60 protein-coding genes and 1 riboswitch are annotated in these 52,272 nt (G+C 77.2%); of the genes, 39 read left to right on the top strand and 21 right to left on the bottom strand.

Translation table 11 applies throughout. The features are described 5' to 3' along the window. The first annotated feature begins 188 nt into the window (after positions 1-188). The 6 genes from ACI8AC_RS18715 (at position 189) to ACI8AC_RS18690 (ending at position 6,917) form a co-directional block, all read left to right on the top strand. Entirely contained in the window at positions 189-899 is a 711-nt protein-coding gene (locus tag ACI8AC_RS18715; protein WP_456899345.1) for a bacteriorhodopsin, read from the top strand. Positions 900-912: 13 nt separating this feature from the next. Beyond that, positions 913-2,079: a precorrin-3B synthase gene (locus tag ACI8AC_RS18710; protein WP_456899342.1), complete on the top strand. Its 1,167-nt coding sequence runs from the start codon at positions 913-915 to the stop codon at positions 2,077-2,079. Positions 2,080-2,170: 91 nt separating this feature from the next. Then, the gene (locus ACI8AC_RS18705; protein ID WP_456899341.1) at positions 2,171-2,794 is read left to right on the top strand and encodes a precorrin-8X methylmutase; all 624 of its coding nucleotides are present in this window, start codon (positions 2,171-2,173) and stop codon (positions 2,792-2,794) included. Next, positions 2,791-4,344, top strand: a complete 1,554-nt coding sequence (locus tag ACI8AC_RS18700; RefSeq protein ID WP_456899340.1) for a precorrin-2 C(20)-methyltransferase — start codon at positions 2,791-2,793, stop codon at positions 4,342-4,344. The genes ACI8AC_RS18705 and ACI8AC_RS18700 overlap by 4 nt, the downstream gene beginning before the upstream one ends. A 122-nt stretch (positions 4,345-4,466) precedes the next feature. Beyond that, positions 4,467-5,636 carry a pre-mycofactocin synthase MftD gene (gene mftD, locus ACI8AC_RS18695; RefSeq protein WP_456899339.1) on the top strand — a complete coding sequence of 390 codons (1,170 nt, stop codon included), beginning with the start codon at positions 4,467-4,469 and terminating at the stop codon, positions 5,634-5,636. A 45-nt stretch (positions 5,637-5,681) separates the two neighbouring features. Next, entirely contained in the window at positions 5,682-6,917 is a 1,236-nt protein-coding gene (locus ACI8AC_RS18690) for an MFS transporter (protein ID WP_456899338.1), read from the top strand. Here the strand turns inward: ACI8AC_RS18690 and ACI8AC_RS18685 are convergent. Beyond that, a complete protein-coding gene (locus ACI8AC_RS18685; protein ID WP_456899337.1) occupies positions 6,908-7,519 on the bottom strand; it encodes a flavodoxin family protein in 612 nt (203 codons plus the stop codon). The two genes, ACI8AC_RS18690 and ACI8AC_RS18685, sit on opposite strands and share 10 nt — an antisense overlap. Before the next feature lie 155 nt (positions 7,520-7,674). Here ACI8AC_RS18685 and ACI8AC_RS18680 point away from each other — a divergent pair, with 155 nt between their 5' ends. Next, entirely contained in the window at positions 7,675-8,064 is a 390-nt protein-coding gene (locus tag ACI8AC_RS18680) for a hypothetical protein (protein WP_456899336.1), read from the top strand. On the opposite strand, the gene ACI8AC_RS18675 is transcribed toward ACI8AC_RS18680, so the two are convergent. Further along, complete coding sequence (locus tag ACI8AC_RS18675) at positions 8,033-8,788, bottom strand: cobalt-precorrin-6A reductase (protein ID WP_456899335.1); 756 nt, start codon at positions 8,786-8,788, stop codon at positions 8,033-8,035. The genes ACI8AC_RS18680 and ACI8AC_RS18675 overlap by 32 nt on opposite strands. A gap of 26 nt (positions 8,789-8,814) precedes the next feature. Here ACI8AC_RS18675 and ACI8AC_RS18670 point away from each other — a divergent pair, with 26 nt between their 5' ends. After that, positions 8,815-9,906: a cobalt-precorrin-5B (C(1))-methyltransferase gene (locus ACI8AC_RS18670; protein WP_456899334.1), complete on the top strand. Its 1,092-nt coding sequence runs from the start codon at positions 8,815-8,817 to the stop codon at positions 9,904-9,906. 44 nt (positions 9,907-9,950) lie between these two features. Here ACI8AC_RS18670 and cobM read toward each other — a convergent pair whose 3' ends face one another. Genes cobM through def form a run of 3 tightly spaced genes read right to left on the bottom strand, consistent with a single transcriptional unit; the run spans position 9,951 to position 12,450 of the window. Next, positions 9,951-10,691, bottom strand: a complete 741-nt coding sequence (cobM, locus tag ACI8AC_RS18665; RefSeq protein ID WP_456899333.1) for a precorrin-4 C(11)-methyltransferase — start codon at positions 10,689-10,691, stop codon at positions 9,951-9,953. Further along, on the bottom strand, positions 10,688-11,896 hold the full coding sequence (cbiE, locus tag ACI8AC_RS18660) for a precorrin-6y C5,15-methyltransferase (decarboxylating) subunit CbiE (RefSeq protein WP_456899332.1): 1,209 nt from the start codon (positions 11,894-11,896) through the stop codon (positions 10,688-10,690). The genes cobM and cbiE overlap by 4 nt, the downstream gene beginning before the upstream one ends. Beyond that, positions 11,893-12,450, bottom strand: a complete 558-nt coding sequence (def, locus tag ACI8AC_RS18655; RefSeq protein ID WP_456899331.1) for a peptide deformylase — start codon at positions 12,448-12,450, stop codon at positions 11,893-11,895. The genes cbiE and def overlap by 4 nt, the downstream gene beginning before the upstream one ends. Positions 12,451-12,576: 126 nt before the next feature. Here def and ACI8AC_RS18650 point away from each other — a divergent pair, with 126 nt between their 5' ends. Further along, the gene (locus ACI8AC_RS18650) at positions 12,577-13,533 is read left to right on the top strand and encodes a cobalamin biosynthesis protein (protein WP_456899330.1); all 957 of its coding nucleotides are present in this window, start codon (positions 12,577-12,579) and stop codon (positions 13,531-13,533) included. Here ACI8AC_RS18650 and ACI8AC_RS18645 read toward each other — a convergent pair. Further along, on the bottom strand, positions 13,508-13,774 hold the full coding sequence (locus tag ACI8AC_RS18645) for a hypothetical protein (protein WP_456899329.1): 267 nt from the start codon (positions 13,772-13,774) through the stop codon (positions 13,508-13,510). The two genes, ACI8AC_RS18650 and ACI8AC_RS18645, sit on opposite strands and share 26 nt — an antisense overlap. A gap of 61 nt (positions 13,775-13,835) precedes the next feature. On the opposite strand from ACI8AC_RS18645, the gene yczR reads away from it, so the two are divergent. The 5 genes from yczR to ACI8AC_RS18620 all read left to right on the top strand — a co-directional run bounded on the left by yczR (position 13,836) and on the right by ACI8AC_RS18620 (position 18,789). Further along, positions 13,836-15,284: a MocR-like transcription factor YczR gene (yczR, locus tag ACI8AC_RS18640; RefSeq protein ID WP_456899328.1), complete on the top strand. Its 1,449-nt coding sequence runs from the start codon at positions 13,836-13,838 to the stop codon at positions 15,282-15,284. 154 nt (positions 15,285-15,438) lie between these two features. Then, positions 15,439-16,143 carry an ANTAR domain-containing protein gene (locus tag ACI8AC_RS18635; RefSeq protein ID WP_456899327.1) on the top strand — a complete coding sequence of 235 codons (705 nt, stop codon included), beginning with the start codon at positions 15,439-15,441 and terminating at the stop codon, positions 16,141-16,143. A gap of 117 nt (positions 16,144-16,260) precedes the next feature. Next, positions 16,261-16,926: a lysophospholipid acyltransferase family protein gene (locus tag ACI8AC_RS18630; RefSeq protein ID WP_456899326.1), complete on the top strand. Its 666-nt coding sequence runs from the start codon at positions 16,261-16,263 to the stop codon at positions 16,924-16,926. Continuing rightward, positions 16,923-18,422 (top strand): cobyric acid synthase, encoded by a 1,500-nt coding sequence (locus ACI8AC_RS18625; RefSeq protein ID WP_456899325.1) that lies wholly within the window; start codon positions 16,923-16,925, stop codon positions 18,420-18,422. Before ACI8AC_RS18630 ends, ACI8AC_RS18625 begins: the two co-directional genes overlap by 4 nt. A 28-nt stretch (positions 18,423-18,450) precedes the next feature. Next, positions 18,451-18,789 carry a hypothetical protein gene (locus tag ACI8AC_RS18620; protein ID WP_456899324.1) on the top strand — a complete coding sequence of 113 codons (339 nt, stop codon included), beginning with the start codon at positions 18,451-18,453 and terminating at the stop codon, positions 18,787-18,789. A gap of 27 nt (positions 18,790-18,816) precedes the next feature. On the opposite strand, the gene ACI8AC_RS18615 is transcribed toward ACI8AC_RS18620, so the two are convergent. After that, positions 18,817-19,206 (bottom strand): acyl-CoA thioesterase, encoded by a 390-nt coding sequence (locus ACI8AC_RS18615; RefSeq protein WP_456899322.1) that lies wholly within the window; start codon positions 19,204-19,206, stop codon positions 18,817-18,819. Positions 19,207-19,239: 33 nt separating this feature from the next. Between ACI8AC_RS18615 and ACI8AC_RS18610 the strand changes: the two genes are divergently transcribed. Both ACI8AC_RS18610 and ACI8AC_RS18605 read left to right on the top strand, forming a co-directional pair. After that, positions 19,240-19,839: an MSMEG_1061 family FMN-dependent PPOX-type flavoprotein gene (locus tag ACI8AC_RS18610; protein ID WP_456899321.1), complete on the top strand. Its 600-nt coding sequence runs from the start codon at positions 19,240-19,242 to the stop codon at positions 19,837-19,839. 32 nt (positions 19,840-19,871) lie between these two features. Continuing rightward, on the top strand, positions 19,872-20,297 hold the full coding sequence (locus ACI8AC_RS18605; protein ID WP_456899320.1) for a VOC family protein: 426 nt from the start codon (positions 19,872-19,874) through the stop codon (positions 20,295-20,297). Positions 20,298-20,351: 54 nt separating this feature from the next. On the opposite strand, the gene ACI8AC_RS18600 is transcribed toward ACI8AC_RS18605, so the two are convergent. Next, a complete protein-coding gene (locus ACI8AC_RS18600; protein WP_456899319.1) occupies positions 20,352-20,549 on the bottom strand; it encodes a hypothetical protein in 198 nt (65 codons plus the stop codon). Positions 20,550-20,719: 170 nt separating this feature from the next. Here ACI8AC_RS18600 and ACI8AC_RS18595 point away from each other — a divergent pair, with 170 nt between their 5' ends. Together ACI8AC_RS18595 and ACI8AC_RS18590 are read left to right on the top strand one after the other, a co-directional pair. After that, entirely contained in the window at positions 20,720-21,310 is a 591-nt protein-coding gene (locus tag ACI8AC_RS18595; RefSeq protein WP_456899318.1) for a type II toxin-antitoxin system PemK/MazF family toxin, read from the top strand. Between the two features lie 932 nt (positions 21,311-22,242). Then, positions 22,243-22,977, top strand: coding sequence for a class I SAM-dependent methyltransferase (locus tag ACI8AC_RS18590; RefSeq protein ID WP_456899317.1), 735 nt, complete (start codon positions 22,243-22,245; stop codon positions 22,975-22,977). Here ACI8AC_RS18590 and ACI8AC_RS18585 read toward each other — a convergent pair. The 5 genes from ACI8AC_RS18585 to ACI8AC_RS18565 all read right to left on the bottom strand — a co-directional run bounded on the left by ACI8AC_RS18585 (position 22,967) and on the right by ACI8AC_RS18565 (position 26,218). Then, positions 22,967-23,230, bottom strand: a complete 264-nt coding sequence (locus tag ACI8AC_RS18585; protein WP_456899316.1) for a hypothetical protein — start codon at positions 23,228-23,230, stop codon at positions 22,967-22,969. The two genes, ACI8AC_RS18590 and ACI8AC_RS18585, sit on opposite strands and share 11 nt — an antisense overlap. Positions 23,231-23,308: 78 nt before the next feature. Beyond that, positions 23,309-24,382: an AI-2E family transporter gene (locus ACI8AC_RS18580; RefSeq protein WP_456899315.1), complete on the bottom strand. Its 1,074-nt coding sequence runs from the start codon at positions 24,380-24,382 to the stop codon at positions 23,309-23,311. A gap of 17 nt (positions 24,383-24,399) precedes the next feature. After that, positions 24,400-25,485: an AbrB family transcriptional regulator gene (locus ACI8AC_RS18575; protein WP_456899314.1), complete on the bottom strand. Its 1,086-nt coding sequence runs from the start codon at positions 25,483-25,485 to the stop codon at positions 24,400-24,402. Further along, the gene (locus ACI8AC_RS18570) at positions 25,482-25,775 is read right to left on the bottom strand and encodes a transcriptional regulator (protein WP_456899313.1); all 294 of its coding nucleotides are present in this window, start codon (positions 25,773-25,775) and stop codon (positions 25,482-25,484) included. Before ACI8AC_RS18570 ends, ACI8AC_RS18575 begins: the two co-directional genes overlap by 4 nt. Then, positions 25,772-26,218, bottom strand: coding sequence for a hypothetical protein (locus ACI8AC_RS18565; protein ID WP_456899312.1), 447 nt, complete (start codon positions 26,216-26,218; stop codon positions 25,772-25,774). The genes ACI8AC_RS18570 and ACI8AC_RS18565 overlap by 4 nt, the downstream gene beginning before the upstream one ends. Before the next feature lie 104 nt (positions 26,219-26,322). Further along, a riboswitch (cobalamin riboswitch) is annotated at positions 26,323-26,449 on the top strand. An 85-nt stretch (positions 26,450-26,534) separates the two neighbouring features. Here ACI8AC_RS18565 and ACI8AC_RS18560 point away from each other — a divergent pair. From ACI8AC_RS18560 to ACI8AC_RS18495, 14 genes are all read left to right on the top strand, one after another. Continuing rightward, on the top strand, positions 26,535-28,619 hold the full coding sequence (locus ACI8AC_RS18560; protein WP_456899311.1) for a putative cobaltochelatase: 2,085 nt from the start codon (positions 26,535-26,537) through the stop codon (positions 28,617-28,619). 2 nt (positions 28,620-28,621) lie between these two features. Then, complete coding sequence (cobO, locus tag ACI8AC_RS18555; protein WP_456899310.1) at positions 28,622-29,236, top strand: cob(I)yrinic acid a,c-diamide adenosyltransferase; 615 nt, start codon at positions 28,622-28,624, stop codon at positions 29,234-29,236. Then, positions 29,233-30,627 (top strand): cobyrinate a,c-diamide synthase, encoded by a 1,395-nt coding sequence (locus ACI8AC_RS18550; protein WP_456899309.1) that lies wholly within the window; start codon positions 29,233-29,235, stop codon positions 30,625-30,627. The genes cobO and ACI8AC_RS18550 overlap by 4 nt, the downstream gene beginning before the upstream one ends. After that, the gene (locus tag ACI8AC_RS18545; protein WP_456899308.1) at positions 30,614-31,309 is read left to right on the top strand and encodes an energy-coupling factor ABC transporter permease; all 696 of its coding nucleotides are present in this window, start codon (positions 30,614-30,616) and stop codon (positions 31,307-31,309) included. The genes ACI8AC_RS18550 and ACI8AC_RS18545 overlap by 14 nt, the downstream gene beginning before the upstream one ends. Then, positions 31,306-31,614 (top strand): energy-coupling factor ABC transporter substrate-binding protein, encoded by a 309-nt coding sequence (locus ACI8AC_RS18540; protein ID WP_456899307.1) that lies wholly within the window; start codon positions 31,306-31,308, stop codon positions 31,612-31,614. The genes ACI8AC_RS18545 and ACI8AC_RS18540 overlap by 4 nt, the downstream gene beginning before the upstream one ends. Continuing rightward, a complete protein-coding gene (gene cbiQ / locus ACI8AC_RS18535; protein WP_456899306.1) occupies positions 31,611-32,348 on the top strand; it encodes a cobalt ECF transporter T component CbiQ in 738 nt (245 codons plus the stop codon). The genes ACI8AC_RS18540 and cbiQ overlap by 4 nt, the downstream gene beginning before the upstream one ends. Further along, the gene (locus tag ACI8AC_RS18530; protein WP_456899305.1) at positions 32,345-33,190 is read left to right on the top strand and encodes an energy-coupling factor ABC transporter ATP-binding protein; all 846 of its coding nucleotides are present in this window, start codon (positions 32,345-32,347) and stop codon (positions 33,188-33,190) included. The genes cbiQ and ACI8AC_RS18530 overlap by 4 nt, the downstream gene beginning before the upstream one ends. Next, positions 33,187-33,531, top strand: coding sequence for a cobalamin biosynthesis protein (locus tag ACI8AC_RS18525; protein WP_456899304.1), 345 nt, complete (start codon positions 33,187-33,189; stop codon positions 33,529-33,531). Before ACI8AC_RS18530 ends, ACI8AC_RS18525 begins: the two co-directional genes overlap by 4 nt. After that, positions 33,528-34,601, top strand: a complete 1,074-nt coding sequence (cobC, locus tag ACI8AC_RS18520; RefSeq protein WP_456899303.1) for an Rv2231c family pyridoxal phosphate-dependent protein CobC — start codon at positions 33,528-33,530, stop codon at positions 34,599-34,601. Before ACI8AC_RS18525 ends, cobC begins: the two co-directional genes overlap by 4 nt. Further along, positions 34,598-35,692 carry a nicotinate-nucleotide--dimethylbenzimidazole phosphoribosyltransferase gene (gene cobT, locus ACI8AC_RS18515; RefSeq protein WP_456899344.1) on the top strand — a complete coding sequence of 365 codons (1,095 nt, stop codon included), beginning with the start codon at positions 34,598-34,600 and terminating at the stop codon, positions 35,690-35,692. Before cobC ends, cobT begins: the two co-directional genes overlap by 4 nt. Before the next feature lie 11 nt (positions 35,693-35,703). Beyond that, entirely contained in the window at positions 35,704-36,957 is a 1,254-nt protein-coding gene (gene cobA / locus ACI8AC_RS18510) for a uroporphyrinogen-III C-methyltransferase (protein ID WP_456899302.1), read from the top strand. Positions 36,958-37,068: 111 nt separating this feature from the next. Then, entirely contained in the window at positions 37,069-37,986 is a 918-nt protein-coding gene (locus tag ACI8AC_RS18505; protein ID WP_456899301.1) for an ABC transporter ATP-binding protein, read from the top strand. Then, positions 37,983-38,843 carry an ABC transporter permease gene (locus ACI8AC_RS18500; RefSeq protein WP_456899300.1) on the top strand — a complete coding sequence of 287 codons (861 nt, stop codon included), beginning with the start codon at positions 37,983-37,985 and terminating at the stop codon, positions 38,841-38,843. The genes ACI8AC_RS18505 and ACI8AC_RS18500 overlap by 4 nt, the downstream gene beginning before the upstream one ends. After that, positions 38,840-39,118 carry a helix-turn-helix transcriptional regulator gene (locus ACI8AC_RS18495; protein WP_456899299.1) on the top strand — a complete coding sequence of 93 codons (279 nt, stop codon included), beginning with the start codon at positions 38,840-38,842 and terminating at the stop codon, positions 39,116-39,118. Before ACI8AC_RS18500 ends, ACI8AC_RS18495 begins: the two co-directional genes overlap by 4 nt. Positions 39,119-39,241: 123 nt before the next feature. Here ACI8AC_RS18495 and ygiD read toward each other — a convergent pair whose 3' ends face one another. Continuing rightward, the gene (gene ygiD, locus ACI8AC_RS18490; RefSeq protein ID WP_456899343.1) at positions 39,242-40,084 is read right to left on the bottom strand and encodes a 4,5-DOPA-extradiol-dioxygenase; all 843 of its coding nucleotides are present in this window, start codon (positions 40,082-40,084) and stop codon (positions 39,242-39,244) included. Positions 40,085-40,182: 98 nt separating this feature from the next. Continuing rightward, entirely contained in the window at positions 40,183-40,653 is a 471-nt protein-coding gene (gene soxR / locus ACI8AC_RS18485; RefSeq protein WP_456899298.1) for a redox-sensitive transcriptional activator SoxR, read from the bottom strand. A 46-nt stretch (positions 40,654-40,699) separates the two neighbouring features. Between soxR and ACI8AC_RS18480 the strand changes: the two genes are divergently transcribed. Together ACI8AC_RS18480 and ACI8AC_RS18475 are read left to right on the top strand one after the other, a co-directional pair. After that, positions 40,700-41,425, top strand: coding sequence for an SDR family NAD(P)-dependent oxidoreductase (locus ACI8AC_RS18480; protein ID WP_456899297.1), 726 nt, complete (start codon positions 40,700-40,702; stop codon positions 41,423-41,425). Beyond that, positions 41,422-42,444, top strand: coding sequence for an S-adenosylmethionine:tRNA ribosyltransferase-isomerase (locus ACI8AC_RS18475; protein WP_456899296.1), 1,023 nt, complete (start codon positions 41,422-41,424; stop codon positions 42,442-42,444). The genes ACI8AC_RS18480 and ACI8AC_RS18475 overlap by 4 nt, the downstream gene beginning before the upstream one ends. Before the next feature lie 21 nt (positions 42,445-42,465). Here ACI8AC_RS18475 and ACI8AC_RS18470 read toward each other — a convergent pair whose 3' ends face one another. Next, the gene (locus ACI8AC_RS18470; RefSeq protein WP_456899295.1) at positions 42,466-43,173 is read right to left on the bottom strand and encodes a (2Fe-2S)-binding protein; all 708 of its coding nucleotides are present in this window, start codon (positions 43,171-43,173) and stop codon (positions 42,466-42,468) included. Positions 43,174-43,301: 128 nt separating this feature from the next. On the opposite strand from ACI8AC_RS18470, the gene acs reads away from it, so the two are divergent. The 3 genes from acs to ACI8AC_RS18455 all read left to right on the top strand — a co-directional run bounded on the left by acs (position 43,302) and on the right by ACI8AC_RS18455 (position 46,861). Next, positions 43,302-45,254 (top strand): acetate--CoA ligase, encoded by a 1,953-nt coding sequence (gene acs / locus ACI8AC_RS18465; RefSeq protein WP_456899294.1) that lies wholly within the window; start codon positions 43,302-43,304, stop codon positions 45,252-45,254. A 152-nt stretch (positions 45,255-45,406) separates the two neighbouring features. Beyond that, entirely contained in the window at positions 45,407-45,910 is a 504-nt protein-coding gene (locus ACI8AC_RS18460; RefSeq protein ID WP_456899293.1) for a phage holin family protein, read from the top strand. 21 nt (positions 45,911-45,931) lie between these two features. Next, positions 45,932-46,861: an alpha/beta fold hydrolase gene (locus ACI8AC_RS18455; protein WP_456899292.1), complete on the top strand. Its 930-nt coding sequence runs from the start codon at positions 45,932-45,934 to the stop codon at positions 46,859-46,861. Positions 46,862-47,020: 159 nt separating this feature from the next. On the opposite strand, the gene ACI8AC_RS18450 is transcribed toward ACI8AC_RS18455, so the two are convergent. The 5 genes from ACI8AC_RS18450 to nth are packed head-to-tail and all read right to left on the bottom strand — an operon-like array spanning position 47,021 to position 50,804. Continuing rightward, on the bottom strand, positions 47,021-48,202 hold the full coding sequence (locus ACI8AC_RS18450; protein WP_456899291.1) for a MarP family serine protease: 1,182 nt from the start codon (positions 48,200-48,202) through the stop codon (positions 47,021-47,023). 10 nt (positions 48,203-48,212) lie between these two features. Next, a complete protein-coding gene (locus ACI8AC_RS18445) occupies positions 48,213-48,674 on the bottom strand; it encodes a cupredoxin domain-containing protein (RefSeq protein ID WP_456899290.1) in 462 nt (153 codons plus the stop codon). After that, positions 48,671-49,426, bottom strand: coding sequence for an NUDIX hydrolase (locus tag ACI8AC_RS18440; protein WP_456899289.1), 756 nt, complete (start codon positions 49,424-49,426; stop codon positions 48,671-48,673). The genes ACI8AC_RS18445 and ACI8AC_RS18440 overlap by 4 nt, the downstream gene beginning before the upstream one ends. Next, complete coding sequence (locus ACI8AC_RS18435) at positions 49,423-50,013, bottom strand: TlpA family protein disulfide reductase (protein WP_456899288.1); 591 nt, start codon at positions 50,011-50,013, stop codon at positions 49,423-49,425. Before ACI8AC_RS18435 ends, ACI8AC_RS18440 begins: the two co-directional genes overlap by 4 nt. Continuing rightward, the gene (nth, locus tag ACI8AC_RS18430; protein ID WP_456899287.1) at positions 50,010-50,804 is read right to left on the bottom strand and encodes an endonuclease III; all 795 of its coding nucleotides are present in this window, start codon (positions 50,802-50,804) and stop codon (positions 50,010-50,012) included. The genes ACI8AC_RS18435 and nth overlap by 4 nt, the downstream gene beginning before the upstream one ends. Before the next feature lie 154 nt (positions 50,805-50,958). Here nth and ACI8AC_RS18425 point away from each other — a divergent pair, with 154 nt between their 5' ends. Continuing rightward, a complete protein-coding gene (locus ACI8AC_RS18425; protein WP_456899286.1) occupies positions 50,959-51,198 on the top strand; it encodes a hypothetical protein in 240 nt (79 codons plus the stop codon). Positions 51,199-51,382: 184 nt separating this feature from the next. Then, entirely contained in the window at positions 51,383-52,057 is a 675-nt protein-coding gene (locus ACI8AC_RS18420; RefSeq protein ID WP_456899285.1) for a Crp/Fnr family transcriptional regulator, read from the top strand. The last annotated feature ends 215 nt before the right edge of the window (positions 52,058-52,272 follow it).

Here is a 52,272-nt window from a genome sequence, read left to right as displayed (position 1 = left end):
GCGGGCCGCGCGGATCCGCGGCCCGCCGCGGGGCGTCCACCTGCCGGCGACGCGGAAGGCCCGGGTGGTGAACTTCGAGAACCCCTTCAGCCACGGCTTCTTCCAGTACACGATCGTCTCGCACGTCGTCACGCTCGGGTACGCGGCGATGCCGCCGGGCTGGTCGGCTTCGTGCTGACGAGCAAGAACTGCCCCGCTACCAGCTCTCGTCGACGCTGTCGGCGGTCGTGATGGTGTCGGCGTTCCTGGAGCTGCTGGTCATCTCCCTGCAGTGGCGCAGCTCCTTCGCGTGGGACGGCGAGGCCTACAGCCGGTCCGACGCGCTGTTCAGCAACGGCTACCGCTACATGAACTGGTCGATCGACGTCCCGGTCCTGCTCACCCAGCTGCTCATCGTGCTCGGCGTGACCGGTTCCGCCTTCCGGCGGGGCTGGATCACCTTCACGGTCGCCGGGCTGGCGATGGTCTACACCGGGTACGCCGGGCAGTTCTACGAGGTGGAGCGCAGCGCCCCCTTCTGGGTCTGGGGCTCGGTCAGCACCGTCTTCTTCCTGGTCGTCCTCGTGCTGGTGTACCGCACCGTCTTCGGCAACGTCGGCCGCCTGCCCGAGGAGGTCCGCCCGCTCGTCCGCGGCGTCTGGTGGCTGCTGCTGGTCTCCTGGATGCTCTACCCGGGGGCCTGCCTGATGCCGGCGCTGTGGGACTCCGCGGACGGCGTGGTCGCCCGGCAGATCACCTACACCGTCGCCGACGTCGTCTCCAAGGTCGTGTACGGCATCCTCCTCGCGGTGGTCGCCCGCAAGGTGAGCAAGCACGAGGGGCACGACGAGGGGGTGGCCGCGGACGTCACCCTGCCCCGGGGTGGCATCACCGAGGTGGGCGCACCGGGACGGGTCTAGCCTCGGCAGCGCCATGACCGTGCCCGCCCCGGCCCGCACCCGCGCCGACACCTGCCCGGGGGCGCTGCAGACGCACCCCGCCGCCGACGGCCACCTGGCCCGCGTCCGGGTCCCGGGCGGGCTGCTCTCCGCGACCCAGCTCCGGGCCCTCGCCCGCGCGGCCGCCGAGCTCGGCGACGGCGCGCTGGAGCTGACCAGCCGGGGGAACGTGCAGCTGCGGGGCCTGGCCGACCGCGCCGGGAGCGAGCTCGCCGGGCGGCTGGCCGCCGCCGGGCTGCTGCCCAGCCCGGCCCACGAGCGGGTGCGCAACGTGCTCGCCAGCGTGCTCACCGGGCGGGCCGGCGGGCTGGCCGACGTCCGCCCCTGGGTGCGCGCGGTGGACACCGGCCTGTGCACCGACCCGCGGGCCGCCGAGCTGCCCGGCCGGTTCCTCGTCACGCTGGACGACGGCCGCGGCGACGTGGCCGGCGCAGGAGGGGACGTCGGCCTGCGGGTGCTGCCCGGTGGCCCGGTGGCGCTCACCCTGGCCGGCCGGGACAGCGGCCTGCGCGCCGCACCGGAGGACGCCCCCTGCCTGGCCCTCGCCGCGGTCTCCGCCTTCCTCGACGAGCGCGCCGCGCAGGGCGGCACCGCCTGGCGGCTGGCCGAGCTGGCCGACGGCCCGCGCCGCGTCGCCGGGCGGCTCGGCGCGGCCGGTGCCCTCCCCGGCGCACCGGCGCCGTCCGCGGGCCCGCAGCCCTCCGGGGAGGTGTGCCAGGACGACGGCCGGACCGCGCTGGTCGCCGTCGTCCCCCTCGGCCGGCTGACCGCGGACCAGGCCGCCGCGGTGGCCGGGCTGGCCGCCGAGGTGCAGCTGACGCCCTGGCGCGGGGTGGCCGTCCCCGACCTCGACGCGCCGGCGGCCGCGGCCGCCACCCTGACCGGCGCGGGTCTGGTGCTCGACCCGGGCAGCCCGTGGCTGCGGGTCACCGCGTGCGCCGGCCTGCCGGGGTGCGCCCGGAGCCTGGCCGACGTCCGCGCCGACGCGGTGGCCGCCGTCGCCACCGGGTCGCTGCCCGCCGGTGGCGCGCGGCAGCACTGGGCCGGCTGCGCGCGGCGCTGCGGCCGGCCCCGGGGGGACGTCGTCGACGTCGTGGCGACCGGTAGCGGGTACCGGGTGGAGCGCACCGCCGGCGGCTGAGCCGTCCACCGGTGGGGACCACCCGGCCGGCGCCGAAGTAGCCTCCTCCCGCCATGACTCCTGACCCCGCCAGCGACCCCGCCGCGCGCCCGTGAGGTACGAGTACGAGCGGGACGGCGCCGAGATCTACCGGCAGTCGTTCGCCACCATCCGCGCGGAGACCGACCTGACCGGCCTGCCCGAGGACGTCGCCCGCGTCGCGGTGCGCATGGTGCACGCCTGCGGCCAGGTCGACCTGGTCGCCGACCTCGGCTGGTCCGACGGCGTGGTCGCCCGTGCCCGGGCCGCCCTGGACGCCGGCGCACCGGTGCTCTGCGACGCGCACATGGTCGCCGCGGGCATCACCCGCCGGCGGCTGCCGGCCGGCAACGAGGTGGTCTGCACGCTGACCGATCCGCGGACCCCCGGGCTGGCGGCCGAACTCGGCACCACCCGGACGGCGGCCGCGCTGGAGCTGTGGCGCGACCGGCTGGCCGGGGCGGTGGTGGCCGTCGGCAACGCCCCGACGGCGCTGTTCCACCTGCTCGAGATGGTCGCCGCGGGGGCGCCCCGGCCCGCTGCGGTGGTCGGCGTCCCCGTGGGCTTCATCGGCGCCGCGGAGTCCAAGGACGCCCTCGCCACCTCCGACCTGCCGCACCTGGTCGTCCGCGGCCGGCGCGGCGGCAGCGCGATCACCGCGGCGGCCGTGAACGCGATCGCGAGCGACGAGGAATGAGCGGACCCGGCCGCGGGAACGGGGAGCGCCGGGGCACCGGCCGGCTGTACGGGGTGGGGCTCGGGCCCGGCGACCCCGAACTGGTCACCGTCAAGGCCGCCCGGCTGATCGGGGCGGCCGACGTGGTCGCCTTCCACGCCGCGCGGCACGGCCGCTCGGTCGCCCGCGCGCTGGCCGAGCCGTACCTGCGCCCCGGGCAGGTCGAGGAGCTGCTGGTCTACCCGGTCACGACCGAGGGCACGGACCACCCCGGCGGCTACCAGGGCGCGATCGACGAGTTCTACGAGGCCGCCGCGGCCCGCCTGGCCGCGCACCTGGACGCCGGCCGCGACGTCGTCGTCCTCGCGGAGGGCGACCCGTTCTTCTACGGGTCCTACATGCACATGCACAAGCGGCTGGCCCACCGCTACCCGACCGAGGTGGTGCCCGGCGTGACCAGCGTCAGCGGCGCGGCCGCGGCGGTCGGCCGCCCCCTGGTCGAGCGCGACGAGGTGCTCACCCTGCTCCCGGGGACCCTGCCCGCCGACCGGCTCGCCGAGGAGCTGGCCCGGACCGACTCGGCCGCGGTGCTCAAGCTGGGCCGCACCTTCCCGCAGGTGCGCGCCGCCTTCGAGGCGGCCGGCGTCCTCGACCGGGCGCTCTACGTGGAGCGGGCGACCTCCGACCGGCAGCGCACCCTGCCGCTGGCCGAGGTCGACCCGGGGTCGGTGCCCTACTTCTCCCTCGCCCTGCTGCCCAGCCCGCTGACCGGGCCGGCGCCGGGGTCGGTCCCGGCGCGGCCCGCGGAGGCGCCGGCCGGGGAGGTCGTGGTGGTCGGCCTGGGCCCCGGGTCGCGGGCCTGGACCACCCCGGAGGCCGCCGACGCGCTGGCCACGGCCGACGACCTGGTCGGCTACGGCCCCTACCTGGACCGGGTCGCGGTCAACCCGCGGCAGCGCCGCCACCCCAGCGACAACCGGGTCGAGGCCGAGCGGGCCGCCCACGCCCTGGAGCTGGCGCGCTCCGGGCGGCGGGTGGCGGTGGTCTCCAGCGGCGACCCCGGCGTGTTCGCCATGGCCGCGGCGGTGCTCGAGGTGGCCGAGCGGCCCGAGTTCACCGGCGTGCCGGTGCGGGTGGTGCCGGGGCTCACCGCGGCGCAGGCGGTGGCGGCGCGGGCGGGGGCACCGCTCGGGCACGACTTCGCCGTCCTGAGCCTCTCCGACGTCCGCAAGCCGTGGGCGGTCGTGGTGGACCGGCTGCGCCACGCCGCCGCCGCCGACCTGGTGATCGCGCTCTACAACCCGCGCTCGCGCACCCGGCCGCACCAGCTGGCCGAGGCGCGGCAGGTCCTGCTCGAGACCCGGGCGCCGGGGACGGTGGTCGTCGTGGGGCGGGACGTCGGCGGGCCGGAGGAGCGGGTCACCGTGACCACCCTCGGGGAGCTCGACCCGGAGACCGTCGACATGCGCTGCCTGGTGCTCGTCGGCTCCTCGCGGACGCGGGTCGGCCCCGGCGGGGCGGTCTGGACGCCGCGCACCTACGAAGGACCCCGCCCTCCCCACCCCTCGTAGAAGGCCCCTGGACGGAGCCCCGTGACACTCAGTGCCACGGATGGCACCATGACCCGGACGTGGCGGGCGTCACCGGGTGCGGACCGACGCCGGCCGGACGGCAGCGGAGCCCGGAGGAGCCCATGGCGAGCACGAGGGACTGGTTCGAGACCGTCGAGGAGGCCCGGTACCGCGCGAAGAAGCGCCTGCCGCGCTCGGTCTACCTGGCGCTGGTCGCCGGCACCGAGAAGGGGCTGACCGCCGACGACAACGTCGCCGCCTTCGACGAGATCACCTGGCGCCCGCACGTGGCCGACCTGCACGCCAAGCGCGACACGGCCACCACCGTCATGGGGCAGGAGGTCTCCATGCCGGTGCTGATCTCGCCCACCGGCGTGCAGGCGGTGCACCCCGACGGCGAGGTGGCCGTCGCCCGCGCCGCCGCGGCCGAGGACGTCGCGATGGGCCTGTCCTCCTTCGCCAGCAAGCCGGTCGAGGAGGTGGGCGCGGCCCACTCCAAGCTGTTCTTCCAGATGTACTGGGTCGGCTCGCGGGAGACGATCCTCGCCCGTGCCGAGCGGGCCCGCGCCGCGGGCGCCAAGGGCCTGATCATGACCCTGGACTGGTCGTTCGCCTCGCGGCGCGACTGGGGCAGCCCGCCGATCCCCGAGAAGATCGACCTCAGGAACGCGGTCAGGTTCGCCCCCGAGGTGCTGCGCAAGCCGGCGTGGCTGGCCACCTACCTGCGTACCGGCTCCATCCCCGAGCTGAGCGTGCCGAACCTGGCCCTCGACGGGCAGGAGCCGCCGAACTTCTTCGGCGCCTACGGCGAGTGGATGGGCACCCCGCTGCCCCGCTGGGAGGACGTCGCCTGGCTGCGCGAGCAGTGGGACGGGCCGTTCATGCTCAAGGGCATCACCCGCGTCGACGACGCCCGCCGCGCGGTCGACGCCGGCGTCACGGCCATCTCGGTCTCCACCCACGGCGGCAACAACCTCGACAGCACCCCCGGCGCGATCCGCTCCCTGCCCGCGGTCGTCGAGGCCGTCGGGGACCGGGTCGAGGTGGTCATGGACGGCGGCGTCCGGCGCGGCGGCGACGTGGTGAAGGCGATGGCCCTGGGCGCCAAGGCGGTCATGATCGGCCGGGCCTACCTGTGGGGCATGGCCGCGAACGGCGAGCGCGGCGTCCAGAACGTCCTGTCGATCATCCGGCAGGGCATCGACGAGGCGCTGCTGGGCCTGGGCAAGTCGTCGGTGCACGAGCTGACCCGGGAGGACGTCGTCCTGCCGGCCGGCTTCGAGCGCCGCTGACCGCCGCCGGGAATGCCACCGCGGCGGGCGGGCTTGTCGGCTGACGTGCCCTCCCGTCGCGTTCCCCGGGCCGTCTCGTTCTGGACGGCGGGCGCCCTGCTGGTCCTCGTGCTGGCCGCCTCCGGGATCCCCTCGCCGCTCTACCGCGTCTACCAGGAGCGGTTCGGGTTCTCCTCGGGCGTGCTGACGACGGTCTTCGGCATCTACGCCCTCGCCCTGCTCGCGGCCCTGCTGGTGGTGGGGGCGCTGTCCGACCACGTCGGGCGCCGCCCGGTCCTGGTCGCCGGCCTGCTGCTGCAGGCGGTGGCCAGCCTGCTGTTCCTGGCCGCGGACGGCGTCGGGTGGCTGCTGGCCGCCCGCGTCGTGCAGGGCCTGTCGGTGGGGTCGCTGACCGGTGCGCTGGGGGCCACGCTGCTGGACTTCCAGCGCAGCGACCGGCCGAAGGGCCCGCTGCTCAACAGCGCCTCGCCCGGGCTCGGGCTGGCCCTCGGGGCGGTCGCCGCCGGCATCGCCGTCGAGGCCCTGGCCTCGCCGACCGACTGGGTCTTCGGCACCATGACCGCGCTCTTCGCCGGCGCCGCGCTGCTCGTGCTGGTGCTGCTCCCGGAGTCCTCGCCCCGGGTGCCCGGCGCGCTGGCCTCGCTGCGCCCGCGGGTGCGCGTCCCCCGCGCCCAGCGCGGGGCCTTCCTCGTCGCCGCCCCCTGCCTGGTGGCGCTGTGGGCGCTGGGCGGGCTCTACCTGTCGCTGGGCCCGTCCCTGGCCGCCGACGTCTTCGGCATCGAGGACCACGCCCTCGGCAGCCTGCTGCTCGTTGCGGTCAACGGCATGGGCGTGATCGGTTCGGTGTCCCTCTGGCGGGCCCGCGCGGACACCGCCATGCTCACCGGCTGCCTGGTCTTCGCCGCGGGGGTGAGCGCCACGGTGGTCGCCGTGGCGGTCGGCAGCGTGGTCCTGCTCTACGCCTCCGCCGTCGTCTCCGGGTTCGGCTTCGGCGCGGCCTTCCTCGGCGCCATCGCCGTGGTCACGCGCGGCGCCGCGCCCGGCGAGCGCGGGGGGCTGCTGTCGGGCGTGTTCGTCGTCGGGTACCTGGCCTTCAGCATCCCGGCGATCGGCGCCGGCCTGGCCGCCGGCGCGGTGGGGCTCGAGCGCACCACCGAGGTCTACGGCGCGCTGGTCGTCGTCCTCGCCCTGTCCGCGGCGGCCGGGCTGCTGCGGCGGCGCCGCGTCGAGCGCCGCGCCGCGGCCGCCGCGCGGCCGGAGGCGGTGCCGGCTCAGCTGTAGGGGTGGTCCTTGAGCAGCCGGGCCAGGTGGGCGGTGTTGGCCGCCAGCGTGCTGGTCGTGGAGGCCACCGCCTCGGGGGTGCGGTCCAGCTCGAGGTAGTCGGTGCCCCCCATGGCCTGGTCGTTCCAGTAGGTGGCGGCCTGGGCCGGGATCGTGAACCCGATGTCGTCGAGGCCCTGCATGAGGTCGGCGGAGATCTTGTGCGCGCCGTCCTCGTTGCCGACGACCGCCACGCAGGCCACCTTGCCGCTGATCAGCGGGCGTCCGGAGTCGTCGGTCTCCGACAGCTCGCCGTCGAGGCGCTCGAGCACCCGCTGGGTGACGCTGCTCATGTGGCCCACCCAGGTCGGGGTGGCCACGACGAGGATGTCGGCGGCCATCATCCGCTCCCGGACGGCGGGCCACTCGTCGCCGTCCCCCATGTCCACCTCGACACCGGGCCGCACGTCGTGGTCCACGACTCGCACGACGTCACCGGCGACCCCGTGGTCGGCCAGGGCGTCGAGCACCTCCCGGGCGAGCTTCTCGCTGCTGGAAGGCGCGGGAGAGGGCTTGAGGCTGCACACGAGGGCGAGGGCGCGGAGGGACGCGGTCTGGCTCATGGGACCGGCCGTGCCCCATCCGGCCGCATGCCACACGTCCGGGCGGCGCCTGAGGGCGAGAGCACCGCGCGCGGGACGAGCGCGACGAGGGCTCTGGCGCGTCTCCGCGGAAGGTGCTCCGATCTTCAAACAACCGCCGCCGCCCGGGAGCTGCCATGACGCGCACCACCGACCCCGCCGCCCTCCCCCGTGCCGTCGCACTCCGGCCCCTGCAGGCCGCCGGGGTCCTGTCCGTGCTCGTGCTGGGCTGGCAGTTCGTCACCGCCGGCCGGATGCTCGGCGGGGCGGACGTGCTCACCGGGCACGGCGTGGGCGCGGTGGCGCTGCACGTGAGCACCGGGCTGCTGCTCGCCGCCGCGGCGCTGCACGGCCGCGCGACCGGCACGTGGTGGCCGGCCGTGGTCAGCGGGGCGGTCTTCCTGCTCACCTTCGTGCAGGCGGCCATCGGCAGCGCCGGCGACATGGCCGTGCACGTGCCGCTGGCCCTCCTGCTCGCCGTGGGCACCGCGTGGGTCACGGCCTGGGCGTTCCGGCCGGTGGGCTGAGGGTCGCGCGCACCCAGGCCAGCGCCTCCCCCACCGTCGCCACCGCGCGCACCCCCGCGGGCAGCGGGGGCCGCCGCACGAGGACGACCGGGACGCGCAGCGCGCGGGCCGCGGCCAGCTTGGCCGCGGTCATGCCGCCACCGCTGTCCTTGGTGACCAGCACGTCGACGCCGTGCTCGGCCATCAGCGCCCGCTCCTCCCCGGGGGTGAAGGGGCCGCGGGCGAGCACCACCGTGGTGCGGGCCGGCAGGGGCGGCGCCGGTGGGTCGACGGCGCGGACCAGGCAGCGCCCCGTCAGCCCGGCGAAGGCGGCCAGGCCCTGCCGGCCGGTGGTGAGGAAGACCGACCCGTACCCGCGCACGGCGGCGGCCGCCTCCTCCAGGGTGCCCACCCACCGCCAGTCGTCCCCGGGCCCCGCCGTCCAGCCGGGCCGCTGCAGCCGCAGCAGGGGGGTGCCGGTGGCCGCGGCGGCCGCCGCGGCGTGCGCGGTCATCGTCGCGGCGAACGGGTGGGTGGCGTCCACGAGGGCGGCGACCCCGCCGAGCTCGGCGGCCAGGCCCTCGACCCCGCCGAACCCGCCGACCCGCACCGCGCCGGCCGGGAGCACCGGCTCGGCCACCCGGCCGGCCAGCGAGCTGGTCACCGCGATCCCCTGCTCGACCAGGCGCCCGGCCAGCCGCCGGGCCTCCCCGGTGCCCCCGAGCACCAGCACCCGGCCGGTCACCGGCCGGCCCCGTGCATGCTGGTGCGGTGACCGAGGCCGGCCGTGAGCGCAGCACCGGGCTGCGCTACGGCTGGACGACGGGGGCGTGCGCCACCGCCGCGGCGACCGCCGCCTACACCGCGCTGCTGACCGGCGAGTTCCCCGACCCCGTGCAGATCCACCTGCCGGGCGACCGGCACCCGGTGTTCGCGCTGGCCACCGAGTTCCTCGGTGCGGACGAGGCCGGCGCCGGCGTGGTGAAGGACGCCGGCGACGACCCCGACGTCACCCACGGCGCGCTGGTCTCGGTGACGGTGCGGCCGGCGGCACCCGGGGCGGGCGTGGTCTTCCGGGCCGGGCCGGGCGTCGGGACGGTCACCAAGCCGGGGCTGCCGCTGGCCGTGGGCGAGCCCGCGATCAACCCGATGCCGCGGCGCTTCATCGGCGAGCACGTGGCCGCGGTCGCCGCGCGGCACGGCGGCAGCGGGGACGTCGTCGTCGAGGTGTCGGTGGAGCACGGCGAGGAGCTGGCCCGGCGGACCTGGAACCCGCGGCTGGGCATCCTCGGCGGGCTGTCCATCCTGGGCACCACGGGGGTCGTCGTCCCGTACTCGTGCTCGTCGTGGATCGACTCGATCCGCCGCGGGGTCGACGTGGCGCGGGCGGCCGGGCGCACCCACGTGGCCGGGTGCACCGGGTCCACCAGCGAGCGGACCGTCGCCGCGCTGTACGGCCTGCCCGAGGACGCGCTGCTCGACATGGGGGACTTCGCCGGGGCGGTGCTGAAGTACCTGCGCCGGCACCCGGTGCCGCGGCTGACCGTCGCCGGCGGGATCGGCAAGCTGGCCAAGCTGGCCGACGGCCACCTCGACCTGCACTCGGCGCGCTCGCAGGTGTCCACCGCCGCGCTGGCCGACCGGGTGGCCGCCGCGGGCGGTCCGGCCGAGCTCGTCGCCGGCGTGCGGGAGGCGACCACGGCCCTCGACGCGCTGCGGCGGTGCCAGGCCGCCGGGCTGCCGCTGGGCGACCTCGTGGCGGCCGGTGCTCGGGACACCGCGCTCGGCGTGCTGCGCGGCGCCCCGGTGGCGGTCGACGTGGTCGTCGTCGACCGGGCGGGGGCGGTCGTCGGCCGCGCCTGAGCGGAGTGCGCCAGCACAGGTTTCCTGCGCACCCGCACTCCGCATCAGCGGGGGCGGGTGGTCGAGTAGAGGTGGCTGTCGGGGAACTGCGCGGCGGTCAGCACCGGGCCGACGACGACCACCGCCGTGCGCCGCACCCCCGCGGCCTCGACCTGCGCGGCGATGTCGCCGAGCGTGCCGCGCAGCACCAGCTCGTCGTCCCGGCTGGCGCGGGCCACCACCGCGACCGGGCCGTCGGCGCCGTAGTGCTCGGCGAGCTGCGGGGCGAGTTCGGCGATCCGCTGCACGGCCAGGTGCAGCACGATGGTGGCGCCGGTGGCCGCGTAGGCGGCCAGCTCCTCACCGGGCGGCATCGGCGTCGACCGCGCCGAGGTCCGGGTGAGGACGACGGTCTGCCCCACCCCGGGCACCGTCAGCTCGCGCTTCAGCGCCGCCGCGGCCGCGGCGAAGGCCGGGACCCCGGGCACCACCTCGTAGGGCACCCCGGCCGCGTCGAGCCGGCGCACCTGCTCGGCCATCGCGCTCCAGATCGAGGGGTCGCCGCTGTGCAACCGGGCCACGTCCAGCCCCGCCTCGTGCGCGGCCACGAGCTCGGCGGTGATCGCGTCGAGGTCGAGGTCGGCGGTGTCGACCAGCCGGGCGCCGGGCGGGGCGGTGCCGAGCAGCTCCCGGGGCACCAGGGCGCCGGCGTACAGGCAGACCGGGGCGGCGGCGATGATCCGCGCCGCCCGCAGGGTGACCAGGTCGGCGGCCCCCGGCCCCGCCCCGATGAAGAACACGGTCATGGCTTCCGGACCGCGTAGATCGTCACCGGCATGGCGGGCTTCCAGCCGGTGAAGCCGCCCACCGGCTCGGCGCGGTGGACGGCGATGCGCACCAGCTCCCCGCCCACCCGGGCGTGCCAGGCGGCGAGCACGGCCTCGCTCTCGACGGTGACCGCGTTGGCGGCCAGCCGCCCGCCCGGCGGCAGCGCCTCCCAGCACGCGTCGAGCAGCAGCGGGGTGGTCAACCCGCCGCCGATGAAGACCGCGTCGGGGGCCGGGAGCCGGGTGAGCACCTCCGGGGCGTGCCCGTGCACGACCCGCAGGTACGGGACGCCGAGCCGCGCGGCGTTGCGGGCGATCCGCTCGGCCCGCGTCGCGGAGGCCTCCACGGCGACCGCGCGGGAGGTGGGGTGGGCCCGCATCCACTCGATGCCGATGGACCCGGACCCGGCGCCGACGTCCCACAGCAGCTGGCCGGGCACCGCGGCCAGGCGGGCCAGGGTCACCGCCCGGACCTCCGAGCGCGTCAGCTGGCCGTCGGACTCGTAGGCGGCGTCGGGCAACCCCGGCGTGGTGGGCAGCGGGAGCGTGCCCCGGTCGGCCCGGCACTCGACGGCGGTGACGACCAGCGCGGGCGCCGGCTGCGACCAGCCGGCCGCGGTGCCGGTGCGCACCTCCTCCTCCGGGCCGCCGAGCCCGCCGAGCACGGTGAGCCGGCTCTGCCCGTAGCCGCGCTCGGCCAGCAGCGCCGCCACCTGGGCCGGTGTGCCGCCGTCGGAGCCGAGGACCAGCAGCCGCCGGCCCGGCTGGACGTGCGGGTGCAGCAGCTCCACCGGCCGGCCGACCAGGCTGACGACGTCGGTCTCCTCGACCGCCCAGCCCAGCCGGGCGCAGGCCAGCGACACCGACGAGGGCGCGGGGAGCACCCGCACCCGGTCGTGCCCGAGCAGCCGGGTGAGGGTGGTGCCGATGCCGGAGAGCATCGGGTCGCCGCTGGCCAGGACGACGACCGCACGGCCGGCGTGCTCCTCCACCAGCCCAGACAGGGACTCGGTCAGCGGCGAGGGCCAGGGCACCCGCCGGGCGGTCACCGACGGCGGGACGAGGTCCAGCTGCCGGGTGCTGCCGAGCAGCACCTCGGCGCGCTCGACCTCCGCCCGGGACGCCGGGGCGAGCCCCTCCCAGCCGTCGGCCCCGATGCCGACCACGACCAGCGGGGCGCTCACGCGGGCAGCTCCCCCTCCGGGCCCGCCGCCTCGGCCAGCAGCCGTTCCCGCAGCTCGGCGGGGAGCCGGTCGACGTAGACGGTGCCGTCGAGGTGGTCGACCTCGTGCTGGAGGCAGCGCGCGGCCATCCCGGTCGCCTCCAGGGAGACCGGCCGGCCGTCGGCGTCCACGCCGTCGACCCGGGCGCGGAAGGCCCGAGGCAGCTCGGCGTACGGGCCGGGCACGGACAGGCAGCCCTCCTCGGTGACCTCCTCGGCCGGCTCCCCCTCGTGCGGCTCGAGGACGGTCAGCTCCGGGTTGACGACGTAGCCCACGACGTCCTCCCCGCGGGCGTCGGGGCAGTCGATGACGAAGACCCGGGCGTCCACGCCGATCTGGTTGGCCGCCAGCCCCACGCCGTCGGCGGCCTCCATCGAGGCGAACATGTCGAGGACCAGGCGGCGCAGGTCCTTGCCGAAGTCGGTGACCGGCGCGCACGACCGGTGCAGGACCGGGTCGCTGCCGTAGGTGACGATCGGCCGGGCAGTGCCGGAGTACCGGCCGGGCAGGCGCATGACCGCCGATCCTAGGGAGCCCCCGCTGCGCGGGGCCTGGTGCGCCGCCCCGGCCGCTCCGCCCGGGGTGCCTCGTGCTCTGCTTGCCGCGCGCACGCAGCGCACGAGGTCGCGGGGAGGTGCACGGTGGGCTCGCCGACCGCCGCCGGGCTGGCCCTCGGGGCCCTGGCCGACCTGCTGCTCGGCGATCCCCGGCGCGGGCACCCGGTCGCCGGCTTCGGCCGCCTCGCCACCGCCCTGGAGCGCCGCACCTGGCGGGACTCGCGGGCCACCGGAGCCGGGTACGCCGGGCTCCTCGCGGGCGGTGCGGCCGGCGCGGGCCTGGTGCTGGACCGCGCCACCCGCGGCCGGCCGGTGCTGCGGACGGCGGTGACCGCCGCGGCCACCTGGACGGTGCTCGGCGGCACCTCGCTGGGCCGCGCGGCGAGCGCGCTGCACCGGGAGCTGGACGGCGGTGACCTGCCCGCGGCGCGGTCCCTGCTGCCGGCGCTCGCCGGCCGCGACCCGAGCACCCTCGGCGCGGGCGAGCTCGCCCGGGCGACCGTCGAGTCGGTCGCGGAGAACACGTCGGACGCCGCCGTGGCACCGCTGCTGTGGGGGGCGGTCGCCGGGCTGCCGGGCCTGCTCGGCTACCGCGCGGTCAACACCCTCGACGCCATGGTCGGCCACCGCTCCCCCCGGTACGCCCGGTTCGGCTGGGCCGCCGCGCGCGCCGACGACGTCGCCAACTGGCTGCCCGCCCGGCTCACCGCCGCCCTCACCGTGGCCGCGGCCCCGGTGGTGGGCGGGTCGGCGGCCGGGGCGCTGCGCACCTGGTGGCGGGACGGCGCCGCGCACCCGAGCCCGAACTCCGGCCGGTGCGAGGCCAGCCTCGCCGGCGCGCTGGGCCTGCGCCTGGGCGGCCGCAACGTCTACGGCGAGCGGGTGGAGGAGCGGCCCGCGCTCGGCACCGGCCGGCCCGCGGGCCCCGACGACGTCCCCCGCGCGGTGCGGCTGTCGCGGGCGGTGTGGCTGTCGGCCGCCGTCCTCACCGCCGCCGTGCGGGCCGCCGCGCGCGTCACCGCAGCACGGGCCCGCGGGTAGGCAGCGGGCGCGCCGGCGTGCGGCGGCGCCGCGGCGCGCCGCCACCGGCCGGCCGCCGGCGCGGGGTCAGCGCGCTGCGCGGCTCGGGGAGCACCGGGAAGCCGGCGGGGTCGGTGCGCGGGTGGCTGGCCGGCGGGTCGCCGGGCCCCCGGCCACCGCGCAGGGTGACGACGAGGGTGGCGGCCGACAGCCAGGCCAGTCCGAGCAGGGTCAGGGTCACGGCGACGATCCCGAGGGTCATGAGCAGAGACTGGCACCACCGGGGGTGGACGATCCCGGTCCACTGCGGCATGGTGGCCTGCATGCCACCCCGGGCAGACCAGTCCACTTCCGCGGTCGAGCTGGCCGCCCTGCTCGGCCCGGTGGAGGAGGTGCCCGGCCCGCGGTACGCGGCGCTGGCCCGCCGGGTCCGCGAGCTGCTCACCTCGGGCGCGCTCCCCGTGGGCAGCCGGCTGCCGGCCGAGCGGGAGCTGGCCGCCGTGCTGGGCGCCAGCCGGGTGACCGTCGCCTCGGCCTACCGGCAGCTGCGCGAGGAGGGCTACGCCGCCACCCGGCACGGCTCCGGGACGGTCACCGAGCTGCCCGCGACGGGGTCGGTGTGGCACCTGCCCACGACCGATCCCGGGCTGCTCGACCTGGCGCACGCCGCGCCGGAGGCCGCTCCGCAGCTGGTGCAGGCCTACGCGGCCGCGCTCGCCGCGCTCCCCGCCCACGTCGCCGGGCACGGCTACGCACCGGGCGGGCTCCCCGAGCTGCGCGCGGCGGTCGCCGACCGCTTCACCGCCCGCGGCCTGCCGACCGACCCCGCCCAGGTCGTGGTCACCGCCGGCACCGGGGACGCCACCGCGCTGGTGGTCGAGACCCTGCTGCAACCCGGCGACCGGGTGCTGGTCGAGCACCCGACCTACCCCGGCGCGGTGGAGCTGGTCGCGGCGGCCGGCGGCCGGTGCGTGCCGGCCGCGGTCGACCCGGACCGGCCGGACGACCTGGTGGGCACCGCGGCCCTCGTGGCCCGGCAGAGCAGCCCGCGGCTGGCGTTCCTCATGCCGGACTGGTCCAACCCCACCGGGGCGCGGCTGTCGGCGGCGGGCCGCCGGCGGCTGTCGGCGACGCTGTGGCAGCACGGCGTCCTGGCCGTCGCCGACGAGGTCACCGCCGAGCTGCACCTGGACGGCGACCCGCTGCCGCCGTTCGCGGCAGGGCTGCCCGACGCGGCGACGGTGACCGTCGGCGGGCTGTCCAAGGCCGTGTGGGGTGGCCTGCGGATCGGCTGGGTCCGGACCGACGCCGTCCTGGCCGGCCGGCTGGCCGAGTCGCTGGGCCGTCGCCAGCTGTCGGTGGGCGTGCTCGACCAGCTGGCGGCCGCCGCGCTGGTCCGCGACCTCGACGCCGTGCTCGGGGAGCGCCGGCGACTGCTGCGGGAGCGCCGCGCGGTGCTGCTCGAGGAGCTCGGCCGCCGGCTGCCGGACTGGCGCCCCACCCGGCCCGGCGGCGGCCTGTCCCTGTGGTGCCGGCTCCCGGTCGGCACCAGCTCGGCCGCCCTCGCCGCGGCCGCCGCCCCCCGGGGCCTGCTGCTCGCCGAGGGCGCGGCGTTCGGCACCGGGCACGCCTTCGACGACCACCTGCGGCTGCCCTTCACCCTCCCGGCGCCGCGGCTCCGGGAGGCGGTGGCGCTCCTGGCCGAGGTCGACGCCGAGGTCCGCCGCCGGCCGGGCGGCGTCGTCCGGAGCCGGCCCATGACCGTCGTGTGACGTCGCGCCGGGCAGACGTGCGGGACCCCCGCGCTCGTCGTACCGTCTCGGCAACGGAGCGTCCCGGTGGCCCTGCGGGCACCGGTGACGGCGGGTCCAACACGCGGCCCCGGCGCTCCCCGCCGACCTGGTCGGCCCCAGCAGGTGGGAACCCATGACCTCGACCCGCTCCCCTGCCCCCCCGCACCCGCACCGGCCCGCGCTGGCGGCGGTGGCGCACGGCCCCACCGTGCGCCGAGCCGCGGGGCGCTGGCGCCACGACCTGCGCACCGGTCGCTGGTCGTGGTCACCGGAGACCGCCGCCCTGCTCGGCCTGCCCCCTCGCGGCGGGCGGCCCTGCGGTGAGCTGCTCGTGCACGCGGTGCACCCGGCCGACCGGCCCCGCGCCAGCGCGGCCCTGGCCGGCGCGGAGCGGGGCCGGCCGTTCAGCCTCCAGGTGCGCCTCTCCGGGCAGGACGGCCTCGCGCAGCCCGCCGTGCTCGTCGGCGAGCCGTGGGTGGACGACGCCGGCGGGACGCAGGCCGTCGACGGCCTGGTCGCCGTCCTGAGCACCCCGCCGGCCCGGCCCTTCCACGACGAGGACCGGGTGGCCGGCCTGGAGGTGGAGGTCGAGCAGCTGCGCACCGCCATGGCGAGCCGGGCCCCGATCGAGCAGGCCAAGGGCATCCTCATGCTGCTCACCGGGTGCGGGGACCGGGTCGCCTTCGACCTCCTGGCGCACATCTCCAGCAACAGCCACCGGAAGGTGAGGGACGTGGCGCTGGCCATCACCCGCTCCGCCTGCGGGCAGGAGCCGCTACCGGAGGACGTGCGGGTGCTGATGCGGGACGTCTGCCCGCCGGGGCCGACCGGGCGCTGAGGACGGGACCCGACCGCGCCGGGCGCACCCCGGGCGGAGGGCGGCGGCCGGGCGCGGGAGGATGCCGCTGTCGCCGGCGGCCGCCGGCGAGCCCCCGAGCCGAGAGGGCAGCCCGGCGTGCTCTACCTCCTCGTCCGGTTCCTGCTGCGCCCGCTGTTCCGCGTCGCGCTGCGCATGCGCGTCACCGGTAGCGAGCACGTGCCGCCGACCGGGCCGGTCATCCTGGCCAGCAACCACCTGTCGTTCATCGACAGCATGGTCATCCCCCTCGCCGCCCCCCGGCGGGTGCACTACCTGGCCAAGGCCGAGTACTTCACCTCGCCCGGCGTGGGCGGGTGGCTGACCAGGACGCTGTTCACCGCGCTCGGCGCGATGCCGGTGGAGCGGCAGACCCACCGCGCGGCGCAGGAGGCCCTGGACACCGCCCTCCGCGTGCTCCGGGACGGCGAGGGCTTCGGCATCTACCCCGAGGGCACGCGCTCGCGCGACGGGCGGCTGGCCCGGGGGAAGACCGGGGTGGCCTGGCTGGCGCTGACCGCCGACTGCCCCGTCGTCCCCGTGGCCGTGGCGGGGACCGACCGGGTGCAGCCGGTGGACTCGCGGTGGCCGCGCCCGCACCGGGTGTCGGTCACCTTCGGGCGGCCGCTGACCTTCCCGGAGCACCGCGGGATGGCCGGTAACGGCCGGGCCCGCCGCGCGGTGACCGACGAGATCATGCTGGCCATCGCCGACCTGTCCGGCCAGGAGAAGGCCGGCTGGGGCCGGCCGCGCGAGGTCGCGTGAACGGCGCGCTCCTCGTCGCCGGGACCACCTCCGACGCGGGGAAGTCCCTGGTCACCGCCGGCCTCTGCCGGTGGCTGGTGCGCCAGGGGGTGTCGGTCGCGCCGTTCAAGGCGCAGAACATGAGCAACAACGCCGGGGTGACCGCCGACGGCGCCGAGATCGGCCGGGCGCAGATCGCGCAGGCCGCGGCCGCCCGGGTCGAACCCGAGGCGGCGATGAACCCGGTGCTGCTCAAGCCCGGCGGGGAGGACTCCAGCCAGGTCGTCGTCCTCGGCCGGCCGGTCGCCGAGGTCACCGCGCTCTCCTACCGGCCGATGAAGGCGGCGCTGCTGGAGCAGGTGCTGGCCTGCCTGGCCGACCTGCGGTCGCGCTTCGACGTGGTGGTGTGCGAGGGCGCGGGCTCCCCCACCGAGATCAACCTGCGCGCCGACGACATCGCCAACATGGGCCTGGCCACCGCGGCGGGGCTGCCGGTGGTCGTCGTCGGCGACATCGACCGCGGCGGGGTGTTCCCCGCCCTCTACGGCACCCTCGCGCTCATGCCGCCGGCCGACCAGCGGCTGGTCGCCGGCTTCCTGGTGAACAAGTTCCGCGGCGACGTCCGGCTGCTGCGGCCGGGCCTGGAGACGCTGACCGGGCTGACCGGGCGCCCGGTGCTCGGCGTCCTGCCGTGGCTGCCCGGGCCGGCGCTCGACGTCGAGGACTCCCTCGGCCTGGACGCCGCCCTCGGCGGGGCGGGCACCCCGCACGGGGCGGACGTGCTCCGGGTCGCCGTCGCGCGGCTGCCCCGGCTGTCCAACTCCACCGACCTCGACGCGCTGGCCGCCGAGCCCGGGGTGCTCGTCCGCTTCGCGACCCGGCCCGAGGACCTCGCCGACGCCGATCTCGTCGTGCTGCCCGGCAGCCGCGCCACGGTCGCCGACCTGCGCTGGCTGCGGGAGACGGGGCTGGCCGCGGCGGTCGCGCGGCACGCCGCCGGCGGCCGGCCGGTGCTCGGCGTCTGCGGCGGCCACCAGATGCTCGCCCGGAGCATCACCGACGACGTCGAGTCGCGCGCCGGCACCGTCCCCGGCCTGGGCCTGCTGCCCACCGACGTCCGGTTCGCGGGGGAGAAGACGCTGGGCCGGCCCTCCGGCTCGGCCCTCGGGGAGCCGGTGCACGGCTACGAGATCCACCACGGGGTGGTGACCGTGGACGCGGGCTCCGGCGAGCCGTTCCTCGACGGGGTGCGGGCCGGGGCGGTCTTCGGGACCAGCTGGCACGGGGCGCTGGAGAACGACGGCTTCCGGAGGGCGTTCCTCGCCCTGGTGGCGCGCCTGGCCGGCCGGGCGTTCGTGCCCGCCCCCGACACCGACTTCGCCGCCGTCCGGGAGGCCCGGCTGGACCGGCTCGGCGACCTGGTCGCCGAGCACGCCGACACCGACGCGCTGTGGCGGCTGGTCGAGTCCGGCGCGCCCCCGGACCTGCCGCTGCTGCCGCCCGGCGGCTCGCGCTGAGCCCTCCGCCCGGTGCCACGATGCGGCCGTGGACGATGCGGCCGTGGACGATGCGGCCATGGACGACGCGGCCGGTGACGGGGACGACGTCCCCCACGTGAGCGCCCTGGCGATCAACGTGACCATCCCGGAGGCCCTGCGCTGGACGGACACCCGGCGCGGGGAGGAATTCCGGCTGACCACGCTGGACGTCCGGCTCCTCCCGGACGGGCACCTCGCGGCGAAGGCCTACGGCCGGCCGACCGCCGGCGGGCGCGGCACGTACGTCTCGTTCCCCGTCCCCGACCGGGCCGAGCTGCGGGCGCTCGTGGCCGGCGCCGCCGGCCGGGCCGGGGAGCTGTGGAGCGCCCACCGCGGTCTCGGCTGACGCGGCGCCGGCCCGCCCGGCCCGGGCTCAGCCCGCGGCGAGCCGCTCGCGGACGTCGTCCGGCCACGGCTGCGGTGCGCCGTCGCGGACGCAGACGTAGGTGGTGCGGACGACGCAGCACACCCGCTCCCCCACCTGGACGGTGAACCGGACGGTGGCGCTCGTGCGCCCCACCTTCTCCGTCCCCGCGTCCACGGTCACGGTGTCGCCCCAGCGCGCGGACGACGACCACTCGAGGGTGCTGGCCTTCACCACGGGGTCGATCCGGCGGTCGACCAGCTCCGCCCAGGACAGCCCCATCGACGCCCACCAGCCGTTGGAGGCCTCGTCGGCCCAGGTGAGGTAGTGGGCGTTGAAGACGATGCCCTGCTGGTCGCACTCGACGTACCGGACCGGGGAACTCCACCGTGCAGTCACGGCGGGCAACCGTAGCCGGGCTACCGTGCGGGCATGGAGACCGCGCCCGGCGTCCTAGCCGGCTACCGCTCGCCGTCCCGGCTCGTGCAGGACAAGGTGATCGACCACCTCGACCGGCACTGCGCGGCCTTCATCGCCCTGTCGCCCTTCGCGACGCTGGCCACGGCGGACGCCGAGGGGTGGCCCGACGTCTCCCCGCGCGGCGGGGACCCGGGCTTCGTGCGGGTGCTCGACGAGCACCGGCTGGCCCTGCCCGACCGGCCGGGCAACAACCGGGTGGACAGCCTCCGCAACGTGGCGGCCAACCCCCGGGTCGCGCTGCTCCTCCTCGTGCCCGGCATCGAGGAGACGCTGCGGGTCTTCGGGACGGCGGCCCTCGCGCCCGCGGAGGAGCTCGGCGTGGACCTCACCGAGTTCGGCCGCGAGCCGCGCTCGGTGATGGTCGTGCAGGTGACCCGGGCCTACTTCCAGTGCGCCAAGTCGGTGATGCGCTCGGGCCTGTGGGACCCCGAACGGCGGGTGCCGCGCACGGCGTTCGCGCCGATGCGCGAGGTCTTCGCCGACCACTGCCGGCTCACCACGCCGCTGCCGGACGACGCCGTGATGCGAGCCGGGCTCGCCGAGGAGCTGTAGGACCGTCGGTGCGCGGGCCTACGGTCCGCACCGTGGCGACCGACGTGCAGATCGTGGTGGACTGCGCCGACCCGCACGGGCTGGCGGACTGGTGGGCCGAGGCGCTCGGCTGGCAGGTGGAACCGCAGGACGAGTCGGTGATCCGCGGCGCCCTGGCGGCCGGGGCGGCGACCGAGGAGGACACGACGACGCACCGCGGCGCGCTGGTCTGGCGCTCGGGCGCGGCCCTGCGCTCGCCCGACCCGGGGCGGCCGCGGGTGCTGTTCCAGCTCGTCCCGGAGGCCAAGACGGTCAAGAACCGGGTGCACCTGGACCTGCACGTCGGCGAGGACCGCCGGGAGCCGGAGGTGGCCCGCCTGGTGGCCGCGGGGGCGACGGAGCTGCACCGCGCCGCGCAGGGGCCCTTCTCGTGGGTGACGCTCACCGACCCGGAGGGCAACGAGTTCTGCGTGGCGTGAGTGCTGCGCGTGGTGGGTCGCGCCCGGCGTGCGGCCCGCTCCCCGCTGCGCGGGTCAGCTGGCCAGGACGTCCCGGGCCAGGCGGCGGTTGGCCACCGCACGCTCGGCGAGCGCCCGGCGGCGCTCCTGCCGGCTGCGCCGGTCGGTGCCCAGGTAGCGCGCGTCCTCCACGAGCTGGAAGGCGGCCAGCACGCTCGCCTTCACCTCGCGTCCCCGTGGTGCCGCCGGGGGAACCGGCTCGGCCGAGGTCATCGCGACCCCCCTCTCCCGGGGCGCGACTGTTCACCCCCGTGTCGACATGGTGCCCCCGTATCGGCAGGTCGAACCGCAGCGGCGCCGGATTGGTGCCCGTGTGACACGGGTGACAGGTGGTGCACCCCGCCACGCCCGGGAGCCGGGACGGACCCGTACGGTCCTCGTCCGTGGCGAGCACCGGGCGGCGACTGGTCGGACTGCTGCGCGCGGCGCTGGGGCCTGCCCTGGGCGCCGCCCGGGACGCCGCTTCCCGGCCCGCGGAGGGTGCGCGGCGCCGCCGCAGCGCCCGCCGCACGCCCCGACCGGCCGCGCCGGCCCCTGCGGACGGGTCCCGGACGGGCGCCGTGCGCGACCTCGACGGCCCGCTCGGCGAGGCCGACCTCTCCTACCGCCCGCGGGACGACGGCCGCCCCGACCCCGGCGAGGTCGTGTGGGCGTGGGTCCCCTTCGACGAGGGCGACGGCCGGGGCAAGGACCGCCCGGTCCTCGTGGTCGGCCGCCGCGGCGCCGACCTGGTCGGGCTGATGCTGTCCAGCCAGGACCACGACCGCGACGCCGCCGACGAGGCCCACCACGGGCGCTACTGGATGGACGTGGGTCGCGGGGGCTGGGACCCTCGCGGCCGGCCGAGCGAGGTGCGCCTGGACCGCCCGCTCCTGCTGCCCGCGGGGGCGACCCGCCGGGAGGGGGCCGCGCTGGACCGGGAGCGCTTCACCGCCGTGGTGGAGGCCGCCCTGGCCCTCGACCGCCGCCGCTGACCGGAGCGCCCACCACCGCGCCGCGGTCCGCGCACCCGACGGCCGGCGGGCCCTCCGGCCGGTCTCCCCTGACGTGGATCGGCACCGCGACGGGCCGCTCACCAGCCGTCTCGTCGGGCTGGCTCGTCGGCCGTCTCGTCGGCCGGTGATGTGCGATCGCGGCGGAGTTCCCGCGGATCCCGCACCGCGGCTGCACATCACCTGACCGCTACGTCGCGGGTCCAGCAGCAGGCCGACGCCCTGGTCCAGATGTGTGACAACCAGCTCGCCGCCGGGCACCTGCCCACCCTGCGCACCGTCAAGCCGCACGTCGCCGTGGTCATCGCCGCCGCCGACCTGGTCGACCCCAGCACCGGCCCGGGCGCCGCCGAGTTGGGCTTCGGCGCCACGATCTCCGCCGCCCGGGCCCGCTGGCCGGCCTGCGACGGCGCGGTCACCCGCATCGTCCTGGGCCCCGACGGCACCCCCCTCGATGTGGGGCGCACCCACCGCGTGGTGCCACCCCACCTGCGCACAGCGGTCGAGCGCCGCGACCGCGGCTGCGTGTTCACCGGCTGCGGCGCCCCCACCCACTGGTGCGACGTGCACCACATGCTCGAGTGGGCCCTCGGCGGGGAGACCAGCCTGGCCAACTCGGCGCTGCTGTGCGAGCGCCACTCGCACCTTCTGTCCACCACGGGTTCCGCGTCGAACTCCGACCCGACGGGCACTGGCGCACCCGGCGCCCCGACGGCACCGAGATCCGCATCCTGGCCCCACCGCTGGCCGCCGCCTGAACCCACCAGGTCCGGTCACACCCGGACCAGAGCCACAACCGCACACCGGCCGACCCACCCGTGCGCCGGGCACCCGGCGTGCCCGGCGATCGACGTACACGCCGGCGGCCGGAAAGCGTTCGACGGCCCGGCGCGGCGCCCGGCATGCTCCCCGGGGTGGACGCCGCCGCGGTCTTCTGGGCCCTGCACCGCGACCTCCCGCGCGAGGCCCCTGGCTCCGACGCCACGACGCGCGCGCTGCTCGACCTGGCCGGGCCGCCGCCGCCCGGCGCCCGGGCCGTCGACATCGGCTGCGGCCCGGGTCGCTCCGCGGCGGTCCTCGCCGAGGCCGGCCTCCGGGTGGTCGCGATCGACCTGCACGAGCCGTTCCTCCGCCGGGCTCGTCGAGCCGGGACGGCGGCCGCCCCGGTGGCCGTGGTGCGCGCCGACATGGCCGCGCTCCCCCTCCGGGACGGCACCGTGGACCTGGTGTGGTCCGAGGGCGCGGCCTACCTGGTGGGGGTCGAGGCGGCCCTGCGGTCCTGGCGCCGACTGCTGCGGCCGGGTGGCGTCCTCGTCCTCACCGACGCCGTCTGGACCACCGCCGCACCGTCAGCGGCGGCACGCGACTTCTGGGCCGGGTACCCCGGGATGCGGGACGCCCGCGCCCTCGCGGCGGCAGCCCGCGCCGCAGGCTACGACGTCCTGGCCGACCGCCTGCTGCCCGACTCCGACTGGGCGGAGTACTACGACCCGCTCGCCGCGGCCATCGCCGCCTGGCCGGGCCCGGACGAGGAGACCGCGGCCGCTCTGGCCGGGGCCCGGGCCGAGATCGGCCTGCGGCGGTCCCACGCCGGTGAGTACGGCTACGCCGCGCTCGTGCTCCGGGCGACCGGAGGGATCAGTCGCTGACGACGCCGTCGCGCACCGACGGCCGCGGCCGGACGTGGTAGACGCCGGCGGTCTCGCTCCACGAGGTGAGGTCGTAGCGGTGCACCACCTTCGGGCCGCCGTGCAGGTGGACGTGGGTGATCGTGGGCAGCGGCTGCCCGTGCCGGGCGTCCCGGATCTCGACCCGCCCGTCCAGCGGCCCGCCCACGAACAGCAGCACGGCGCCCTCCGTGCCGATCGGCTCCTCGGTCAGCTCGCTCCCCTCCCTGCGCACCCCGGCCAGGGTAGGCGCGTCCGACGCGGGACGACGCGGGACGACGCGGGACGGGGGACGACGGGGTCCTCCGCGGGCTCAGGCCGCGGAGGCCTCTCCACCGGCGACCGGCGGGGAGCCCCGCCGGACCCACAGCTCGTGCGCGGCAGCCGACGCGGCCGCGGCCAGCGGCACGAACAGCAGCGCGCCCGCCAGCCCCCACAGCAGCCCGCCTGCGGTGACCGCGACGAGGACCGCCGCCGCGTTCAGGGGCAGCCGGCGGCGCATCACCCACGGCTCGATGACGTCGTTGCCCACCTGCTGCACGACCAGGACCAGCACCGCCACCAGCGCGGCGTCCACCAGCCCACCCGACCCGTAGGCCACCACGACCGCCACCGCGCCGGCGACGAAGGCGCCGATCGTCGGGATGTAGGAGGCGAGGAACTGCAACGCCGCGAGCGTCAGGGCCAGCGGCACGCCGATCAGCAGCAGCCCCACCCCGATGCCGACCGCGTCGAACAGCGCCACGACCGTGAGCCCCCGGACGTAGGCGCCCGTGGTCTGCCAGGCGGCCCGCCCGGCGCCGTCGACGTCCTCGCGCACCCGCCCGCCGAACTTGCCGAGCAGCCACTGCCACATGCCGCGCCCGCTGACCAGGAAGAGGAACGCCAGGGCCAGCGCGAGGAAGGCCGCGATGAGCACCTCGCCGGCCGCCTGCAGCGGCCCCAGCAGGTCACCGACCGCCGTCGCGCCCCCGGACCCCTGACCGCCTCCCGAGCCCGCCGGCGACGGCAGCTCGATGCCGAAGCGCCGCGAGAGGTCGGAGGAGATGGTCGTGAGCTGGTCGCGCAGCTGCGGGAGCTGCCCGGCGATGCGGGCGCCGAGGCCCAGGGCGGCACCGGCCAGGGCGAGCACCAGCAGGCCCACCGCGGTCACGGCCGACACCGTGCGCGGCACCCCGTGCCGGTCGGCCCACTGCACGGCGGGGGTCGCGACGCCGGCCAGCAGCAGCCCGACGAGGACGGCGACGACCAGCGCGGTCAGCTTCACGGCCAGCCCGGCGAGCAGCCAGACCAGGACGGCGAGCACGAGGAGCCGGCCGCCGACGGCGGCGGAGCGCACGAGCCAGGCCGGGGCCGTGTCGGGGGCGGGATCGGGAACCATCGGCATCCACCACGGGTTCCTCGCTACGCCGCGGCGGACACATCCCGCCCACCCCGCCGCAGCCAGCGGGCCAGCAGCGGAGCGGTCAGCAGCATCACGAACAGCCGCAGGACCTGCACGGCGAGCACGAAGGTGGCGTCGGCGCCGCTGTCCCGCGCGGTCGCGAGGACGGCGTAGAGGCCACCCGGGGTGGTGGCGAGGTAGGCGTCCAGCGCGCTCGCGGAGGTGGTGACCGCGAGCACCCCGCCGAGCCCGGCGCAGCCGGCGACCAGCCCGAGGACGACCACCAGCGCCAGCGGCAGCGCCCGCCCGATGGTGCGCACGCTCTCGCGGGTGAAGTTCAGCCCGACCAGGAGACCGATGACCAGGAACGCCGCCTGCTCGAGCGGGACCGGCAGCCGCGCACCCTGCGCGAGGCCGGTGACGTCGAGGACGGCGGCCACCACCAGCGGACCGAGCAGCGCCGGCACCGGCACCCGCAGCAGCCGGGCGAGCAGCACGCCGGCGACCGCGCAGACCGCCGCGAACAGCAGCCCCGCCGGCCACCCGGGGCCGGCCTCGGTCACCACCGGGCCACCCGCACCGGGCCGGGCACCGTAGAGGACCGTCGCCGCCACCGGCATGAGGACGACGATCAGCAGCACCCGCAGGTACTGCAGGACGGCGACCATCCGGTCGTCGGCGCCGAGCTCCCGCGACATCGCGGTGATGCCGGACGCCCCACCGGCGATCATGGCGAACGCCCCCGTCACCGGGGTGATCCCGGGCTGCAGCCGCATCAGCAGGCCGGCCAGCACGCTGAGCGCGAGCGTCGCCACGGTGACCAGCAGCACCGGCAGCCAGTCGGCCCCGAGCGCCGCCAGGGTGCCCAGGTCGACCAGCGACCCGACGGAGACCCCGATCAGCGCCTGGGCCGCGGTCGTGGCCGGGCGGGTCACCGCGAGCCGCCGCCGGCCGGCCAGCCCGCGGGCCAGGCCGGCCAGCAGGCCGCCGAACAGGGACGGCGAGGGCAGGTCCGCGACGTCGAAGGCCAGCGTGGCCGCCAGCGCGCCGGTGACCACCAGCGCCCAGTCACCGAGCCGGGCGAGCCGTTCCCCCCGGCCGTTCACCCGCCGGTGATCCGGCGCAGCTCGGCCACGTGCGCGTCGAACGCCGCGCGCCCCGCCCGGGTCAGCGCGAGGCTGGTGCGCACCCGCGAGGCGATCGTCGCCTTGCCGATCCGCAGGTAGCCGGCCTCCTCCAGCTGCTTGACGTGCTTGGAGAGGACCGAGTCGCTCACCCCGAGCTGGTCGCGGACCGCGGCGAACTCCATGCTGTCGACGGCGGCGAGCAGCCCGCAGATCTGCAACCGCGGCGGCGGGTGGATGACCGCGTCGAAGCTCGGGACCACGGCGGTCACAGGGACCGGCGCATCTCGGCGACCAGGGCCTTGCCCCAGTACCGGCTGAACGCGGCGGCGGCCACACCCAGCACGGCCCCGGCCACCACCATGGCCCAGTGCTGGTCGAAGCCCTCGGCCAGCACGAAGGCCGTGACCAGGACGGGGAGCACGACCACGCACCACAGCGCCATCCCGCGGCCGTCGATGTCCACCCAGAAGCCGGTGATCCGGCGGTAGGCGGCCACCAGGGCGCCGAGCCCCCCGCAGAAGACCACGAGCGCCGGGAAGGTCACCCACGGGGAGTCGAGGGCGTAGGAGGACAGGAAGCCGAACAGCAGCAGCCCCAGCAGCACGTCGTACCACCACGGCTGCAGCGCCCGCTCGCCCAGCGCGGTCCGGTCGGCCCGCAGCGCGGCGAGCTGCGCGGCGGCAGCGTCCCGGTCGAGCGCGTCGCTTTCCATGCCGGAAAGCCTGCACCGTGACTTTCCGGTCCGTCAAGCCGTGGGCCCCTGTCGGTGCCCCGGGGGGGCATGGTGTGATGACCCGGCCACAGCGACGGCAGCGGAGGAAGCCCGGTGCGAATCCGGCGCGGTCCCGCCACTGTGACCGGGGAGCCCGATCCCAGGCTCCGCCACTGCTCCCCCGGGAGCGGGAAGGCGGGGACCGGGCGCTGATCCGGGAGCCAGGAGACTCCCGCCGTCGTCCACTGCCACTCCGGGCCACCGCGGATGTACGGACACCCGGGGAGAGGACGAGTGCGATGCGCTCCTGGATCGGGTGACCTATCCCTTCGGCGCGGTCGTCGGCATGGACGACCTGCGGCTGGCGCTGCTGCTCAACGCGGTCTCCCCCGCCGTCGGCGGCGTCCTGGTGCGCGGCGAGAAGGGGACGGCGAAGTCGACGACGGTGCGCGCGCTGGCCGCCGTCCTGCCCCCGGTCGACGTCGTCCCCGGCTGCCGGTTCGCCTGCGACCCCGCCGCTCCCGACCCCACCTGCCCCGACGGCCCGCACGACGCCGGCGCCGGGGGCACCCGCCGCCCGGCGCGGCTGGTCGAGCTCCCGGTCGGTGCGAGCGAGGACCGCGTCGTCGGGTCGCTGGACCTCGAGCGGGCGCTCACCGAGGGGGTGAAGGCCTTCGAGCCGGGGCTGCTGGCGGCCGCGCACCGCGGCGTCCTGTACGTCGACGAGGTCAACCTGCTGCACGACCACCTCGTCGACCTGCTGCTCGACGCCGCCGCCCTGGGCACCGCCTACGTCGAGCGCGAGGGGGTGTCGGTCCGGCACGCGGCCCGGTTCCTCCTGGTGGGGACGATGAACCCCGAGGAGGGCGAGCTCCGCCCCCAGCTGCTCGACCGGTTCGGCCTCACCGTCGAGGTCGCCGCCCCCCGCGACCCCGGGGTCCGCGCCGAGGTGGTCCGGCGGCGGTTCGCCTTCGACGCCGACCCGGCCGGCTTCGCCGCGGCGTGGGCGGCCGACGAGTCGGCCCTCGCCGCGCGGATCGCCACGGCGCGGGCGCGGCTGCCGCACGTGGTCCTCGGCGACGGCGCGCTGCGCCAGGTGACGGCGGTGTGCGCCGCCTTCGACGTGGACGGGCTGCGCGCGGACCTGGTCACCGCGCGGGCGGCCGTCGCGCACGCCGCGTGGTCCGGCCGCGACGAGGTCACCGAGGACGACGTGCGGGTCGCCGCCCGGCTGGCCCTCCCCCACCGCCGCCGGCGCAACCCCTTCGACGCGCCCGGCCTGGACGACGAGACCCTCGAGCAGGCGCTCACCGACGCCCGCCCCGACGACGACCCGCCTCCCCCGGGGGGCGGGCCGGAGAACCCGGACGGCGGCGGCCCGGACGGCGGGCCCGGCACGGGCATAGGAAGCAGTTCCCACGGATCCGGCGTCGATACGGGGGAAGAGCTTCCTGTGCCCGGGGACGGCGCCGGGTCGGGGGCGCCGGGGGACGGCGAGGGTGCGGGCGGGCCGACGACCGCCCCGCGCGGCGAGGGGGGCGGGTACACCGAGGCCGCGCCGGCACCCGAGCGCGCCGCGGTCGCGCCGTCCGACCCGTTCCGCACCCGTCGGCTCGAGGTGCCCGGCATCGGCGCCGGCGCGGCCGGCCGCCGCTCGCGGGCCCGCTCCGAGCGCGGCCGCGTGGTCGGCTCGACCCGCCCGGCCGGCACCGTGGCGAAGCTGCACCTCGTCGACACCGTGCTCGCCGCCGCCCCCCACCAGGTCGCCCGCGGGCACACCGGCCCCGGCCTGCGGATCGCCCGCGAGGACCTGCGCCAGGCCACCCTCGAGGGCCGCGAGGGCAACCTCGTGCTCTTCGTCGTCGACGCCAGCGGCTCCATGGGGTCGCGGGCGCGGATGGCCGCCGTGAAGGGCGCCGTCCTCTCGCTCCTGCTCGACGCCTACCAGCGGCGGGACAAGGTCGGCCTGGTCACCTTCCGCGGCACCGGCGCCGACCTGGCGCTGCCGCCCACCTGGTCGGTGGAGGCCGCGGCGACCCGGCTGCGCGAGCTCCCCACGGGCGGCCGCACCCCGCTGGCCGCGGGCCTGCTCAGGGCCCACGACACCCTCCGCGTCGAGCGGCTGCGCGACCCGCGGCGCCGGCCGCTGCTGGTGGTCGTCACCGACGGCCGGGCCACCGGCGCGCGCGGCGGCGACCACGTCGGGGAGGCCCACCGCGCCGCCGGGCTGCTGGCCGCGGCCGGGACGGCGGCGGTGGTGGTGGACTGCGAGTCCGGCCCGGTGCGGCTGGGGCTGGCCGCCCGGCTCGGGTCGGCTCTCGGCGCGCGGACGCTGCGCCTCGAGGACCTGGCCGCCGAGGCGCTCGCGGCGACCGTCCGCAGCGCACGGGAGGCGGCCTAGCCATGCCGAAGGGCCAGGTCACCGCGGTCCCGGACGACGGGCTGACCACGCGGGCGCGGCGCAACCAGCCCCTGCTGGCCGTGCACACCGGCGAGATGAAGGGCAAGTCCACCGCCGCCTTCGGCATGGCGATGCGCGCGTGGAACCAGGGCTGGCCGATCGCGGTCTACCAGTTCGTCAAGAGCGCGAAGTGGAGGGTCGGCGAGGAGACCGCGCTGACCGCGCTCGGCCGGCTGCACGAGCAGACCGGGGAGGGCGGCCCCGTCGTCTGGCACAAGATGGGCAGCGGCTGGAGCTGGTCGCGCCGGCAGGGCACCGAGGTCGACCACGCCGCCGACGCCGCGGAGGGCTGGGCCCAGGTCAAGCGCGACCTCGCCGCCGAAGCGCACCGCTTCTACGTGCTCGACGAGTTCACCTACCCCCTGAAGTGGGGCTGGGTGGACGTCGACGACGTGGTGGACGCGCTGGTGCACCGGCCGGGGACCCAGCACGTGGTGATCACCGGCCGGGACGCGCCGGCGGAGCTCGTCGCCGCCGCCGACCTCGTCGTCGAGATGACCAAGGTGAAGCACCCGATGGACGCCGGCCGCAAGGGCCAGCGGGGGATCGAGTGGTGAGCCCGGGCGGGCGGGTGCCGCGGATCGTGGTCGCCGCCCCCACAAGCAACGCGGGCAAGACGTCGGTCGCCACCGGCCTGGTCGCCGCGCTCACCGGCCGGGGGCTGACCGTCTCCCCGCACAAGGTCGGCCCCGACTACATCGACCCGGGGTACGCCGGGCTGGCCGCCGGGCGCCCGGGCCGCAACCTCGACCCGGTCCTGGTCGGCGAGCAGCGGGTGGTCCCGCTGTTCCTGCACGGGGCCCGCGGGGCGGACGTCGCCGTCGTGGAGGGGGTCATGGGCCTGTTCGACGGCGCCACCCGGCCGGGCCTGGAACCGGGGTTCGCCTCCACCGCGCACGTGGCCCGGCTGCTGCGCGCGCCGGTCGTGCTCGTCGTCGACGCGAGCGCGCAGGCGCAGAGCGTCGCCGCGCTGGTGCACGGCTTCGCCACCTACGACCCGACCGTGCGGATCGGCGGCGTCGTGCTCAACCGGGTCGGCAGCGACCGGCACGAGGAGATCCTCCGGGACGCGCTCGGCGGCTCCGGGGTGCCCGTGCTCGGCGCGGTCCGCCGGCTCGCCGAGCTGGGGACGCCGTCCCGCCACCTGGGGCTGGTGCCCGCGGCCGAGCGCTCGGCCGAGGCGCTGGCGACCGTCGGCCGGCTCGGGGAGGTGGTGGCCGGCGCGGTCGACCTGGACGCCGTCCTGCGCCTGGCCCGCTCGACCCCCGACCTGGCCGCCGTGCCGTGGGACCCCGCCGCCGAGGTCACCCCGGTTCCGGGCCGGCCGCGGGTCGCCGTGGCCGGCGGCGCGGCCTTCACCTTCGGCTACGCGGAGAACGCCGAGCTGCTCGAGGCCGCCGGGGCGGAGGTCGTGCCCGTGGACCCGCTGCGCGACGAGGCGCTGCCCGGGGGCACCGCCGGGCTGGTGGTCGGCGGCGGGTTCCCCGAGGTGCACGCCGAGCAGCTCTCCGCGAACACCCCGCTGCGCGCGGAGGTGGCCGCGCTGGCCGCGCGCGGCGGTGCCGTGGCCGCCGAGTGCGCCGGGCTGCTCTACCTCGCCCGCAGCCTCGAGGGCCTGCCGATGTGCGGCGTCCTGGACACCGAGGCGGTCATGTCCCCGCGGCTGACCCTCGGCTACCGCGAGGCCGTGGCGCTCACCGGCTCGGTGCTGGCCCCGGCCGGCACCCGGGTGCACGGCCACGAGTTCCACCGCACCGCGGCCACCCCCGGCGCCGGGGCCACGCCGGCGTGGCGGTGGGCCGGCGCGGAGCCGGAGGGCTTCGTCACCGGCCGGGTGCACGCCTCCTACCTGCACCTGCACTGGGCCGGCAGCCCCGCGCTCGCCGAGCGCTTCGTCACCGCCTGCACCACCGCTGATCGAGGGGGACACGCCCGTGCACATCGCTGAGGGTTTCCTGCCGGCCGGGCACGCGATCGGCTGGACGCTCGCCGCCGCGCCGTTCGTGGCGCACGGCGCCCGGGCCGTGGTGAGGGAGGTGCGCGAGAACCCGGAGTCCACGCTGCTGCTCGGCGCGGCCGGCGCGTTCACCTTCGTGCTGAGCGCCGTCAAGCTGCCGTCGGTCACCGGCAGCTCCAGCCACCCGACCGGCACCGGCCCCGGCGCGATCCTGTTCCGGCCACCGGTGATGGCGCTGCTGGGCACCGTCGTCCTGCTCTTCCAGGCGCTGCTGCTCGCGCACGGCGGGCTGACCACGCTGGGCGCCAACGCGTTCGCCTTCGCGGTGGTCGGTCCGTGGGTCGGCTACGGCGTCTACCGCCTGACCCGCGCGGCCGGCGCCGGGCTCCTGCCGGCGGTCTTCGCCGGCGTCGCCCTGGCCGACCTGGCCACCTACGTCACGACGTCGCTGCAGCTGGCGCTGGCCTTCCCCGACGCGAGCACCGGGTTCGCCGGTGCGCTGGCCAAGTTCCTCGGCGTCTTCGCCGTCACGCAGGTCCCCCTGGCCGTCGGCGAGGGCCTGCTCGGCGTGCTGCTGTTCCGGGTGCTCACCGTCAACGCCCGGCCCGAGCTCGAGCGGCTCGGCATCCTGGAGCCGGCTCCCGCCCCCGCGACCACCGGAGGTGCCGCGTGAAGCGCCGCGCGCTCGTCAACGCCCTGATCGTCGTCGCCGTGGTCGCGCTGTTCGCCGTCCCGCTGCTGGTCGACGGCGGCACCTCCGGGTACGGCGGCACCGACGCCGCCGTCACCGAGGAGCTCGAGGCCGACGGCTACACGCCCTGGTTCGACTCGGTCTTCAGCCCGGCCGGCGAGGTCGAGTCCGGCCTGTTCGCGCTGCAGGCCGCGCTCGGCGGCGGGGTGCTCGGCTACGTGCTGGGTCGGCTGCGCGGCCGCCGGGGGACGGCCCCCGCGAGCACCCCGGCGGCCGATCCCCGGTGAACGGGCTGGCGGTCGACGACGCGGCCTGGCGCAGCGCCTGGCGCGGGCGTCCACCCGGCGACAAGCTGCTGCTCTGCGCCGGCCTCGTCGTCTGCGCACTGCTGCTCCCCGCGTGGCCGGGCAGCCTGCTGGTCGCACTCACCGCCGTCGGTCTCGCGCTGGGCCCGGCACGGGTCCCGGCGCGCACCTTCGGCCGGGCGGTGCGCTGGCCGCTGGCCTTCATCGGGGTCGGCGCGCTCACCGCGGTGGTCTCGGTCGGCGACGGCGGGATCGGCTGGGCGCCGGACGCCGCCGCGCGGGCCGGGTCGCTCGTCGGCCACGCGGTGGCCGGCAGCGCCGCCGTGCTGCTGCTGGCGACCACCACCCCGATGTCGGACCTCCTGCCCGCGCTGCGCCGGCTGCAGGTGCCCGCGGCGGTCGTCGAGGTGGCGGGCGTGACCTACCGGCTGCTGTTCGTCCTGCTGGAGAGCCTGCACACCATCCGGGAGGCGCAGACGGCGCGGATGGGCTGGTCCTCGCCGCGCCGCTCCTACCGCTCGGCCGGGCTGCTCGCCGCGGGGGTGCTCACCCGGTCCTGGGACCGCGCCCGCCGGCTGCAGGAGGGCCTGGCCGGGCGGGGCATGGAGGCCGAGCTGCGCGTGCTGCCCGAGGTCCTGCCGTCGTCGCGGCTGTTCCGGGCCGCCGCGATCGGCGGTCCGGCCGCGATCGCGGTGACCACCCTGGCCGTCGCATGAGCCACCGGACGCTGACCGCCCAGGGGCTGGTCGCCGGGTACGAGCAGGGCGCCCGGGTGCTCGACGGCGCCTCGCTCACCGTCCCCGCGGGCCGCCGCCTGGCGCTGCTGGGCGCCAACGGCTCCGGCAAGACCACGCTGCTGCGCTGCCTGTCCGGCGCGCTGCGCCCGACCGCCGGCACGGTCGCGGTGGACGGCGCCCGGCTGGAGCACACCCGCCGCGGGCTGCGCGCGCACCGGCAGGAGGTCCAGCTGGTGCTGCAGGACCCCGACGACCAGCTGTTCAGCGCCTCGGTGGCGCAGGACGTCTCCTTCGGCCCGCTCAACCTGGGCCTGCCCGAGGAGGCGGTGCGCGAACGGGTGGCCGAGGCGCTGGCGCTGCTCGGCGTCGGCCACCTGGCCGGCCGGCCCACCCACCGGCTCTCCTACGGCGAGCGCAAGCGGGTGGCCATCGCCGGGGCGGTGGCGATGCGGCCCTGCGTGCTGCTGCTCGACGAGCCCACCGCCGGGCTGGACCCCTCCGCGGTCGCCGAGGCACTGGCCGCCCTCGCCCGGTTGCAGACCTCCGGGTCGACGGTGGTGATGAGCACCCACGACGTGGACCTGGCGCTGCGCTGGGCCGACGAGGTCGCCGTCGTCGTCGACCGGGCCGTGGTGCAGGGCCCGCCGGCCGCCGTGCTGGCCGACGACGCACTGCTCGCCCGCGCCCGCCTGGACCGGCCGTGGGCGCTGACCGTCGGAGCCCGCCTGCGCGCCCTGGGCCTGCTGCCGGAGGGGGCGCTGCCCCGGGACGCCGACGAGCTGCTGGCCGCCCTCCCCGAGCACCCGGGCGTGACCGCGTGACCGTCGTCGGGATCGGCGCCCGGCCCGGGGTCGGCGCGGAGGAGGTGCTCGCCGCGGTGGACGCCGTCCTGCCCGCGGGGTCCACCGCCGTACGGCTGGCGACCCTCGACACCCGCGCCGCCGAGGCCGGGCTGGCCGCGGCGGCCGCCACCCGGGGGTGGCCGCTCACCGGGTACCCCGCCGCCGCGCTCGCCGCCGTCCCGGTCCCGACCCCGTCGGCGCGGGTGGCCGCGGCCGTCGGCACGCCGTCGGTCGCCGAGGCCGCAGCGCTGCTCGGCGGCGGGCGGCTGCTCGTCCCCCGGACGGTCGTCGGCCGGGTCACCGTGGCGGTCAGCGGATGAGCGACCTCTGCCACCACGGGGACGCCGAGCTCGCGCCCGGGCTGGTGGACCTCGCCGTCAACGTCCGCGCCGGTACCCCGCCGCCGTGGCTGCGCGCCGTCCTGTCGGCCACGCTCGACGACGTCGCCGCCTACCCCGACGCCCGCCCGGCCCGCGCCGCGGTCGCCGCCGCGCACGGCCGCCCGCCGGAGGAGGTGCTGCCCACCGCCGGGGCCGCCGAGGCGTTCACCCTGGTCGCCCGGGCCCTGCGGCCGCGCCGGGCGGTCGTCGTCCACCCGTCGTTCACCGAGCCGGAGGCGGCGCTGCGCGCCGCCGGGCACCCGGTGGAGCGGCTGCTGCTGGCCCCGCCGGCGTACCGGCTCGACCCCGCCGCGGTGCCCGCGGAGGCCGACCTGGTGGTGCTCGGCAACCCGACCAACCCCACCTCGGTGCTGCACCCGCGCACGGACGTCGCCGCGCTGGCCCGGCCCGGGCGGGTGCTGCTGGTCGACGAGGCGTTCGCCGACACCGTGCCCGGCGAGCCCGCCTCCCTGGCCGGGCGGCGCGACCTGCCCGGCCTGCTGGTGGTGCGCAGCCTGACCAAGACGTGGGGCCTGGCCGGGCTGCGGGTCGGGTACGCCCTCGGCCCCCCGGACCTGGTGGCCGCCCTCGCCGCCGCCCAGCCGCACTGGCCGTTGGCCGGCCCGGCCCTGGCGGCGCTCACCGCCTGCACCACGCCCGCCGCGCGCGCCGAGGCCGAGGCCGCCGCCCGCGACCTGACCGGGCACCGGGCCGCGCTGCTGGCGGCGCTGCCGCCCGGCGTCGAGGTCCTCGGGACGCCGCGCTCGTCCTTCGTGCTGCTCCGGGTGCCGGGGGGCGAGCGGGTCCGCACCGCCCTGCGGGAGCGCGGGTGGGCGGTCCGCCGCGGGGACACCTTCCCCGGGCTGTCGGCCGACCACCTGAGGGTGGCGGTCCGGGCCCCGGAGACCTCCCGTGCGTTCGCCGCGACCCTCACTGGGATCCTGGGTGGCGCAGCTGTCCCGGCACCGGCGCCGCGGGCCCGTCCCGCCGTTCCCGAGGAGATCCGCTGAGCCGCCCTCCCGCCCCGTTCCCCGGCACGCTCCTGGGCGAGACGATCGCCGCCGTCCGCCCCCGCGACGCGGCCGCCGAGCAGGCCGCCCGCGAACGGCTGGACCGCATGACCAAGCCGCCGGGGTCGCTCGGCGTGCTGGAGGACGTCGCCGCGCAGCTGGCCGGCACCGCCGGCACCTGCCCGCCGCCGCTGCCCGCACCGGCCGCGGTCGCGGTCTTCGCCGCCGACCACGGGGTGCACGCCCAGGGGGTGACCCCCTGGCCGCAGGAGGTCACCGCCCAGATGGTGGCCAACTTCGCCCGCGGCGGTGCGGTCGTCAACGCGCTCGCCGCGCAGCTCGGCGCCGAGGTGGTGGTCGTCGACGTCGGCGTGGCCACCCCCTACGCGCTCGAGCCCGGCCCGGCGCTGCTGTCCCGCAAGGTCCGGTCGGGCACCGCCGACCTGGCCGTCGGCCCCGCCATGACCCTCGACGAGGCCCGCCGGGCCGTCGAGGTGGGCATCGAGGTGGCGACCGGGCTGGCCGCCGGGCACGGCTGCCTCGTGACCGGTGACATGGGCATCACGAACACGACCGCCTCGGCGGTCCTGGTCTGCGCCTTCACCGGTGCCGACCCCGCCGCCGCCACCGGGCGGGGCACCGGGGTGGACGACCCGACCCTGGCCCGCAAGGTCGCCGTCGTGGCCCGGGCGGCCGCCCGCGTGCCGGAGCGGCCGGCGACCCCGGAGGCGGCCCTGGCCGCGCTCGCCGAGGTCGGGGGGCTGGAGCACGCCGCGCTGGCCGGCTTCGTGCTCGGTGCCGCCGCCGCCCGCATCCCGGTGCTGCTGGACGGCGTCATCGCCGGCTCGGCCGCCCTGGTCGCGGCCGCGCTGTGCCCGGTGGCGCTCGACCACGCGCTGGCCGGCCACCTCTCCGCCGAGCCGGGCGCCACCGTGGCGCTGCGTGCCCTGGGCCTGCGCCCGCTGCTGGGCCTGGACCTGCGCCTGGGCGAGGGCACCGGCGCGCTGCTGGCGCTGCCGCTGGTCGCCGGCGCGGCCCGGGCGCTGCGCGACGTCGCGACGTTCGACTCGGCCGGCGTGACCGAGAAGTGAACGCGACGTCGGTGGACCCCGGCAGCGGCGTGGTCTACCCGGTGGGGCTGCGGCTGCTCGACCGGCGGGTGGTCGTCGTCGGCGGCGGCCAGGTGGCCCACCGCCGGGTGGCCGGGCTGCTCGAGGCCCGGGCGCGGGTGACCGTGGTCAGCCCCGAGGTCACCCCGGCCCTGGAGGCCCTCGTCGGGCCGGGCGCGGTGACCTGGGTGCGCCGGGGCTACGAGACCGGTGACCTGGACGGCGCGTGGTACGCCGTCGCCGCCACCGACGACCCGGCCGTGAACGCCGCGGTCGCCGCGGAGGCCGAGCGGTCCCGGGTCTTCTGCGCCCGCGCCGACGACCGGTCGGCCTCCAGCGTCTGGACTCCCGCCGTCGGACGGCAGGGCGACCTGGTCGTGGGCGTGCACGGCGGCGGGGACCCGCAGCGGGCCGTCGGCGTCCGGGACGCGGTGCTGGCCGGGCTCACCGACGGCAGCATCCGCGACCGCGCCGCCCGCGAGCCCGAGGGGGGCCGGCCGGGCGGCGTCGTCCTCGTCGGCGGCGGGCCGGGCGACCCCGGGCTGATCACCGTCCGCGGCCAGCAGGCCGTCGCGCAGGCCGACGTCGTGGTCGCCGACCACCTGGCGCCGCAGGGGCTGCTCGCCGCGCTGCCGCCCGAGGTGGAGGTCATCGACGCCTCCAAGCTCCCCCGCGGCCGGTTCATGGCGCAGGAGCAGATCAACGGGCTGCTGGTGGAGCACGCCCGCGCCGGCCGGCGGGTGGTCCGGCTCAAGGGCGGCGACCCGTTCGTGTTCGGCCGCGGCATGGAGGAGCTGGAGGCCTGCGTGGCCGCCGGCGTGCCGGTCGAGGTGGTGCCGGGGGTGACCAGCGCCATCGGCGTCCCGGCACTGGCCGGCATCCCGGTCACCCACCGCGGCCTGACCCACGAGTTCGTGGTCGTCTCCGGCCACGTGCCCCCGGGCCACCCCGCCTCCCTGGTCGACTGGGCGGCCCTGGGCCGGCTGCGCGGCACGCTGGTCGTCCTCATGGGCGTGGACACCGCGCCGGCGATCGCCGCGGCCCTCGTCGAGCACGGCAGGCTGCCGGACACCCCCGTCGCGGTGGTGGCCGACGGCTCGACCCCCAGCCAGCACGTCGTGCGGACGACGCTGTCCGGGCTGGCGCGCACGCTGGCCGACGAGGGGATCCGGCCCCCCGCCGTGTGGGTGGTCGGGGAGGTCGTGGGCCTCACCGCCGGGCTCCCCCGCCCTCCGGGCCGGGCGTAGGCACCGAGAGGGGCTGCTGCGGCCGGTCCGGCGCCGCCGGAGAAAGCAGTTGTGCGCTCGATGTAGCACTCCTACTATCCCGACACCTGGAACGATCCCGGTGGAGGGGCCATGGGCGAGCCGGTCGTGTCGGTCCGCGGGTTGCGGATGACCTACGGGGCGCAGGAGGTGCTCACCGGCGTCGACCTGGACGTCGCGGCGGGCGAGGTCGTCTGCCTGCTGGGCCCCAACGGCGCGGGCAAGACGACGACGATCGAGGTCCTCGAGGGCTTCCGGCTGCCGTCGGCCGGGGAGGTGCGCGTCCTCGGCGAGGTCCCGGCGACCGCGGGGGACGCCTGGCGGGCCCGCGTGGGCGTCGTGCTGCAGTCGTGGCGGGACCACGCCCGGTGGACGCCGCGCCGGCTGCTGGCGAGCCTGGGCGGCTACTTCCTGCCCTACTCGACGCCGGAGCACCCACGGCCCCACGACGTGGACCGGCTGCTCGACGTCGTCGGCCTCGCCGAGCACGCCGACCGCAAGATCGGCACGCTCTCCGGCGGTCAGCGCCGGCGGCTGGACGTGGCCGTGGGGATCATCGGCCGGCCGGAGCTGCTCTTCCTCGACGAGCCCACCGCCGGCTTCGACCCGCAGGCGCGGCGGGACTTCCACGACCTGGTGCACCGGCTCTCGGACCTGGAGGGCACGACGATCCTGCTCACCACCCACGACCTCGGGGAGGCGGAGAAGCTCGCCGACCGCATCCTCATCCTGACCGGCGGGCGGATCGTGGCCGACGGCAGCGCCGACGAGCTCGCCCGCCAGGTCGCCGGGACCGCCGAGGTGCGCTGGGCCTGCGGCCGGGAACGGTTCGTGCACGCCACCGACGACGCCGTGGCCTTCGTCCGCGGGCTGGTCGCCCAGCACGGCGACGAGCTCACCGACCTCGAGGTGCGCAAGGCCGGCCTGGAGGACACCTACCTGGCGATGGTGCAGCGCTTCGAGGCCGGCGACCGCACCGCCGCCCCGGCCCTGCTGGAGGTGGCGCGGTGAACGCCACCCGGCACGCCGTCGTCCTGGGCCTGCGCCGGGGCTGGACGGAGTTCGAGCTCAGCCTGCGCAGCCCCCAGGACCAGGGCTTCTACCTGTTCATGGGCGGCGCCACGCTGCTCTACCTGTGGTTCAACCGCGACGGCGAGATCACCGGCGCGGGCATGACGATCCCGCTGGTCGCCTACTCGCTGCCGAGCATCCTCGCCGCGCTGTTGGCCTTCGGGGTCATCATCGGGCCCGCCTACGCCCTGGCGATGGAGCGCGAGGACGGCACGCTGCTGCGGCACAAGGCGCTGCCGCACGGCATGCAGGGCTACGTGACCGGCCAGCTGCTCTACCACTCCCTCGGGTTGCTGCCCATGCTGCTGGTCATCCTCGTGCCCGGCTTCCTGCTCTTCGACGGGGTCATGGAGCGCGGCGCCGGGGGCTGGCTGACCGTCACCTGGGTGGTCCTGCTGGGCCTGCTGGCCACCCTCCCGCTGGGGATGGTGCTGGGCTCGGTGGTGCCCAGCGTCCAGAAGGTCGGCAGCTGGGGGATGCTGCCGGTCGTCGTGCTGACCGTCATCTCGGGGATCTTCTTCCCGATCCAGGCCCTGTGGGGGTGGGTGCAGGCGGTCGCGCAGGTCTTCCCGACCTACTGGATCGGGCTGGGGATGCGCTCGGCGTTCCTCCCCGACGCCGCCGCGGCGGTCGAGCTCGGCGGGTCGTGGCGCACCCTGCCGACCGTGCTCGTGCTGCTCGCGTGGGCCGTCGCCGGACTGCTGGTGACCCCCGCGGTGCTCCGGCGGATGGCCCGGAAGCAGTCCGGGTCGCAGGTGGCGGCGGCGCGGGACGCGGCGGCGCAGTGGGTCCGGTGAGCGGCGAGCGCGCCGGCGACGCCGTCCACAACCGGATCGCGCTGCTCCGCGCCGAGCAGGGGGTCACCCGACGCGAGCTGGCCGACGCCCTGGGCGTGCACTACCAGACCGTCGGCTACCTGGAGCGCGGCGAGTACAACCCCAGCCTGCACCTGGCGCTGCGCATCGCGGAGTTCTTCGGGGTCCCGGTGGAGGTGGTCTTCTCGACCCGCCCCTTCCCCCGCATCAGCGACGCCGGCCGGCCGCCGGTGGACCCACCCGCGGCAGCCGGCTGACCCCTGCCCCGCTGCCCCGCCGCCCCGGCCCCCCTCGCGTCGCGAGCCCGGTGACGTGCCGGAACGGCCCCCTTCCAGGGCCCCGCCATGAGCGTGCGAAGGGTGCGGAGGAAGGGGGTCCTCTCAGATGTTGGCGCCGTCCGGGGGTGGCTCGTCGGGCAGCGGGGCGGCGAAGCCGGGGCCGTCCGAGCGCGGCGGGTCCATCCCGACGGTGAAGGCGGCCATCGACAGGGAGCCGTAGGTGTAGCCGTTGACCAGGACGTCGGCGGTCGTCCCGGTGGCCCCGGCCATCCCGGCGACGTAGAGCAGCGGCAGGAAGTGGTCCGGCGTCGGCACCGCCAGGTCGAAGTCCCGGTGCCCGTCGAGCCGGCCGACGGCCGTGGGGTCCTCGAGCATGAGCCGGGTGGCGGCCTCGTCGAAGCGGCGGGCCCAGTCGAAACCGGCGTCGGGCATCGCCCGGCTCACGCCGGCGAGGTTGTGGACGACGTTGCCGCTGCCGATCACCAGCACGCCGTCCTCGCGCAGGGGCGTCAGCGCCGCACCGAGCTGCAGGTGGTAGTCGAACGGCTTGAGCGCGTTGATCGACAGCTGCACCACCGGGATGTCGGCCTCCGGGAAGGCGTGCACCAGCACCGACCAGGTGCCGTGGTCGATGCCCCAGCTGTCGAGGTCGGCACCCACCCAGGTCGGGCTGACGAGGTCGGCGACCTCCTCGTGCAGCCCGGGCAGGCCGGGGGCCTCGTAGCGGACGTCGAAGAGCTCCCGCGGGAAGCCGAAGAAGTCGTGGATGGTGCGCGGCCGGGGCATCGTCGTGACGGCGGTCGCGTGCACGTACCAGTGCGCGGAGACCACGAGGATCGCCCGGGGTCGCGGTACCGACCGGCCGAAGGCCCGCCACGCCTCGGTGTACCGGTTGCGCTCCAGGGCGTTCATCGGGTTGCCGTGCCCGATGAACGCGGCCGGCATGACGCTCACGGACCCGCTCCCCTCCTCGACGCCGGACCGATCATCGCCGAGCCGCGGCACCGGTGCGAGACCCGTCCGGCCGGTTCCCCCGGCCGGGGTCACCCGGCGTTGGACGTGGGCGGCACCCGCCGCAGCGCCGGCGACAGCCACCGCGCACCCGGCCCCTGCGCCGCAGCGGCGTCCCCGGGGTTGGAGAGCGCGCAGCGGGTCAGCGACAGGCAACCGCAGCCGATGCAGGAGGTCAACCCGTCGCGCAGCTGCTGCAGCGCCGCGATCTGCTCGTCGAGGCGCGCCCGCCAGCCCTCCGACAGCCGGGCCCAGTCCCGGGCCGAGGGGGTGCGCCCCTCGGGGAGGGTGTCGAGGGCGGCCCGGATCTCCGGCAGCGTCAGCCCGACGTTCTGGGCCGCCCGGACGAAGGCCAGCCGGCGCAGCACGCTGCGCGGGAAGCGCCGGGCGCCGCCCGGTGTGCGCGTGGCGGTGACCAGCCCGACCGCCTCGTAGTGGCGCACCGCGGACGGCGCCAGCCCCGCCCGCTCGGCCACCTGCCCGATGCTCAGCAGCTCCGCCACGACGACCCCTTGACTTCAAGTGCACTTGAGGTCCGACGGTACTCCCATGGAGAACCCCACCGCCCTCGTCACCGGCGCCTCCCGCGGTCTCGGCGCCGCCCTCGCCTCCGCCCTCTCCGGGCGTGGCTGGCGCCTGGTCCTCGACGCCCGGGACGCCGACCGCCTCGCGGCCACCGCCGCCGCGCTCCCCCGGCCGGACCTCGTCACCGCCGTCCCCGGCGACGTGGCCGACGCCGCGCACCGGGCCGCGCTCGCGGCCGCGGCCGGGGACCGCCTCGACCTGCTCGTCAACAACGCCTCCGACCTCGGCCCGGTCCCGCTGCCCGGGCTGGCCGACCTCTCCCCCGACCGGCTGACCCGCCTGCTCGCCGTCAACACCGTCGCGCCGCTGGCCCTCGTGCAGGCGGTCCTCCCGGCGCTCGAGCGGGCCGGCGGCCGGGTGCTCGACGTCAGCAGCGACGCCGCCGTCGAGGCCTACCCCGGCTGGGGCGGCTACGGGGCGTCCAAGGCCGCGCTGGACCGGCTGACCGCCGTCCTCGCGGTGGAGCACCCCGCGCTGCGCTGGTACGCCGTCGACCCCGGCGACATGGACACCGACATGCACCGCGCGGCCGACCCGGGCGCCACCGGCCTGCCGGCACCGGAGGCCGTCGTCCCGGCGCTGCTGCGCCTGGTGGACGGCGACCTGCCCGGCGGCCGCTACCGCGCGGCCGACCTCGCGGCGGACCTGGTGGACGGCGCCGCCGCGGCGATCGCGGGGGCCGGGCGGTGACCGCCGTCCTGCCGCCGGGCCCTGCGGCCACCACCCCGGCGGAGGACCGCGGGCTGGCCCGGGACGGGGTGCGGCTGCTGGTCGCCCGGCCGGACCGGCTCACCCCCGCCACCTTCCGCGACCTGCCCGACCACCTGGAACCCGGCGACCTGGTGGTCGTCAACACCTCCGCCACGCTGCCCGCGCGGCTCGACGTGCACAGGGCCGACGGCACCGGAGCACCGCTGCACGTCTCGACCTGGCTGGACGACGGCGACTGGGTGGTCGAGCTGCGGCGTCCCGGCAACGACGGCCCCGACCGCGGCGTAGAGCCCGGCACCGTGCTGGCGCTCCCGGGCGGCGTCCGGCTGCGGCTGCGGGCCGGCTTCCCCGACCCGGGGCGGCCGACCCGGCTGTGGCGGGCCCACCCCGAGCCCGCCGTCCCGCTCCCCGGCTACCTGCACCGGTACGGCTCCCCCGTGCGCTACGGCTACCTGCGCCGGCCGGTTCCGCTGGCCGCGGCGCAGAACGTCTACGCCACCGAGCCGGGCAGCGCGGAGAACGCCAGCGCGGGACGGCCGTTCACCGGGCGCCTGCTGGTCCGGCTCATGGCCCGCGGTGTGCCGGTCGTGCCGGTCACCCTGCACGCCGGGGTCTCCAGCCCCGAGCTGCACGAACCCCCGGCGCCGGAGCGGTTCCGCGTGCCCGAGGTCACCGCCCGGCTGGTGCGGGCCACGCGGGAGGCGGGCGGGCGGGTCGTCGCCGTCGGCACCACGGTCACCCGGGCGCTGGAGTCCGCCACCGGCGAGGACGGCGTCCTCCGCGCCGCGACCGGCTGGACCGACCTCGTGCTCGGCCCCGAGCGCCCCGCGCGGGTGGTCAGCGGCCTGGTCACCGGCCTGCACGCCCCCGACGCCAGCCACCTGCTGCTCCTGCAGGCGGTCGCCGGCCGGGCGCTGGTCGAGCGGGCCTACGCCGCGGTGTCCGGGGGCGGCTGGCTGTGGCACGAGTACGGCGACACGATGCTCTTCCTGCCGTGAACCGCCCCCGCGGGCGGCCGGTCAGCGCATCCGCTCGGCGGTGTCCTCGAGGAGCACCCGCCGGTGCGCGGCCGGCCGGCGCGGGCAGGAGGTGCACAGCGGCTCGGGCGGCAACCGGTACAGCCGGCAGCAGGAGACCCGGTCGGTGAAGCGGGCACCGGCGACGTCGACGAAGCGCGGGGCGGGCATGGGCGGCCCGACGGCGGCCACCAGCGGCGCGGCGAGCGCGCTGGCCCTGCCGACGTCCCCCAGCGCCCGCCCGAGGGCCAGCAGCCGGTTGGCCACCGAGTCGGTCGCGACCGCCCACAGCGGGCGCGGCCGCAGCCCGCCCACCGCGGCGACGGTGTCGATGACCGCCGCCAGGCTCTCCCGCATCTCGGTAGGAAGGTCCTCCCCCGGCGCGGCGGCGGCCGCCGCCACCGGCGCGCCGCCGGCCAGCAGGGCCAGGGTGGTGTCGGCCAGCCGCGCCGACAGCGGCCGGCCGGTCACCAGCCCCGCCAGCGCCGGGGTGAGCAGCACGGAGGAGGCCGAGTACCACCACACGGTGGCCAGCGCCCGCCGGTCGTCGCTGGCGTACCGCACCCCCAGCTCCCCGACCCGCCGGGTGGTCCACGCCGGGTCGGCCAGCACCGTCGCGGGGACCGCCTCCGCGGAGGGGGGCGGCAGCAGCCCGAGCGCGGCCGCGCCCGGCACCCGCGCGGCCACCGCCGCCTGCTCGTCGACCCGCACGGCCCCAGTGTGGCCGGGGCGCTGCACGGACGTTGTCGGGGGCAGACGCAGGAGCGCCCGGGACCCTACGGTGTGGCCGGGAGCACGCTGCGTCGTCCACCGGCGGCGCCGAGACGGGAGGTACCCCAGTGAGCGAGTCGACCGAGGTCGCGGGCCGCCGGTTCGCACCACCGGAGGAGCTGGCCGCGCAGGCCAACGTCGGTCCCGACGTCTACGAGGAGGCCGCCCGCGACCGGCTCGCCTTCTGGGCCCGGCAGGCCGAGCGGCTCACCTGGGAGCAGAAGTGGGACGAGGTCCTCGACTGGAGCAACCCGCCGTTCGCCAAGTGGTTCGTCGGCGGGAAGCTCAACGTCGCCTACAACTGCGTGGACCGGCACGTCGAGTCCGGCCACGGCGACCAGGTCGCCTACCACTGGGAGGGCGAGCCCGGCGACCGGCGGAGCATCACCTACGCCCAGCTCAAGGACGAGGTCTGCAAGGCCGCCAACGCGCTGGTCGAGCTCGGCGTGCAGGCCGGTGACCGGGTCGCCATCTACATGCCGATGATCCCCGAGACGGTGATCGCGATGCTGGCCTGCGCCCGCATCGGCGCCGTCCACATGGTGGTCTTCGGCGGCTTCTCCGCCGACGCCCTGGCCAGCCGGCTCGACGACTCCGGCGCCGTCCTGGTCATCACCTCCGACGGCGGCTACCGCCGCGGCGCGCCGTCGGCGCTCAAGCCGGCGGTCGACGACGCCGTCGGCCGCGGCGGCGCCGTCCGCAACGTCGTGGTGGTGCGCCGCACCGAGCAGGACGTCGAGTGGACCGAGGGCCGCGACCTCTGGTGGGACGACGTGGTCGGCCGGCAGTCGGCCGAGCACACGCCCGAGGCCTTCGACGCCGAGCACCCGCTCTACATCATGTACACCTCGGGGACGACGGCGAAGCCCAAGGGGATCCTGCACACCAGCGGCGGGTACCTGACCCAGGTCAGCTTCACCCACTGGGCCAGCTTCGACCTCAAGGCCGACACCGACGTCTTCTGGACCGCCGCCGACGTCGGCTGGGTGACCGGCCACAGCTACATCGTCTACGGCCCGCTCTCCAACCGGGCCACCTCGGTGATGTACGAGGGGACGCCGGAGACCCCCCACCGCGGCCGCTGGTGGGAGATCGTCCAGCGGTACGGGGTCACCCTCCTCTACACCGCGCCCACCGTGATCCGGACCTTCATGAAGTGGGGGGAGGACATCCCGGCCGGGTTCGACCTGTCCAGCCTGCGGCTGCTGGGGTCGGTCGGCGAGCCGATCAACCCCGAGGCCTGGCTCTGGTACCACCGCAACATCGGCGGGGGCCGCTGCCCGATCGTGGACACCTGGTGGCAGACCGAGACCGGCGCGCACATGATCAACCCGCTGCCGGGCGTCACCACGCTGGTGCCCGGCTCGGCGCAGCACCCCCTGCCGGGCATCTCGGCGAAGGTGGTCGACGACGAGGGCAACGACCTCGGTGACGACTCCACCGGCCTGCTGGTGCTCACCGAGCCGTGGCCGTCGATGCTGCGCACCATCTGGGGCGACGACCAGCGCTACGTCGACACCTACTGGTCGCGGTTCGCCGAGAAGGGGTTCTACTTCGCCGGGGACGGCGCCAAGAAGGACGCCGACGGCAACATCTGGCTGCTCGGCCGGGTGGACGACGTCATGAACGTCTCCGGGCACCGCATCTCCACGACCGAGGTCGAGTCCTCGCTCGTCGCGCACCCGGCGGTGGCCGAGGCGGCGGTGGTCGGCGCCAGCGACCCGACCACCGGGCAGGGCATCGTGGCCTTCGTGATCCTCCGCGGTGACGCGGTCGACTCCGGCGAGGACCTGGTCAAGGACCTGCGGCAGCACGTCCGCAAGGACATCGGCCCGATCGCCAGCCCGCGGCAGATCATGGTCGTGCAGGAGCTGCCCAAGACCCGGTCGGGCAAGATCATGCGCCGGCTGCTGCGGGACGTCGCGGAGAACCGCGAGCTGGGTGACGTCACCACGCTCACCGACTCCTCGGTCATGAACCTGATCAAGGACAAGCTGCCGGCGTCGTCCTCGGAGGACTGAGAGGGGACCCCGCGGGCGGAGTGGGAGGGCGCGGAGGGCGCGTCCCTCCCACTCCGCTCGGGGGACGCCGGGACGCGCGCTCGCTGATCATGGGGGACGATCCAACCGAGTTCCCGGCGCCGCCGGTGACCGAGCCCCCAGGAGGTGCCCCCGTGGCCCACAGCGCATCGACGAACCCGCCCCAGGTCCGGCACGCCGGCACGGAGGAGCCGTCGATCGGGACGCTGGTGCAGAGCGCCATGGCCGACGTCTCGACCCTGATCCGCAGCGAGGTCGAGCTGGCCAAGGCCGAGATGACCTCCTCGGCGAAGAAGGCCGGGATCGGCGCGGGGGCCTTCGGGGCGGCGGGGGTGGTGCTGGCGTTCTCGGTGTTCTTCATCGGCATCGCGCTGGCCGAGTTCCTGACCTGGCTGGGCCTGATCCGGTGGGTGTCCTACCTGATCGTCTGGGCGCTGTTCCTGGTCGTCGCGGCGATCGCCGCGCTCATCGGGCGGCGGCAGATCAAGAAGATCGACAAGCCGGAGCGCACGCTGGAGACGCTGCGGGAGCTGCCCTCGGTGATGCACCGGGAGGCCCCGGGTGCCCGGCGCCGCGAGGTGCCGACGGTGACCAACGGCCGGGTGCAGCTGCGCGGCAGCGACAACTACACCGTCTGACCGGCCGGGGAGCCGCGCCCGGTGACCGCCGTCGAGGAGGGGCCGCCGGACGCGACGAGCGTCCTGCTGCCCGGTCCGTGGACCCACCGCGACCTGTCGGCCAACGGCGTGCGCCTGCACGTGGCGGAGGCCGGCGAGGGGCCGCTGGTCCTGCTGCTGCACGGGTTCCCGCAGTTCTGGTGGGCCTGGCGGGCCCAGCTGCCGGCCCTGGCCGCCGCCGGGTTCCGCGCCGTCGCCCCCGACCTGCGTGGTTACGGGGCCAGCGACAAGCCGCCGCGGGGCTACGATCTGCCCACGGCGGCCGCCGACGTCGCCGCGCTGGTGCGCGCGCTGGGCGAGGAGGACGCCGTCCTCGTCGGGCACGACTGGGGCGGGCTGGTGGCCTGGTCGGTCGCCGCCCTGCACCCGCGCAGCGTCCGGCGGCTGGTCGTCGTCTCCATGGCCCACCCCCGGCGGCTGCGGGCCGCCCTGTCCGATCGCGCCCAGCGCCGGGCACTGCGCTACGTGCTGGGCTCGCAGCTGCCCCGGCTGCCCGAGCGGCGGCTCACCCGCACCGATGACGACCCGGTCGCCGACCTCATGCGGCGGTGGGCCGGCCCGGCGTGGACCGGCACCGGGGACTTCGCCGAGGCGGTGGCGCGCTACCGCTCGGCCGCCCGCATCCCGCAGGCCGCCTACGGCTCGATGGAGTACTTCCGCTGGGCGGGCCGGTCGCAGATCCGCCCGGACGGGTGGCGTTACGCCCGCCGGATGGCGGCGCCGGTCACCGCCCCGACCCTGCAGCTGCACGGCGCGCTGGACCCGTGCGTGCTGCCGGGTTCGGCCCGCGGTTCGGGGCGCTACGTGGCCGGCGCCTACGAGTGGCGCGAGCTCGACGGGGTGGGGCACTTCCCGCCGGAGGAGGCGCCCGGGGCGGTCAGCGCCGCCGTCGCCGACTGGGCCGCCGGCTGAGACACCCCTGCGGCCCCGCTGCAGGGCCCCGCGCCGAGCCCGGTGACCTGCTGGGACGGCCCCGCTGCAGGGCCCCGCGCCGAGCCCGGTGACCTGCTGGAACGGCCCCGTCCGGAGGCTCACCGCGAGCCTGCGAGCGGTGAGGAGGACGGGGTCCTTCTACTCGCAGGAGCCGGTGCCGACCTCGGCGGTCGCCGTCGTCCCGGCGACGCGGGCGGCCTCCACCTCCTCGGCGGTGAGCGCGTAGCCGGTCAGCGGGTCGTCGATGGCCGAGGCGAACACGACGCCGAGCAGGTGCCCCTCGGCGTCGAGCAGCGGCCCGCCGGAGTTGCCCGCCCGGACCTCGCCGTAGAGGGCGTAGACGTCACGCTGCACGGTCGTGGTGTTGCGGAAGTCGGGGCCGCTGATCTCCCCGCGGTCGCGCACCCGGGCGGGTCCGACGAAGAGGCCACCGCCGCCGGGGTAGCCCATGATGATCGCGTCGGCGTTCTCGTCGACCGGCGCGTCGGCCCAGGTCAGCGGCACCTGGGGCAGCCCGGGGACGGCGAGGACGGCGATGTCGGTGGCCTCGTCGACGTAGACCGGCACCGCGTCGTACTCGCTGCCTTCCGCCTGGACGACCGGGTCGGTCACGCCGGCCAGCACGTGGGCGTTGGTCATCACCCGCTGCGGGGCGAAGACGAACCCGGAGCCGTCGATCTGGCGGGAGCAGGAGGGTGCCACGCCGGTGATCTTCACCACCGAGCCCTCGACGGCGTCGACGACGGGGCTGTCGATGAGCGTCGGGTCGGGCGGGGGGACGTCGTTGACCTGCGTGGGGGTCAGCGGGTCGAGGACGTCGGGCAGGCCCCGGCGGTCGATCGCCTCCCGCAGCGAGTCGTACACCGTCCGGACGCCGTCGGGCACCGTGCGGTCCACCGCCTGCACCAGCGAGGACTGGCGCACCTGGCCGGCCACCTGGGGGAACGGCGCGCTGGCCAGGGGGGTGGCCACCATCCAGGCGACGAGCAGGACGGCGGCCGCGGAGAGCACCGCACCGGCGACGGCGTCCACCAGCGCGGCCGGCTCCCAGGTGACCCGCCGCCGCACCGCCCGGCCCACCGCCCCGGCCAGGAGCTGGCCGAGCAGGGCACCGGCCAGCACCACGACGAGCGCGACGAACACCCGGGTGACCGCCGACCCGTCGACCTGGTCGGCGATCGGCCCGGAGAGCTGCGCGCCGAGCACCGCACCGCCGAAGAACCCGAAGAAGGACGTCGCGGAGACGATCAGGCCCTGGCGGAACCCCGACAGGGCGAACACGAGGGCGAGCACGATCAGGACGAGGTCGACGACGGACACGGCAGGGACCTCAGCCCGTGACCGTCATGGTGCCGACCTGGTCGAGCTGGATGTGGAAGGTGCACTCGAACGGGTAGTCGCCGGGCGCGGTGACCTCGAACTCGATGGTGCGGCTCTCCCCCGCCGCCAGCAGCGGGATCTCCTCGTCGATCGGCGCCGGGCCGGTGCCCGGGGTGAACCGGAAGTTGTGGACCATCTGCTCGGCCACGTTGGTCACCGTCAGCCGGACCCGGCCGGGAGCCACCGTGAACGTGTCCGGGGTGAAGACGTAGTCGTCCTGGGTCTGCAGCGTGACCTCCTGCACCCCGTCGGGGGCGGTGGTCACCGTGCCCGCCCCGGGGGCGGTGGTGGACGCCGCCGTCCCGGGGGTCGCGGGTGCGTCGGCGCCGCACCCCGCCAGCACGAGGCCGGCTCCCAGGAGCACCCCGGCGACCGCGGCACCGCCACGTCGCCCCGTCAGCCGTCCGGTCATCGCTCGGGAACGGTACGTGACGGCGGCCCGTCGGGGGGCGGGTCGGCGACCGTCGGCGCGGCGGCCTCCTCCTCCTCGGCGGTGTCCCGGGTGCCGGGCAGCTGCGGCAGGCGGACCCCCAACGCGGGCAGCGGCCGGACGTCGCCGGCGTCCCACGGCCGGGCGAGGCCGGCGGCCTCCAGGACGGCGTCGAGCAGCCCGGCGGTGAAGCCCCAGACGACCATGCCGGCCACCCCGAAGGCCGGGCCCACGTAGCCGGAGGGGTGCCGGGCGCGGAACCGGTTGGCCGGGTCGGCGAGGTCGGCGAGGGGCACGCGGGCGACGCGGGCGACCTCGCGCGGGTCGCCCACGGTGACGTCGCGGGGGTCGTCCCACCACGCCACGACGGGGACGACGAGGTTGTCCGACGGCCCGAGGAACAGCTCGGGCAGCGTCGTCAGCACCCGGACGCCGTCCGGGTCGACGCCGGCCTCCTCCTCGGCCTCCCGGAGCGCGGTGCCGACCGGGTAGTCGTCGCCGGGGTCGGCGCCGCCGCCGGGGAAGGCCGGCTGACCGGCGTGGGTGCGCAGGTGGGCGGCCTTCTCGATGAGCAGGACGTCGGCACCGCGCGGGCCCTCGCCGAACAGCACGAGCACCGCCGAGCGCCGCGCGGTGGCGGTGGGCCGCGGCATCCGGTGCCGCAGCGGGAGGTCCGCGGCCCGGGCCACGAGCCGGTGCAGGTACTCGGGCAGCCCGTCGCCCGGTGCGGTCACAGCTGCACGCCCAGGTGCTCGGCGACCAGGTCGCGCAGCTCCTCGTAGGAGCGGACCGGGCGCAGCTGCAGGTGCGCCACCGAGCCGTCGGCCCGCAGGAAGTAGGTGTAGGGCAGACCGCGCAACCCCTGCTCGACGGCCAGGTCGCCCTGCGCGTCGACGGCGGTGGGCATGGTGATGCCGGCGTCGGCGGCGAAGGCGCGGCCGTTCTCCGCGGGGTCCTGGCTGACCAGGCCCAGCACGCGCAACCGGTCCCCGCCGGCGTCGGCGAGCTGCTGCACGACGGGCAGCTCCTCCCGGCACGGCCCGCACCAGCTGGCCCAGAGGTTCACCACCGTGGGCAGGCCCTGCGCCCGGCCCAGGTCGAGCTCCCCGCCGGCCAGGCAGTCGAAGGAGAGGTCGGCGAGCACCTCACCGCCGGAGGCCGGCTCGTCCGGCTGCTCCGGGCAGGGGGTGGTGGTGTCGACGACCTCCGGGGGTGACGACGGCGCCGCGGCCGCTCCCCCGCCGTCCGTGCTGCCGCCGGTACCGCAGCCGGCCAGCGCGGCCGCGAGCAGGAGGGCCGCCGCGGCCCGCGGCGCCCTCACTCGGTGTCCGAGGCGGCCGGGCTCTTGACCAGCTTCGCCGCCAGTTCCGGGTCCGTCGGCCCGATGCCGAAGGACGGGCACCACCGCGCGAGGCCGCAGGCGCCGCAGGCCGCCTTCTTGGCGTGGCACACGCGCCGGCCGTGGAAGATCACGCGGTGGCTGAACATGGTCCAGTCGCGCTTGGGGACCAGCAGGGCGACCTCGGCCTCGACCTTGACGGGGTCCTCCTCCTCGGTCCACCCGAAGCGGCGGACCAGCCGGCCGAAGTGCGTGTCGACGGTCAGCCCGGGGACGCCGAAGGCGTTGCCGAGGACGACGTTGGCGGTCTTGCGCCCCACGCCGGGGAGCGTGACGAGGTCGGCCATGCGCCCGGGCACCTCCCCGTCGAAGCGCTCGACCAGCGCCTGCGCCAGGCCGAGCACCGAGTTCGCCTTGGCCCGGAAGAAGCCGGTCGGCTTGAGGATCGCCTCCAGCTCGGCGCGGTCGGCCCCGGCAAGGGCGACGGCGTCGGGGGAGCGCGCGAACAGCGCCGGCGTCACCTTGTTGACCGTCTTGTCGGTGGTCTGCGCCGACAGGACGGTGGCCACCAGCAGCTCGAAGGCGTTGGTGAAGTCCAGCTCGCAGTGCGCGTCCGGGTGGATCTCGGCCAGCTCGCGCGCCATGCGGCGGGCGCGGCGGGTCCGCGCCAGCGGCGTCTCGTCGGGGTCGAACGGTGCTCCCCCGCGCGCGGCGGCACGGCGGGCGGCGGCGGTGCGCGGCGGGACGGGGCGGGCGTAGGCCGGCGAGGACACGCGGTCGAGGGTAGGCGGATCCACCGACGTCCCCCGGGCCGTGCCATCATCGGCGACCGTCGAGCGCTGCGGCGCCGATGCGGGCGTCGTCCCCCGGCCACCGGGTACACAGGTGCGTACCGCCTGCCGCCGACGAGGACCGAGAGGAGCTGCCGTGGTCTCCCTCGTCGTCATCCTCTTCCCACCCCTGCTCATCGCCTTCCTGCTGGTCATGGAGCGCGTCGAGGAGCCGCTGCGCCGGCCGACCGGCCAGCGGGAGGTGGCCGAGTTCCTGTCGACCGCCACGCCGGGCGAGGTCGACACGCTGGCCCGGTCGGGCATCCGCCGGGCGATGTCCCGCTGGCGGGCACGGCGCCGGTCGCGGGTCCAGCGGGCCCGCCCGCCGGTCGTCTGAGGGAGGACCCGCCGGCCCGGAGCGGGCGGGAGCTCACCCGTCCGGGGTGCGCGGACCTCCCACCGATCGGGTGACGGTCCGCACAGACCCCTAGACTCACCACCGGACGGCGCCGCCCCGGGCGTGCGCCGACGAGGACCCGCCGGTCGTCGGCGAGCCAGGTGGTCGTGCGAGAGGACGCGTAGTGGACGAGGTGCTGGCCCAGTCCGGGCTCTTCCAGGGGCAGTCGGAAGAGGCGGTGCAACCGGTCATCAGCCGTCTGGAGACGCTGACCCTGCCCCGCGGCCGAGTGGTCTTCAACGAGGGCGAGCCCGGCGACAGCCTGTACATCGTCCTCTCGGGCAAGATCAAGCTGTCCCGCCGCTCGCCCGACGGCCGGGAGAACGTGCTCGCCGTCATGGGCCCGTCCGACCAGTTCGGCGAGCTCTCGGTCTTCGACCCCGGCCCCCGCACGGCGACCGCCACCGCGGTGACCGACGTGAAGCTGGCCCGGATGCCGCAGTCGGTCATCCGGCCGTGGATCGAGGCGCACCCCGAGATCGGCGAGCAGCTCCTGCGGGTGCTGGCCCGGCGGCTGCGGCGCACCAACGACTCGGTCGCCGACCTCATCTTCACCGACGTCCCGGGCCGGGTCGCCAAGGCGCTGCTGCAGATGGCCGACCGGTTCGGCAGCCGGGAGGGCGAGGGCCTGCGGGTGAAGCACGACCTCACCCAGGAGGAGCTGGCCCAGCTGGTCGGTGCCTCCCGCGAGACGGTCAACAAGGCGCTGGCCGACTTCGTGCACCGCGGCTGGATCCAGCTCCAGGGCAAGTCGGTCGTCGTCCTCGACGAGGAGCGCCTGCGCCGCCGCGCCCGCTGACACCCCAGCGCTGGACGGCAGCGGCCCGGGACCCGCGTGGTCCCGGGCCGCTGGCGTTCGACGCCCCGGGCCGTGATCGCCGTCATCGGCGGGTCGCCGCGGGACGCGAGGTCGGCGCCCTCACGGCGGGGGGGGGGGGGGGGGGGGGGGGGGGGGGGGGGGGGGGGGGGGGGGGGGGGGGGGGCGGGCGGGGGCGGGCGGCGGCGGCGGCGGGG

It is taken from the genome of Geodermatophilus sp. SYSU D00758, assembly GCF_054049955.1.
The sequence above is the reverse complement of the archived record's forward strand: the minus strand, read 5'-3'. Positions and strand labels throughout refer to the sequence as shown.

What these genes read in the sequence shown, in the direction of transcription:
- yczR (WP_456899328.1), top strand. Translation starts at nt 13,836, where the DNA reads ATGCCACCCCGGGCAGACCAGTCCACTTCCGCGGTCGAGCTGGCCGCC.
- ACI8AC_RS18680 (WP_456899336.1), top strand. Translation starts at nt 7,675, where the DNA reads ATGACGCGCACCACCGACCCCGCCGCCCTCCCCCGTGCCGTCGCACTC.
- ACI8AC_RS18610 (WP_456899321.1), top strand. Translation starts at nt 19,240, where the DNA reads ATGGAGACCGCGCCCGGCGTCCTAGCCGGCTACCGCTCGCCGTCCCGG.
- cobC (WP_456899303.1), top strand. Translation starts at nt 33,528, where the DNA reads ATGAGCGACCTCTGCCACCACGGGGACGCCGAGCTCGCGCCCGGGCTG.
- mftD (WP_456899339.1), top strand. Translation starts at nt 4,467, where the DNA reads ATGGCGAGCACGAGGGACTGGTTCGAGACCGTCGAGGAGGCCCGGTAC.
- def (WP_456899331.1), bottom strand. Translation starts at nt 12,450, where the DNA reads ATGCGCCTGCCCGGCCGGTACTCCGGCACTGCCCGGCCGATCGTCACC.
- ACI8AC_RS18710 (WP_456899342.1), top strand. Translation starts at nt 913, where the DNA reads ATGACCGTGCCCGCCCCGGCCCGCACCCGCGCCGACACCTGCCCGGGG.
- cobO (WP_456899310.1), top strand. Translation starts at nt 28,622, where the DNA reads ATGCCGAAGGGCCAGGTCACCGCGGTCCCGGACGACGGGCTGACCACG.
- ACI8AC_RS18600 (WP_456899319.1), bottom strand. Translation starts at nt 20,549, where the DNA reads ATGACCTCGGCCGAGCCGGTTCCCCCGGCGGCACCACGGGGACGCGAG.
- ACI8AC_RS18700 (WP_456899340.1), top strand. Translation starts at nt 2,791, where the DNA reads ATGAGCGGACCCGGCCGCGGGAACGGGGAGCGCCGGGGCACCGGCCGG.
- ACI8AC_RS18445 (WP_456899290.1), bottom strand. Translation starts at nt 48,674, where the DNA reads ATGACCGGACGGCTGACGGGGCGACGTGGCGGTGCCGCGGTCGCCGGG.
- ACI8AC_RS18580 (WP_456899315.1), bottom strand. Translation starts at nt 24,382, where the DNA reads ATGCCGATGGTTCCCGATCCCGCCCCCGACACGGCCCCGGCCTGGCTC.
- ACI8AC_RS18505 (WP_456899301.1), top strand. Translation starts at nt 37,069, where the DNA reads ATGGGCGAGCCGGTCGTGTCGGTCCGCGGGTTGCGGATGACCTACGGG.
- ACI8AC_RS18685 (WP_456899337.1), bottom strand. Translation starts at nt 7,519, where the DNA reads ATGAGCCAGACCGCGTCCCTCCGCGCCCTCGCCCTCGTGTGCAGCCTC.
- ACI8AC_RS18530 (WP_456899305.1), top strand. Translation starts at nt 32,345, where the DNA reads ATGAGCCACCGGACGCTGACCGCCCAGGGGCTGGTCGCCGGGTACGAG.
- ACI8AC_RS18480 (WP_456899297.1), top strand. Translation starts at nt 40,700, where the DNA reads ATGGAGAACCCCACCGCCCTCGTCACCGGCGCCTCCCGCGGTCTCGGC.
- ygiD (WP_456899343.1), bottom strand. Translation starts at nt 40,084, where the DNA reads ATGCCGGCCGCGTTCATCGGGCACGGCAACCCGATGAACGCCCTGGAG.
- ACI8AC_RS18565 (WP_456899312.1), bottom strand. Translation starts at nt 26,218, where the DNA reads ATGGAAAGCGACGCGCTCGACCGGGACGCTGCCGCCGCGCAGCTCGCC.
- cobM (WP_456899333.1), bottom strand. Translation starts at nt 10,691, where the DNA reads ATGACCGTGTTCTTCATCGGGGCGGGGCCGGGGGCCGCCGACCTGGTC.
- ACI8AC_RS18645 (WP_456899329.1), bottom strand. Translation starts at nt 13,774, where the DNA reads ATGACCCTCGGGATCGTCGCCGTGACCCTGACCCTGCTCGGACTGGCC.
- ACI8AC_RS18635 (WP_456899327.1), top strand. Translation starts at nt 15,439, where the DNA reads ATGACCTCGACCCGCTCCCCTGCCCCCCCGCACCCGCACCGGCCCGCG.